Here is a 47,747-nt window from a genome sequence, read left to right on the forward strand (position 1 = left end):
TAGTTATAGAGATCCCCTTGAGATAGACGTGTTGCCCATGAGTATTTCCTTGCTTTCTCTGGATGTGGAATCATTGGCCTGATGTTATTTCAAATTTGTTTTCAAGAAATCAGTCATTCGCTCGTACAGGTGCATGCGGGTGTTTCCACCGGTGATATTGTGATTCCGGTTGGTGTAAATTGCCATATCAAACTGAATGCCGGCTTGAACCAATGCTTCGGCCATTTCCATGGTATTTTGCAGGTGCACGTTGTCGTCGGCCGAGCCATGAATCAAGAGTAAGCGTCCGGTTATTCCTTCAGGATGGAGCAAAGGCGCATTGTTGTTGTAGCCATCCGGATTTTCGCGCGGCGTTCGCATAAAACGTTCGGTGTAAACGGTATCGTAAAATCTGTAATGGGTCACCGGCGCCACAGCGATGCCTGCCTTGAAAAGATCTCCACCTTTTTCCATGCACAGCAAGCTGGTGAGCCCACCGTAACTCCATCCCCAAATAGCGATGTTCGAGGGATCAACATAGGGTAGGGTGGTTAGGTATTTTGCCGCTTCAATTTGGTCGTCGGATTCATATTTCCCAAGTTGCATGTAAGTGATTTTGCGAAAATCCTCACCGCGTGCACCTGTTCCGCGCGAATCGACACAAACAACCAGAAAGCCTTCCTGTGCAAGGTAGTTGTACCAGCTAACCGACCATTTGTCTTCCACTTCTTGCGAGTTGGGGCCACTGTATTGGGTCATCACCACCGGGTACTTTTCATTTTCGTCAAAGTTGGCAGGTTTAATCATCCACCCGTTGAGGCTAATTCCTTCCGAAGTTTCAAAGCTGAAAAAGGATTTCGGCTGAATGGCATACCCGGCCAGTTTGTTTATCAGTCTGCTGTTGTCTTCCAACACACGAACCAGCTTTCCATCGCTGTCATATAAGGCGAATGTTTTTGGTGTTGAAAGACTGGTGTACTCATTGATGAAATACTGAAATTCGTTGCTGAAAACCGCTTTGTTGGTTCCTTCCAGCGCGCTCAGCAACCCTTGCTTTTTGCCATCGAGACTGGTGAAATAAACTTCGCGTTGCATGGGCGATTTTTTGGCCGCCTGGTAGTAGAAGATCTTCTTCTTGTTGTCAAAGCCGTAAAAGTCGGTGACATCAAATTCGCCATCGGTCAGTTGGCGGACTTCGAATCCTTGCCGATCATACAAATACAGGTGCGAATAGCCGTCGCGCTCGCTGTTCACCACAAAGTAATCGTTGTTTGGCAGGAAAATAAAGTCATCCAAAAAGTCCTCAGCGATGTACCGGTCGTTTTTTTCGGAATAAAATAAACGGGTATCACCGGTAAACGGGTTGGCAAATAGCACATCAATCTTATTTTGGCGACGGTTTAGTCGCATTACGGCCAAATCGTTGGCGTCGGCAGTCCATTTCAGGCGCGGAACGTAAATGTCAGTGTCTTCGCCTAAATCGACTTCAACCTTGGTTTTCGATTTGATCTCGTATGAAAAAACCGAAACCGTGGCGTTTTTTTCGCCAGCTTTTGGATATTTAAGCACATGTTGATCCGGGTAGCTTGCGTTTTCATTGAGTGATGCCGCTTCGCCACGAAAGATTTTCATCGAATACTGCTTTACGTCCGATTCGTCAAAACGGATGTAGGCCAGAAACTTGCTGTCGGGCGACCAGGCAAAGGCTTTGCTGAATCCGAATTCTTCTTCGTACACCCAGTCGGGCACTCCATTAATGATTTCGTTTTGTTTACCATCGGTGGTTACCTGGTTCTCTGTTCCAAACCGGATGGTTTTTACAAACAGGTTGTTGTCTCTTACAAAAGCAATGCGTTCGCCATCGGGCGAAAAGGTCGCTTCCTGTTGTTTTCCTTTGGCCGATAGTTCTGCCAATTCTTCCGTTACCGAGTTCCATACATAGTAGTTGGCGGTATAGGAGTGCCGATAAATTTTTTCTTTGTTGGTGGTTAAAAGGATTTTTGTTTCATCCTGGCTAAACGAATAGGCAGAGAAATGACTGATTGCCGGTTTTTCTATTTGATCAAGATCAAAAACGGTTTCAACTTTTTTACCATCTTTGTAACTGTATTTGACAATACGTTTGCCATCTTCAAGCGTCGTATAATATAGGCCGTTGGCCGAAGATTGAATTCCCTCGACTTCTCGCTCCTGAAATGCGTTTTGTTGTTCGAAATCGGCGATGGTTAATTTTTTTTGAGCGCGAGATGGGTAACCTATCGCGAAAAGAAGGAATAAAGTAAATAGGATTCTATACATGGTAAAACTTATTTTAGGCGTCAAAGCTTTGTTTTTTTTTTGAAAAATGAAAGTTGAAAACAATAAAAATCTAGAATATAAGTCCTCAAATCATGGAATAATTACAACGTAGTTCCGGCTGATTTATTGGATTTGAAGAATGGGATATTGATTGACGTGATAATGTAGGGAAAGATTTTGTATCAACAAATTTAAAACACAATGAAAAAACTACTTGTTCTTATTTTTTTAATTGGCGTGGTGAAAATGACCAGCGCTCAATCCGATGTTATTGAATACTTAAAGGCGGGCACCGAAGATGCGGCTACGCTGATTCAACCATACCTGAACCCCTTCGCCACCGGATTGGGTGATGGACTAAACAATGGCTGGTATTATACGGCTGAAACGCATAAGCGGTTGGGTTTTGATTTTTCGGTGAGTGTTAGTGCGGTAAAGGTGCCTGGATCGGCTAAAACCTATGATTTGAGTGAGATGAGCTTTCAGAATATTCGATTGGCGGACCCTGCCGACGCCATTGCACCAACGATTGCCGGAGATGAAATATCCGGGCCACAGTTCTATCTTTTAGATCCGAACAACCCGAATGAGACCATCGGGTCGTTTAATTCTCCTCAAGGTCTGGAGTTGGATATTATTCCGGTTCCGGTGGCCCAGTTGGGAATTGGGCTACTGCCCCACACTGATGTGCTGGTGCGCTATGTTCCCAAACTGAAGTTTAACCAGGGTGACAATGATGAGGACGAGACCCAGGTTGGCCTGTTTGGACTGGGAGTGAAGCACAGTTTCAAGGATTGGATTCCAGCCATTAAGCACTTGCCGTTTGATGCGGCTATTTTTGCTTCTTTTTCAAATATTTCTGCAACCTCTGACATTGATTTTTCACCGGACGATTATGGCGTCAATGATCCGAGTTATGTGCAGGATGAAAACCAACAGTTGGACATCGAGACAAACACGGTGAAATTTGGATTGATTGTTTCGAAGAAAGTGGCCTTTATCACCTTTTTCGGTGGAATAGGAAACAGCCAAAGCAAGTCCGACGTCAGTTTGACTGGAAGGTACCCGATCGTAAGCGACTATGCTAATGGAGAAATTGTTTTTGACGACGAAGTTAATCCGATCAAATTGAAGTTTGATTCGTCAAATATCAGTTTGGATGCGGGTCTACGCTTGAAGATGGCTTTCTTCAATATTTTTGCTTCCATCAACAAGGCAGAATACACTTCGTTGAATGCCGGCGTTTCGCTGAGTGTTCGATAAAATATATCAAGGGATTGATAAAAGTTGGAGAAGGGCACTGTTCAGTGCCCTTTTGTTCTTTTAAGCCCTTTAAATTATTGGTTAACCTTTGTCGCAGTCAGCTAATAATAGTTATCTTTGCAGCCTGAAAATAAAATCCATAATTCAATACGGATGATTAAAATAACATTACCAGATAACAGTGTTCGCGAGTTTGAAAGTGGAATTACCGGTTTAGAGATCGCCAAAGCGATCAGTAACCGCTTGGCAAAAGATGTTTTGGCCATTTCGGTCAACGGCTCGGTTTGGGATTTGAACCGCCCAATCAACGAAGATGCAAGGATCAAGCTATATACCTGGGACGATCGCGAAGGAAAGGAAACCTTTTGGCATTCATCGGCCCACCTGATGGCTGAGGCAATTGAGTGTTTTTATCCGGGGACCAAATTTGGTATTGGGCCGACGGTTGACACCGGCTTTTATTACGACATCGATTTGCCGGAAGACAAGCAGCTTTCAGAAAAAGACCTGGAAAAGATTGAGCAAAAAATGATTGAACTGGCTCGTCAGAAAAATGAGCTGGTTCGTCAGGATATTGCTAAGGAAGATGCGTTGCGCATGTTTACAGAGAAAGATGATGAGCTGAAACAGGAGTTGATCAGTGAATTGGAGGACGGAACCATCACCCTATACAACCAGGGGAACTTTACTGACTTATGTCGTGGACCACACTTGCCCAATACTGGCTATGTGAAAGCGGTGAAGTTAACCTCGATTGCCGGCGCTTATTGGCGTGGCGATGAAAAAAATAAAATGCTGACCCGCGTGTACGGCGTGACCTTTCCGAAGCAAAAACTACTGGATGAGTACCTGGTGATGCTGGAGGAAGCCAAGAAACGCGACCACCGGAAGATTGGGAAAGAAATGGAGCTGTTTACTTTTTCGCAGGAAGTAGGGCAGGGTTTGCCCATGTGGTTGCCAAAAGGCGCCATGCTTCGCCAGCAGTTGGAGGACTTTCTTAAAAAAGTGCAAAAGAAATTTGGTTACGAGCAGGTCATCACTCCGCATATTGGTGACATCAATTTATACAAAACTTCCGGCCACTACGCCAAGTATGGTGCCGATTCTTTTCAAACGATTAAAACGCCGGCAGAAGGCGAAGAGTATATGCTAAAGCCGATGAACTGCCCGCACCACTGCGAGTTGTACAAGTTTAAGCCTCGTTCATACAAAGATCTGCCTGTGCGTATGGCCGAGTTTGGAACGGTTTATCGCTACGAACAAAGCGGTGAGTTGCACGGTTTGACACGGGTACGTGGGTTTACCCAGGATGATGCTCACATCTATTGTCGCCCCGACCAGTTGAAGGATGAATTTAAAAAGGTGATTGATATTATTTTCATCATTTTTAAAGCTTTGAATTTTGAAGATTACACGGCGCAGATTTCCTTGCGCGATCCAAATAAGCCGGAGAAGTACATCGGATCGACTGAAAACTGGGATAAGGCCGAGCAGGCGATCATTGAAGCAACGGAGGAAAAAGGCCTGAGAACAACCACTGTGTTGGGCGAAGCAGCTTTCTACGGGCCGAAACTTGATTTTATGATCAAGGATGCCTTGGGCCGCAACTGGCAGTTGGGAACCATTCAGGTCGACTACAACCTGCCGGAGCGTTTCAAACTGGAGTACATTGGCGCCGACGACAACCGCCACCGTCCGGTGATGATTCACCGCGCGCCCTTTGGCTCGATGGAGCGTTTTGTGGCTGTTTTAATCGAGCATACGGCTGGGAAGTTTCCCTTGTGGCTAACACCCGACCAAGTTGTTATTCTGCCGATTAGTGAAAAGTACAATGAATATGCAGAAAATCTTTCAGGTTTTCTAAATAATTCCGATATTCGCAGCTTAATTGACGACCGGAATGAAAAGATCGGCCGTAAAATCCGGGATAACGAGTTGAAACGTATCCCGTATTTGTTAATAGTAGGTGAAAAAGAAGCAGAATCAGGTACAGTTGCCGTAAGAAAGCAGGGGGAAGGAGATCAGGGAACCATGACCAAAGAAGAATTTGCGGAATTCATCAATAAGGAAGTGAAAGAACAATTAGCATCATTTTATAACTAAAAAGAATAGGAGGTTTTTCTTATCGCAATAAAAAAACGCCCATATCGAGGAGGACGAAGAGTGGACACCGCTCCACAGCACAATATCAATCAGCGTATACGTGCTCAGCAGGTACGCTTAGTTGGTGATAATATCGAAAACCAGGGGGTTTATTCCTTATCTGAAGCTTTGAGAATGGCTGATGAAATGGAACTCGATCTGGTTGAAATTTCACCAAACGCAGATCCTCCGGTTTGTAAAGTTATAGATTACAAGAAGTTTCTTTATCAACAAAAAAAGAAACAAAAAGAAATGAAAGCCAAAGCGGTGCAGGTTGTGGTGAAGGAGATTCGGTTTGGTCCGAATACCGATGATCACGATTTTGAGTTCAAGCTGCGGCATGCTGAGAAATTCCTGAAAGAAGGGGCAAAAGTGAAGGCCTATGTGTTCTTTAAAGGTCGGTCGATCTTATTTAAGGAGCAAGGCGAAATTTTGCTGTTGCGTTTTGCGACAGAACTTGAAGAGCTTGGAAAGGTAGAGCAAATGCCCCGCCTGGAAGGGAAAAGAATGACGATGTTTATTACACCTAAAAAGAAGAAATAACATTCTTCGAATATAAAAATTAGACAGATGCCAAAAATGAAGACAAAATCCGGTGCAAAAAAGCGGTTTAAATTAACCGGCTCCGGGAAACTGAAAAGGAAGCATGCTTTTAAAAGTCACATCCTGACTAAAAAAAGCACCAAGCAGAAAAGAAACCTGACCTACTGGGGAACGGTTGCTAAATCTGATGAGAAAAATGTGAAGCTGATGCTTAACATGAAGTAATCAAGTCCTTTTCGAATTTATTTAGAGTTTATAACAGAGGGAATTAGCTGTAAAGATCCCGAGCATTTGGGACGCTAACCGCTCATAAATTAAAGATTATGCCAAGATCAGTAAATCACGTAGCATCTCGGGCTCGTAGAAAAAAAATCCTCAAGCAAACAAAAGGTTATTGGGGTGCCCGTAAAAACGTTTGGACAGTAGCAAAAAACGCTCACGAAAAAGCATTGGTTTATGCGTACCGTGACCGGAAAACAAAAAAGAGAAACTTCCGCGCATTGTGGATTCAACGTATTAACGCTGCAGCTCGTCAGGAAGGTTTAAGTTATTCTCAGTTAATCGGTTTGTTGAAAAAGAACAATATTGACATCAACCGGAAAGTATTAGCTGATCTAGCGTTGAACCAGCCTGAAGCCTTCAAAGCTGTAGTTGGAAAAGTAAAGTAAGTAGAAAATACAGGTGAAATAAACAGCATAAAAAAACCTCGCATCTTGCGAGGTTTTTTTATGCCTTTTTTTACAAAACAATCCATTGGTTGTTTTTTGCACTGGCAACAATTCCGTCGATCGCGACCATGTTGCCTACGGCATCAGATAGCGGGGTAGGAACAGGCTCGTTGCGCAGGATTGCATGAGCAAAGGCATCGCCTTGCAAAGTGTATTGATCAACGGGGGCGAAGATAAACGACTCGGTTTTCTCCTGTGTTCGCAGGGTAATTCGGGTCGATTCGTTTGGTGGCGCATTCACGGGTATTTCAATTTGAATGTGCCCCTGATCGCCAAAAATATTGGTCTGCTGAAAAGGCATAAGCTGCGTGGAGCAGGTAAATGTAGCGCTTTTCCCCGACGAAAACTGTAACATTCCCGAGCTTAGGCGGTCGGTTTTCATCAGTGGGTCAAAATCCATTTGTCCAAGAACTTTCACGGGTTCTTCATCAAAAATAAACCGAGGAAAAGATACACAGTAACAGCCAATGTCCATTAAGGCACCGCCGCCAATGTCGGCTTTATTTCTGATATTTTCAGGATCAATGTTGTAGTATGAAAAGAATGACTGAACCGTCCTGACTTGACCGATCTCACCGGACTGAATCAGTTCAATTGCTTTTTCCCACTGGGGGTGAAAGCGATACATGAAAGCTTCCATCACTTTCATTTCAGGGTATTTTTTTACTGCTTCAACCAAGGCCCTCGCGCCGTCGGCATTTAAGCCGATCGGCTTTTCGCAAAGCACGTGTTTTCCCGCTTCCAAAGCCTTCATGGTCCAATAAACATGTAAATGGTTGGGAAGTGGATTGTAAATGGCATCGATATCCGGATCAAGCAGCAGTTCTTCGTAGGATGCGTATCGTTTGACAATGCCTAATTGATCCGCTGTCTTGTTGGCTTTTTCAATTGAGCGCGAAGCAATAGCTGTCACTTCACAAAAGTTACCTTTCTGCAGGGCTGGAATAACTTTTTGGACTCCAATTTTAGCAGTACTCAAAATGCCCCATCTTATTTTTGTTATCATCGTCTTATTGATTGATTCTTAATGACTCTTCATTTTAAATTTTCTTGATGAGATTACAAGGTAGGGAAAAAGTGGAGGCGACCAAAGAATTTCAAAGAGATGTTTTTCTGGGCTTGTCAGAAAAGCTTAGGCTGAATTGTATTGCCGTTGACTGACGGACGAATGTGTTTGTTCAGAATGATTTCAAAAAGTCTTACCGTTGCCAATGCATCGCCACTTGCCCGATGTCTACCATCAATCCGGATTTCTAAATCATCGCAAAGTTTTCCCAGTGAGTAAGACGCATGTCCCGGTAAATATTTCCGGCTCAATTTCACGGTACACATGGTTTTGCGTTTGTATTCGTAGCCCAGACGATGATATTCCTGCTGAATAAAACGATAGTCGAAACTGACATTGTGGGCGACAAAGGTCGTTCCCTGGGTTAGTTCAACCACTTTTTTGGCGACTTCGTAAAACCGGGGCGCATGAGCTACCATCTGATTGTCAATACCTGTGAGTTTGGTAATGAAGTAGGGGATGTGACATTCCGGATTGATTAAACTCACAAAAGAATCCACCACCTCGGTTCCGTTATGGATATAGATGGCTATTTCAGTGATTTTTCCGTTCTGCGCACTTTGACCGGTTGTCTCGATATCAACAATACTAAACAAGTTATCCTCTTTTTTTGGTGAAAATAGTAAAAATGCTTTAGCTTTATTAAAAATTAAAATTTATTGACTCGGTGTGACACGAAGCAGATATTATAAACAATCTTATAATTCTTTCTGTTTGTTGACCTGGTATTGGAATTTTTATAAAATTTAGATAACATCTTTAACCATTCACTTAATTACTTTACACTATGAAACGAATAATTTTAATGTCTTTTTTGCTCAGCATTGGAGTGATGCTTTATGCTCAGACCGCAGAAAAAAAATGGGCTGTTGGTCTTGGTGGCGGTGCCTATTATGGTAACTCGAAGGAAGGTACCGGTTTAATCACCGAATTCTACTTTAGCAGGTATTTGAGTTCATCTTTTGACCTGATGCTGCTCAACAATTTCGGGCTAGTCAATTCAGAAGTTTCCAATAATATTGATTTTAACAGTACTTTTTTGAATTTGAGATATAAATTGAACAACGGTTATATTTTTCAGGAAGCAAGCAAGGTGCAGCCTTATTTGTATGGTGGCCCAGGTTATATCTTTGATAACTCAACGGAAGGAATCAACTGGGATGCTGGTTTAGGGTTCAAGTTTCCGTTGAGTTCAAGTGTAGCCTTGTTTGTGGAAGGTGGCTTTGTTGAAGGTTTGCGTGGAGAAAAAGCTGTCGAAGAAGGGACGTATACTGAGAGTTTTTGGAAAGGTGTAGGAGGTATCGAAATCAGCTTTGGCCAGTCGAAGGACTCAGATATGGACGGCGTGCCCGACCGAAAAGACGATTGCCCGAATACACCTGAAGGTGTTGCCGTTGATGCGCGCGGCTGTCCGATTGATACTGATGGCGACGGCGTGCCAGATTACAAGGATGATTGTCCGACAGAAGCGGGGGTGATTGCTTTGAATGGGTGTCCGGACCGGGATGGTGATGGCGTAGCCGATAAAGATGACGACTGTCCTGATACACCGGGACTGAAAGCACTGAATGGTTGTCCGGATAGCGATGGCGATGGCGTAGCCGACAAAGATGATGAGTGTCCGGATACACCTAATGGCTACAAAGTTGACTCAAAAGGTTGTCCGATTGACACCGATGGCGATGGCTTGGTCGATGAAGAAGATGACTGCCCAACACAAGCAGGCCCCGTTGAAAATAATGGGTGCCCGATTGCGAGAGTGGAATTCGATAACCTGCAGTTCGATTTTGACAAGAGCACGTTGAAACCAGCCGCAACAGAGGAATTAAATCGGCTGATTGAAGCGATGAATGAAAACCCTGAATTGAAGGTAAGTCTTTATGGGCACGCTGACGAAATTGGAACAGCAGCCTACAATATGAACCTTTCGGAACGCAGAGCCAAAGCCGCCAGACAATACTTAATCGACAAGGGGATTGCTCCTGAAAGAATTGCTACGGTTCAATGGTTTGGACAATCCAAGCCTGTTGCGCCGAACGATACCAAAGCTGGCCGTGCAAAAAACCGACGGGTAGAGATTGAGGAAGATAAATAGGCTTGAATTAGAACGATAATGATTGCAAGGGCTCTGCGAAAAAAGTGGGGCCCTTTTTTGAGTTGATAAAGATTCCGCAATTCAGAGAGAAACTATTATCTTTGCGGTTCAAAAACAGGCCAACGTCGCGGATCTGTTTTTTTTTATTCATGATCGCTTTTATCGCATGACATGACTTTCTTCAAATTACGACATTAAATAATTCACAGTACCCATGAATATCGACCAAATCATAAAAGATAAAATTATTGAGGCTGTTCAATCACTCTACGGACAAACAATCGAAGCTGATGCAGTGCAAACTCAAAATACGCGAAAAGATGTAGAAGGCGACATGACCGTAGTTGTTTTTCCTTTTTTGAGATTTTCCCGAAAATCACCAGAGCAAACGGCAGCAGACTTGGGTGAATACCTGAAAACCCATGTAGGATCAGTGGATGATTTTTCAGTCGTAAAGGGCTTTCTGAATCTTCTAATTTCAAAAAACTACTGGCTGAAAGTTTTGGAAGATGCAGCCAATGATGATCAATTTGGCTTTTCAGAAGCTGATGAGGCATCTCCTCTGGTTATGGTCGAATATTCTTCGCCCAATACCAACAAACCCTTGCATTTGGGCCATATTCGAAATAACCTGTTAGGTTATTCAATTGGCGAAATTATCAAGGCCAATGGAAAAAAGCTGGTAAAAACCAATATTGTAAACGACCGAGGAATTCATATCTGCAAGTCAATGTACGCCTGGCAACAGTGGGGTGAAGGCAAAACTCCTGAAAGTACAGGCGTGAAAGGCGACCACTTGGTTGGTGACTTCTATGTGTTGTTCGACAAACATTACAAGGAGGAGATCAATGAGCTGGTTGCCAAAGGATTGAGTAAAGACGAAGCCGAACAACAGGCACCATCGATTGTAGCAGCGCGTGAACTATTGCTGAAGTGGGAAGCCCGCGATCCGGATGTGATCAATCTGTGGGAAATGATGAACCAGTGGGTGTACGATGGTTTCGATATTACCTACAAGGAACTGGGTGTTGATTTTGATAAGATTTACTATGAATCGGAAACATACCTGGTAGGTAAAGAAGAAGTTTTGCGAGGGCTGAAAGAAGGTATTTTTCAACAGCGAGAAGACCAGTCGGTTTGGGCCGATTTGACGGAGGATGGCTTGGATGAAAAGATACTGTTGCGCAGTGACGGTACTTCGGTGTACATGACCCAGGATATTGGCACGGCCAAGTTGCGCTTCAATGATTACAAGATTGATAAAATGATTTATGTGGTTGGTAACGAGCAGAACTATCATTTTAAGGTGTTGTCGGTTTTGTTGGATAAACTTGGATTTGACTGGGGAAAAGGCCTGGACCATTTTTCTTATGGCATGGTTGAACTACCTCACGGGAAAATGAAATCGCGCGAAGGAACCGTTGTCGATGCGGATGATTTGATCGCTGAAATGATTGAAGTAGCCCGAAAGACATCCGAAGAATTGGGTAAGCTAGAAGGATATTCACAAGAGGAATTAGCTGAGACGTACAAAACGATCGCGCTTGGAGCGCTCAAGTATTTCATGCTCAAAGTAGACCCCAAAAAGAATATGCTTTTTAATCCGGAAGAGTCAATTGATTTCAACGGGAATACCGGACCATTCATCCAATACACGTACGCCCGAATCCGGTCTGTTATTCGAAAGGCTGAAGCTAACGGAATCCAATTGGCCAAAAAATTGGATAGCAACATCAAACTGTCAGATAAGGAGCAAGAGTTGATCAAATCCTTGTCGCTTTTCCCAGTAACAGTGAAGGAAGCAGGCGATACATACAGCCCTGCTATTGTTGCAAACTACATTTATAGCTTGGTCAAGGAATTTAATCAATTTTATCACGATCATTCTATTTTGGGTGAACAGGACGAAGCGATTAGAAATTTTAGGTTGGTGCTTTCGCAAACCATTGCCAATGTGGTAAAATCAGGTATGAATTTATTGGGGATTAAAGTTCCGGAGCGGATGTAAAAAGAAAAAAGAAAAAGGGGGTCAAAATTGACCCCCAGATTTCTACAAAATTGCGATTCGTGAAAAAGGGACTTTATTTTCTCGTTGACACAAGCAGCTTTTGTGTTCTCTGATTAAAACTGCCCGGTCATAACTTGTGAGCGAATTAATGTATTGAATTCTTTCAAGTAAACTTAATTGTCGGATGTTTTTGTAAGCACATGTCTCTGTTTCCTCTTTCATTGGACAACCAAATACCAGCCCGTAATAATATGAATTATCTTCTTTTATCATCCCACCATTTATCTGTTCATGCACTAAAAGAGTTTACACCTGTTTATCCTGTTTTTCAGAAAAAGGTAACCCCTTTAATCAGTTTATTTTAATTAAATTTTAAAATTTGCCTTTATTTTATTTTTGTATTTTTGCTGCAACTTGAAAATAAATCAATAAGCTTACGAATATGTTTGAGAATTTGAATGAAAAACTGGAACGGTCATTTCAGTTGCTCAAAGGGCAAGGTCGAATAACTGAAATTAATATAGCTGAGACGTTGAAGGAGGTGCGGCGCGCATTGCTCGATGCCGATGTTAACTTTAAAATAGCCAAGTCATTCACCGAAACGGTCAAGGAAAAAGCGCTGGGTCAGGATGTTTTGTCGGCTGTGAGGCCTGGTGAGATGATGGTTAAGATTGTACATGACGAACTAGCCATATTAATGGGGGGTAAGTCTGTTGACATTAACCTGACTGGGAATCCTACCGTCATTTTGATTGCCGGGCTGCAAGGTTCGGGTAAAACAACCTTTTCGGGCAAACTAGCCAAATTAATCAAAAGCAAGCGGGGAAAGCATCCGTTGCTGGTGGCCGGAGACGTTTATCGCCCTGCGGCGATCGATCAGTTGAAAGTATTGGGTGGACAGATTAATGTTCCGGTTTATACAGAAGAAGGAAGTAAGGAGCCGGTGAAGATTGCTCAGGCTGCTATAAAACACGCCAAAGCCAATGGTTACGATGTGGTCATCATTGATACGGCAGGTCGTTTAGCGGTTGATGAAGAAATGATGAACGAGATTAGCGCAGTTAAACAAGCTGTTTCTCCTCACGAAATTCTATTTGTTGTTGATTCCATGACCGGGCAGGATGCTGTAAATACCGCAAAGGAATTCAACGATCGGCTGAATTTTGATGGCGTTGTGCTGACCAAGCTGGACGGTGATACTCGCGGCGGTGCTGCCCTTTCTATTCGCACCGTTGTTGATAAGCCAATCAAATATGTTGGTACGGGTGAAAAAATGGAAGCGCTGGATGTCTTTCATCCCGAACGGATGGCAGATCGTATTCTAGGGATGGGCGACATTGTATCGCTGGTTGAAAAAGCCCAGGAACAATTTGATGCCGATGAAGCCCGCAAACTGCAAAAGAAACTGGCCAAAAACCAGTTTAACTTTGATGATTTCCTGAAACAGATTCAGCAAATCAAAAAAATGGGGAACATAAAGGACTTGGCAGCCATGATTCCGGGAATGGGCAAGGCCCTGAAGAATATGGATATCGATGATGATGCCTTCAAACATATCGAAGCCATTATTCATTCCATGACTCCTGCCGAACGCGATGATCCATCGTTGCTGAATGGCTCGCGAAGGAAACGGATTGCCGAGGGAGCTGGAACAGACATCCAGGAAGTCAACCGCCTGATTAAACAATTTTCTGAGACCAGAAAAATGATGAAAATGGTTTCGCAAGGAAAAAACATGGGGCGCATGATGGGAAATTTACCAAGAAGATAAATTCAGTAATTCAATACAATGAAGTTAATTGACGGAAAACAAACAGCAACGGACATAAAAAAAGAAATCGCAGTTGAAGTGCGTGAAATGGTTGCAGCGGGAGCCAAAAAACCTCATTTGGCGGCAGTTCTGGTTGGTCACGATGGCGGGAGCGAAACCTATGTGGCTTTCAAAATAAAGGATTGCGAAGAGGTGGGGTTTAAGTCGAGTTTAATTCGGTTTGAAGACGACGTGACAGAAGATGAACTTCTCGCTAAAGTTGATGAACTGAACAACGATGCAGATGTGGACGGATTTATCGTTCAGCTTCCGCTACCCAGGCATATCTCAGAACAAAAGGTCATTGAGGCTATTGATCCGAAGAAGGATGTGGATGGTTTTCACCCGATCAATGTTGGGCGCATGGTGATTGGTTTGCCTTGTTTTGTATCGGCCACTCCCGACGGCATTATTGAACTGCTAAAGCGCTACAACATCGAAACTTCAGGAAAAGATTGTGTTGTGGTGGGAAGAAGCAATATTGTGGGGCGTCCTATGAGCGTGCTAATGTCGCAAAAGTCAATGAATGCTACGGTAACGGTTGCTCACAGCCGTACAAAAAATCTAAAAGAGTTGTGTGCCAATGCTGATATATTGATCGCTGCGCTGGGAGCACCCGAATTTATAAAGGGCGATATGGTTAAAGAAGGCGCAGTAGTGATTGACGTAGGGACAACCCGCGTTCAGTCAGATCAGACTAAATCTGGTTTTAAACTGAAAGGAGATGTAGCTTTTGACGAAGTAGCGGATAAATGTTCGTACATTACACCGGTCCCTGGAGGAGTAGGGCCTATGACCCGTGTTGCCTTGTTGAAAAATACCCTTCTGGCAGCTAAGCGGGAAATTTACAAGTAATTTTTTTAGAGATATTACAAGAAAGGTGGCGCAATCAGTCACCTTTTTTTGATTTGATTGTTTAACTTTATATCGAAATACAGACAAAGATGAACATGAAAAGAATAGATTTATTGAATATTACATTTGCTATTATATTGGTATTTTTTGTGCAATCGTGCAGTACAGTTCCTTTAACTGGCCGGAGTCAGGTTAATTTGTTGCCTGAGTCAAACCTGGTGGAGATGAGCTTAACTAGCTACGACCAATTTCTTGATACCAATAAAGTGTCAACCAACCAGCAACAAGTTGCAATGGTCAAGCGAACCGGTGTAAACATAGCCAGAGCTGTCGAGCAATATCTTAAGGATAATGGATATGAAAGCTATTTGAAGCACTTTGAATGGGAATTTAATCTGGTTGAAAATGACGTGCCCAACGCCTGGTGTATGCCGGGAGGTAAAGTGGTTGTGTATAGCGGTATTTTGCCGCTTACCAAAACTGAAGCAGGTTTGGCCGTAGTTATGGGGCACGAGGTTGCTCACGCCGTTGCTCGTCATGGAAACGAACGTATGAGCCATTCGATGTTGGTTCAGATGGGAGGAATTGCTTTAGGAGAAGCCCTGAAAGAAAAGCCGAATGAAACCCAGGCAATATTCTCATCGGCCTATGGAATCGGCTCCCAGGTAGGGGTGATGCTTCCATTTTCGCGACAGCATGAGTATGAGGCCGATAAAATGGGGTTGATTTTTATGGCTATTGCAGGATATGACCCACAAGAGGCCGTCGCTTTTTGGCAACGAATGGCCGAAAACAGCGGACAGAAACCGCCGGAATTTTTGAGTACTCACCCCGTAGATACCAAGCGTATCGCCGCTTTGAATGAAATTATGCCGGAAGCGATTAAATATTATCAGGAAAACAGGTAGCTCAAAGAATCGTTTCTGGAAAAATAAATTACTGTTTATGAACAGTTTTAAGCTATTTTCAAAATAATTTTTTACATTTGATAGTCCAAAATAGGATATAACTTAATTTAGTGAAAGATGGAAGGCTTTGATAAAAAAGATGACATGCAAGAGGGTGACAGCAAATTTAGAGAAGAAATCTTTTCAAAGGCTGTAAGAGCTGGGAAAAGAACCTATTTTTTCGATGTAAAAGCGACTCGAAAAGATGAGTACTATTTGACTATGACTGAGAGTAAAAAGCGTTACGATCAGGAAGGTAATTTTCACTTCGAGAAACACAAAATCTTTTTGTATAAAGAAGATTTTGAGAAGTTTTCTGATGGGCTGAGCGAAGTCATTGACTTCATTAAAGCTAGTCAGTCAATGGAGGATGCAGAGATTGAAATTGATATGACAATGTCTGAAAATGAAGAGGATGATGTGATAGCGACAAAAGATTATACGAATGTTGATTTTGATGACTTAAACAACTGATCCGTAACTTTTAAAAGTATAGAAAGAAGGCTGCCCAAAAAGCAGCCTTCTTTTATGCAAAAGCTCGTTCTTTTTTGATATTTTCATAGGCCTCGTTCACTTTCTGAAACTTCTCCTTAGCTGCATTCTGAAAATCAGCACCCAAATAGCTAACCTTATCAGGATGATATTTCATCGCCATTTTCCGATAAGCCTTTTTTATTTCTTCATCCGAAGCAGTTTTGTCCACTTCCAATATTTTATAAGCTGAATCCGTATCTGGAACAAACATCGATTGAATCGACTCCATGTCTTTTGCACTGATTCCCATGTTTTGAGCAATCAGTTTGATCATATTCAATTCGTTGCTGTCAACTCGTCCATCGGCTTGGGCAATGCCAAACAAAAAATGAAGGAGTTGCAGACGTGAGGAATAGTCCATATTTTTTTGAATCTGCCTGCATACATCAGCAACCGGAATGTTTTGATTGAGCAGGTCGCGCAGCATTTTAACTGCGTCCTGTGCCGAACTTGTTCCAAACGACCGAACAAAAAACTGCTTTACGTAGTCCAGTTCCGATTTTAATATTTTGCCGTCGGCTTTCATCACGGCAGCTACCAGTACCAGCAAACTCATCACATAGCCACCAGTAGTTGTTGTCCTTCTGGTTTGGGTTGTTTGTGGTCCGTTCTGTGTAAGGCTATCAGCTTCGCTGTCTACCATCGAGCCGACTACAAATCCAACAATTCCTCCTATTGGACCAAAAAAAGCCCATCCTAATCCACCAGCTACCCATTTTGCAAATTTACCCATGCTTTCTAAATTTTTGATCTAACTCAATTAATGTGGGAAGCACAAGCTCCCGATTGTCATTTTTAATTATAAAATCAGCCAGTTTTACTTTTTCTTTATCCGGCCATTGTTTTGATATTCGTTCTTTGATTTGTTGTGAAGAACTATGGTCTCGCTTCATAACGCGCTCAATCCGTTGTTGTTCAGGAGCCGTTACCAGGATTGTATAATCCATCATTTCGTAAAAGCCACTTTCAAACAGGATTGCTGCTTCATGAATAATATAGGGTGAATGCTGACGCTTACACCAGTCGAAAAAATAGCTGCGTACTTCGGGATGGACAATCGCATTAGCCATTTGTAGTAAAGGTGGCGAATTAAAGATCATGGCAGCCAGTTTTTTTCGGTCAATCGTCTGATTTTTCAGGTAAATATCTTTACCGAAGTGAAGCATCATTTTGCTACGAATCAGTGATGACTCGTTCATGATTCGCTTGGCTTCCTGGTCAGCATTGAATACCGGGATTTCCATCAAACTGAAAAAATGGCAGATGGTTGACTTTCCGCTGCCAATTCCGCCTGTTATTCCTATTTTAAGCATGCTTTTATTTTTCGATGAGGTATTCAATTTTTACTGGCAAAAAGTTGACCGATTTTAAATGCGGGGGAATCTTTTCCAACGAAACCGGTAAATAATCTAGTTTGCGCAGAATATCGGTATAAGAAACCGATGCTTTAAAATCTGAAGAATCGATTTCTGAAAAACGGCTTAGTCCGATCATAAAGCTTATTTTCACTTCGGCTGGAAACAGGTTGATCTTGAGATTGCCTGGGGCGTCATCGATCGTTATTGGGATGGACAATTGCTTCTCCGTATATTCTTCAACGGGAATTTGAATCGTCACCCGTTTAGGATCGAATCCCAATATTTTGATTTCCTGGAGGGCAGCTGTACGCTGCACCAATTGGTCAAGTTCTTTGAAGTTTTGTAAAACGGTTTTCACCCCTGACAAGGTGTCGAGTATCGTTTTGGGACCGTGCACATCTACAGAGTCAGGGATTACAGTAATTTCATCGTACAGATAGTGTTGTTTTTTTAGTCGAAAGTCAACATTCGGAATAACCTTTTTCTTTTGGGTGATGATTTCATCGAATTGAAAATAAACGGTATCCGGGTTGATGGCTGTAAGGTTTAACTCGCTGCTGATCTGATCTGCCATATTCTTTTGGTATTGCTTGCTTTGAATAGTATAGCGCAGCTGGTTTTTATCGCTAATCATTTCCCCGCCAATTTCTCCCACATTAAAGACCAGGGGCGAAAAGGCCATGCTTAACTTATACCGGAGCAAAGTAAAACCACCCGAACGAACATTGAGCACAAATTGCTTTGGGGGATCGTTTATCAGTATTTTATTGTCAGGCATGTTGGTGTAGCGCACAGGAAAAGTCAGCTCAACGGCATATTCTTTTTCGAGAGCATTTAGTAACCAAAAGGTTGAAGCGATTCCTACACAAATCAAGAAGATAACCAATTTCCGTTCATTCTTAATCTGAAATTTCTGAAAAAAGATTCTTACCTTATTTATCCATTTGTTTTCCACGAAATCAAAGATAAAAAAAAGGGTTGACTTGCAGCCGACCCTTTCCGTCTTTTGGTCAATCTAATATTATTTCTGCGGAGTTACATCCGACATGTCTTTCACTACGGCGCTTTTGTCAACACGTAGTTTTACATTGTCATCCACCTGAAGCAGCAGGTAAGTTTCTTTAATTTCAACAACTTTACCGTAAATTCCGCCGGTGGTTACCACTTTGTCGCCTTTTGCAAGACTTTCGCGAAATTTTTTCAATTCCTTTTGGCGTTTTACCTGTGGTCTGATCATGAAAAAGTAGAATACAACTATGATCAGGATTAACGGTAAAAATGTTGTAATCGGGTTTTGCTCGGCACCCGGCTGCGGGGACATTAATAAGTAGTTCATCTTTTTATTCTTTAGTTTTTACTGTATAAATTTATAATCTCATTTTCTACGGTTGCTGCAATTGTAAGCTTGCTTATTTCAGGTTGTGTGTTGGCATAAATCCGTATTTCTTTGTAAATCCGTCCTGTTTCTCCGGCACTGTTAAAAACGACTTCAATGAAGTCTGAGGTTCCCGGATCAATTGGCTTTTCAGGAAAATGGCTGGTTATACAGCCGCAATCGCTTTCAATTTTATCAATCATCAGCACGCCATCACCAAGGTTTGTAAACTGAAAATTATAGGCTACAACCTCACCTGCCTGCAGGCTTCCAAAATTATAGAATTCTTCCTGAAACTCAAACTTTGGTGTGCCACTGTTTGATGTTGTTTTATCCGAAGGTTTGCTGTTTTTGCTTTGGCAACCCACAAGGATAAACAGCATAAAGATGGCGGTGGTGTTTTTCATGAAGGTTTGTTATCGTCTTCACCAATTAAACCCCTGCCGGCTTTCCTTACTTTTTCTTCTGCTTTCAGCGCTTTTAGCGCTTTGTCCAGAATACCATTAATAAAGTTCCGGCTTTTCTTGGTGCTGTAATATTTCGAAAGTTCGATGTATTCGTTCAGCGTTACTTTCGTCGGAATGGAAGGGAAATATAAAAATTCGGCAATGGCCATTTCCAGGATTAATTCGTCAATGAAAGCAATTCTGTCCACATCCCAATTAACGGTGTGTTTTGTGATTACACCTTTCAATTCATCGTGGTTCAGCACGACTTTGCGATAGAGATCTTTCGAGAACTGGCGATCCTCTTCATCTTTAAACATGGGGAGTAGTGCCTGATCTTCCCGTGTATATTCCTTAAATTTTTTTAAGGTTTTGAGGATCATGCTTACCACAAAATCAAGGTCATCATTCCAGTAAATGCTTTGTTCTTCCAGAATGCTGTCCACGTCTTCAGACTGAAGAATGATTTCGGCAATCAATTGTTCCACAAATTTCCGGTCAGCTTGGTACGAATCATCCGCAGCCTCCATGTAGCTTTTGTAAAAATCACTGGCAATTAACTCGGCGTATAATTTCCGGATCAAATCTGACTCATTCACCCAGCTTAACTTCGACTGGGCAAGGTATTTATTCAGACTCTCATTCGTCTGCAGCTGGGCAATCAATTGGTTGCGGATGAATCGATTATTGGGGTTCAGGTCTTCTGCGGTAGGAAAGTGTTTTTTCTTTCTCAGCTCAATCACCGATTCAGCATGTTTGCTGATTTCAATTACCAAATCCAGTAAATAATGATAAAGGTCGTATGTTTTTTGGATACTGAAGAAGAGTTCTTTCTCGGTATTATTAATTGATTTGTCAGGCGTGGAATAGAAGGCGTATAAAACCTGCAAAACTTTAATGCGAATAATTCTTCTGCTAATCATTGTCTTAGAACTAGTTTTCTTTTTTGAGGGTGGCAAAGTTACACAATTTCTTTTCTGCTGTTCAACATCTAATCGTTTTTTTCATCCTTTCTCTCATAATCTTTGCCGGTGTGGGTGCTTGTATAAAAAGTGGTTTGCTCTTCGTCATCTTCTTCGGGTTCGTCCTCCCATTCGAAGTGTGGTCGTTGTGGTCCTTGGTTACGGTAGTAAATGCTGAGTAATAATCCACTGGCAGCCCCCCACAAATGACTTTCCCATGATACCCCCGGTTTGAGTGGGAAAATTCCCCAGAACATACCACCGTACAGAAATACGACTATAATGGCAATGGTGAGTAGTTTCACATCGTTCCGAAAGATTCCGCTGAAAAACAGGAACGATGCCAAACCGTAAACCACCCCGCTGGCTCCGATGTGCCAGGCTTCACGGCCTCCCAGCCACACGCAAAGGCCCGAGAGAAAATAAACCAGGATGAAAATCCGGTAGGCCAACTTCCGGTAGAAATAGAATAAAGCCAGTGAAAGCACAAAAAACGGGATGGAGTTGGCCGCCAGATGTTTGTACCCGCTGTGGATGAAAGGCGAAAAAAGGATGCCTTTTAGTCCTTCGGCCTTTAGTGGATAAATACCGTAGGTGGCAAACTCAATATTCAAGGTCGACTCAACTAAAAAAACCAACCAAAAAGCAAGCAGAAAAAGACTGGGAAACACCAGACTGTGTTTGAAGATTTTCTTTTCAAGCTCTGGATCAGTCGATTCGTGTTTTGGCGGATAATAGTTGAATAAGGGCATTTAAATCAGTTTATCAATTAATTGCACAAAGCCGTATATGTCTTCTTCGGTTGTATCGAAGGAGGTCATCCAGCGAACTTCGCAAGAGGATTCGTTCCACACGTAGAAGAAGTATTTTTCCTGCAGTTTCGGGATCACATCTTTCGGAAGAATGGCAAACACGCCATTGGCTTCGGTTTTTTGGGTCAGTTTCACTTTGCCGGTTTTCAGCACTTCTTTTTCAAGTAGTTTAGCCATTTGGTTGGCATGCGAAGCATTGGATTTCCATAGATCGTTTTCGAAATAAGCCAGGAACTGCGCACCTACAAAGCGCATTTTTGAGAAAAGCTGCATGCTTTGTTTGCGAATATATTTGGTGTTGGTCGTTAGTTTCGGATTAAAAAAGACAACTGCTTCGCCCATGAGCATCCCATTTTTTGTGCCGCCAAACGAAAGCATGTCTACTCCGGCCTCGATCGTAAATGCTTTGAACGGAAGTCCGAGGGCGACAGCAGCATTGGCAATGCGTGCCCCGTCCATGTGAACCAGCATGTTGTGCTGGTGGGCGAGAGCAGTAATCGCTTTAATTTCGTCAACCGAATACACGGTTCCCAGCTCCGTTACCTGTGAAATGGAAATCACTTTGGGCTGCGAGTGATGTTCAAAATTGAAACCATGCAGATATTTCTGAATGCCGGCCGGCGTAATTTTCCCTTGATCACTGGGGACTGGTAGCAATTTGCACCCGGTGAATTTCTCCGGTGCACCACATTCATCCACTTCAATGTGGGCTGTGTCAGCACAGATAATCGAGTGGAATGAATGAGTGACGGTTGAAAGGGCCAGCACATTAGCGCCTGTTCCATTAAAAACGAAATACACATCGGTCTCAGGTCCAAATTCTTTTTTGAACAAACTGATGGCCTCGCGGGTGGTGGGATCGTCTCCATAGCCAATCACATGGCCGGTATTTGCTTTTTCGATTGCTTTCAGGATATCCGGATGAACTCCGGCATTATTGTCGCTGGCAAAGCCTCTGCTCATGATTTGATTTTTTATCAAGGGTTTAACAATTTAAAGGTACTAGTGTTTTAACTTTACAACAGCTGGTCCAATCGCTTTTTTGCTAAAACAGAATTTCGCACGGGCGTTGTAAGGCAGCATAAAAGAAAAGAAAAATTTGATCTGAACAAATTCGAATGAAAGAAAAAATTAACCTGTTTTGGTTTCGTCGCGACCTGAGAATTGCCGACAACCATGGGTTTTATCAAGCGCTCACCTCCGGCAAGCCAGTATTGCCGGTGTTTATTTACGACACGAATATCTTGAATGATCTGGATGATGATGACAGCCGGGTGGAGTTTGTTTACAGACAGGTGAATCGCTTAAAAGCCGAATTTGAACGAAATAACAGCACATTTTGGATTTTTCATGGTAAACCACTGGCTGCCTTTAAACGCTTGTGGATGGAGTATGAAATTGATACTGTTTTTACGAATGAGGATTACGAACCATACGCCCGCGAGCGCGATGAGCGTGTGAAAACTTTTTTGAATTCGGGTGAAGTCAATTTCCTGTCTTTCAAAGATCAAGTGGTTTTCCACAAAGATGAAGTGGTGAAACCCGACGGGAAACCCTACACAGTTTTTACACCCTATAGCAAAAAGTGGCTACAAAAGCTAAATGAACAACCGTTTGAGAGTTATCCTTCAGAAAAACTCCTTCGGAGCCTGTTTAAAATAGAGCCAATGAACGATGTTAAGCTTCGCGACTTGGGATTTCGATCCGGGAAGCTGGAATTTCCGGACAAGGATATCGAAGTGAACCTGTTGAAAGAATATGCTTCCCGCCGCGATTTTCCGGCGCTGGAAGGCACTTCGCATCTGGGCATCCACTTGCGTTTTGGAACAATTAGCATTAGGCAGCTTACCCGAAAGTCCATGCAACATTCGCCGGTTTTTTTGAATGAGCTGATTTGGAGAAATTTCTACATGGATATTCTCTGGCACTTTCCGCATGTAGAGAAGCGGGCATTCAAACCGGCCTACGATTTTATTCCTTGGCTGAATTCTGAAAAGGACTTTGCCCGTTGGCGCGAAGGAACAACCGGATACCCTTTGGTTGATGCGGGGATGCGGCAATTGAATGAAACGGGCTACATGCATAACCGCATTCGGATGGTGACCGCCAGTTTCTTGTGTAAACACCTGCTTATTGACTGGCGATGGGGTGAAGCTTACTTTGCCGAAAGGTTGCTCGACTACGAGCTGGCTTCCAACAATGGCGGCTGGCAATGGGCTGCCGGGACCGGTTGCGATGCCGCACCCTATTTCCGGGTGTTTAACCCAAGCTTGCAAGCCCAAAAATTCGATGCGGATCAAAATTACATTCGCAAATGGGTTCCTGAGTTTGAAAGTCCGAATTATCCGCGCCCGATCGTCGATCACCCAACGGCCCGACAACGCGCCATAGATACTTATAAGAAAGCGCTAACCGGCAGGTAGCCCTATCTTTTCGTGTGATCGTGTTGTCATTGACGATTTCATCCATGCTGAACTTTTCAGCTTGGGAGATGATGGGCGCAGAATCCAATGGAAGTACCGCAACACTCGCTTAATACACTGCAATAAGTGCTTGATGGCTAACAACAAGCCTTGGATGTAATGCCACAACTGATAAATGGCTGACAATAACTTCGGCTTGGCAAACAAGAATCAACAACCAGGATGTACGACACATGTACGGATCTTTATCATTCAGCTAAGCAGAAATTTGAATTTTCTGCATCGATTTCTTCACTGGTGTGATCTTTTTAAATAAAACCAGAATCCATGAATAAAGGACAAATCAACCGCAAGGAAATGGATGACTCCGTGATCTACTATCTCGATATATAACCAGAAAAGAGGTCCCTCATCCCCGAAAGTAGGGGAATTTTAAAATGAGCTTGGCACCGTGAACGATCAGATTGAGCAATCGCATGCTGCTCAGCAATCCGCTCAGGTTTATTTAAGTATAGCTAAAAAGAAGCTCAAGCGCCTGATTGCAGCTAAATCCAATAATTTGAACGATGCGCTGGAAACTTTTGCGGTAGTGACTGGCGATATGAAGCTGGAAAACAAAATGAATGAATCATTCTCGGACCTGGTTCGAGCTACGAACCTCGCTTTTATTCCGAAGATTAAAGAGGTTATTGAGGCAGCTGAAGCTCATATCGATGTACTTCAGCCGAATTTGGAGTAGGCCCGGAGCAAATCGATGACTTGAAAGCGGATTTGCACAACTTTATGGAGTGGAACGCCTCGATCTCAATTTCTACAATGACTACCTGGTCGCCAGGGAGGAGGTGGATAATTAGGGCCTTTTTGGGCTATTTAACGTGCCCGGTGATTATACCCTTTTCAGGCTTCTGAAATTCCAAAGGGTCAGCCGGCGTACAAATCGAACCAAAAATAAAGACCACAAATTATTGCGGTCTTTATTGGCTGTGGGAGCACTTTTTTTTATTTGCTGATTTACGAATCTCCTTTCACCCAATTGACAATCTTTTCATCATTGGGTTTGGTTTTGGGTTCGGCATAATCTACCAAATGGCCTTTTTCGTCAATCATGTACTTTTGAAAGTTCCAGCTCACCTCAGAATCTGAAACACCATTTTTTTCTTTCTGGGTTAGCCACTGGTAAAGCGGATGCATGTCATCGCCTTTCACCGATATCTTTGACATCATCGGAAAAGTAACCCCGTAGTTGCGTTCGCAAAATTCCGCGATCTCTTCATTTGATCCCGGTTCCTGTTCGTTGAAATTATTGGCCGGAAAACCAATGATTGTGAATTCGTCACCACCATATTCGTCGTAAAGTTTTTGCAGTAATTCGTATTGGGGGGTCAGACCGCATTTCGAAGCGGTATTCACCACCAGTACTTTTTTGCCTTTCAGTTGGCTCAAATCAAAGTCGGAACCTTCAATGTCCTGAACTTTGAAATCGTGCAGGCTTGTTTGACTAAATCCGAACGAGGCCAGAAATATCAATGTGAATAAAAAAGCTAATTTTTTCATGATTAAATGTTGTTTGGTTTAACTTCATCTAAAACAGCAAGAAACAGAAAAAGTTTGATGCCAGCAACCGCTGAGGTTCTTAATTCTTGTTAATAAATTCCCCCTGAATTTCCTCGCAAAATGTTTATCTTTGGGCTTCATCAAACAAGACTATGGAGAATTTTATTGTTTCTGCCAGAAAATACAGGCCCGATACTTTTCAAACGGTTGTTGGACAGTTGTCGATCACTTCGACTCTGAAGAATGCCATCAAAAACAACCAACTGGCGCATGCCTACTTGTTTTGTGGCCCTCGTGGGGTTGGAAAAACAACCTGTGCCCGTATTTTTGCGAAAACAATTAATTGTCAGAATCTCACAGCCGAAATCGAACCCTGCAACCAATGCGAATCTTGCCAGGCGTTTAACAGCAGCCGTTCGTACAATATTCATGAGCTGGATGCCGCTTCGAACAACTCGGTGGATGACATTCGAAATTTGACGGACCAGGTTCGCATTCCTCCGCAAATTGGAAAATACAGCATCTACATTATCGATGAGGTTCACATGTTGTCGCAGGCTGCATTCAATGCCTTTTTGAAGACGCTGGAAGAACCGCCCAAACATGCTATTTTTATTTTGGCAACCACCGAAAAACACAAGATCATTCCAACCATTTTGTCGCGTTGCCAGATTTTTGATTTCAACAGGATAAAAATTGGGGATATTTCAGACCATTTGGGATTTGTGGCTAAAAGTGAACAGGTTGCCATTGAATCGGAAGCACTGAATGTGATTGCGCACAAAGCCGATGGTGCCATGCGTGACGCGCTTTCAATCTTCGATCAGATTGTAAGTTTTTCAGGACGCGAGATCACCTATAAAGATGTGATTTCGAATCTGAATGTGCTGGACTACGATTATTATTTTCGCTTGATCGACTTACTCCTGAAAAACGATGTGCCCAATGCCTTGCTCCTTTTTAACGAAGTGCTGGATCATGGTTTCGACGGGCATCATTTTATCAACGGGCTGAGCAGTCATATTCGCGATTTACTGGTTTGCAAAGACCCGGTAACGGTGCAGCTGCTTGAAGTTGGTGGTGAAATCAGGGAGAAGTACAAAGCCCAGGCAACGATCTGTGATGCTGGCTTTTTGCTTGAAGCCATGAAGATCAGTAACGAATGTGATATGCAATACAAGACCAGTCAGAACAAACGCTTGCTGGTTGAACTGAGCTTGATTAAAATGGCCCAGCTCACTTTAAAAAAAAAATAGCTGACGATACTGATACGCAGGAATTGGAGCCCATATTTTCTGGAGTTCAGGAGCGGGCAGTAACCAAGGAAAACCCCGGCGTATCAAAAACTGAACAGACACAACAAAAAGCATCCAGCGAGACTGAGGTTCCCGCTAAAGTCCCGGTAAAAAGGATGATCAAGAAGCGCGGGAGCAGTTATACGCCTTCCATCAAAGATGCGATTTCGGGTAAGCTCGTAGAAAAAGGAGAGGAGGATGCTCAGGAGAAGCTGAAGTATTACGTTGGAGAGCAGCTAGCGGAGCCATTTACGCAAGAACAGTTTGCTGATAAATGGGCTGAGTACCTCCAGCGTTTGGATGATCGTCCGAACTTAAAGGCCACTCTCTCGAAGACGCCGCAAATTTTTGACAATCACAAGCTTAAATTGCCGATCGATAATTCTGTGCAGCTTGAGGAGATCAATAAAATTAAGCCCGATTTGGTTTCCTGGTTGCGCAAAGAACTGCGAAATACAGGCATCGAACTAATTACAGATATTGTTGTTCAGGAATCAGAGTACAAGCCCTATTCAGAAACCGAAAAGCTGGCTGAGATGGTGAGGAAAAATCCGAATTTGGCTTTGTTGAAACAACGATTTAATCTCGACTTTGGTGAATAGCCGAGGCCATTCGATTTTAAACCATTGTTAACCGTTCATGAAATGATATGGCAAAAAGAACCAGTCAATTATTTTTTAGTATTTTTGAGTAAAACATAAAAAGGAGGTCACTATGCTTAAAGAAAAAGTTTTAAACGCCCTAAACAAACAGATTAATGCAGAAATGCACTCAGCTTACCTTTATTTATCCATGTCAGCTTATTTGCAAGACAAAGGATTAGCTGGCTTTGCCAACTGGATGAAAGTGCAGTACAAAGAAGAACTTTCGCATGCTTTGAAAATATTTGACTATGTGAACGAAAGAAATGGTCGTGTGGTGCTTGAACCGATTGCCGGAGTCCCTATTGAGTTTGACGGAATTATCGATGTTTTTGAGAAGACATTGGAACACGAGCAAAAGGTAACTCAGATGATTGATCAGTTAATGGATGTGGCAGTTGCCGACAGCGATCATGCTACACAGAGTTTTTTACAGTGGTTTGTTGACGAACAGGTGGAAGAAGAAGCCAATGTGAATGAGTTGCTTGATAATTTGCGCTTGATAGATGGACAAGGAAATGGGGTTTTTATGCTTAACCGCGAATTACAATCCCGTACCTTTGTCGACGCAACACAGGCAGAATAAGAAATTTCGTTTGAAAATTATTGAAAGGCTGCCTGTATTGGGTGGCCTTTTTTGTTAACCCGATTGTACGATCGATCCTGAAAATCCGGTGTGATGAATAAACTAATTGAAAGCGCATGGTCAGAATTGAGGGAAACCTGCCAGAAATCCCCTTCTGTTGATGAGTTGGTTGAAATAGAAAGAGCTTTTGACTTTGCCTGGCAGTCCCTTGGTGAAAATACCTGGCCCAACGGCGAACTGATCATGGTCCATTCACTTGAAGTGGCACAGGTGGTAGCCCAGGAAGTGGGGTTGGGGGTCAGTTCCATTATCGCCGGAATGTTGCACAATGTCACCTACGAAAAGCTCAGTAACCGTCCCGATTTGCAGACCATTGAAAGTCGGTTTGGGCCGGTGGTCGCCGGTATTTTGGAAGGGATGGCGAAAATTAACGCCTTAGGAACAGATACGGTTGATCTGCATTCGGAGAACTACCGGAAATTGATGCTGGCGCTGGCCGGCGACGTTCGGGTTATTTTGGTGAAAATCTCCGATAGGCTGCACGTGATGCGTCATTTGGGAGACTATCCAGCCAGTTCTCAGCAGAAAATAGCGATGGAAACAGCCCACCTTTATGCACCTTTGGCACATCGTTTAGGATTGTATTATGTGAATTCCGAAATGCTGGATTTGTGTCTGAAATTTACCAATCCGGATGCTTATCAATATGTTTCGGATCGATTGGAAGAGAGCAAAGAGGAACGCAAAAACTTTGTGGCCGCGTTTGTGAAGCCGATTGAGGAAAAGCTGAAAGCCCGCGGTTTTCAGTTCGACATGAAAGCACGCACCAAGGCGATTAACTCCATTTGGAAAAAAATGCAAAACAGTAAGGTCAGCTTCGATGAAGTGTATGACTTGTTTGCAATCCGTGTCATTCTGGATTCGAAACAAGAATTGGAAAAATCGGATTGCTGGCAGGTGTATTCCATTGTTACTGACGAGTACCAATCGAACCCCGAACGGATGCGCGATTGGATTACCGTGCCAAAATCAAATGGTTACGAGAGTTTGCATGCTACGGTATTGGGGCCGCATAAAAAGTGGGTTGAAATTCAGATCCGCACGAAGCGCATGGATGAGATTGCAGAGAAGGGCCTCGCTGCTCACTGGAAATACAAAGGGGGATCGGCCAGCGCCGAAATGGAAAGCTGGCTGGCCAATGTTCGCGAAATTTTAGAAAATCCGGACTTGAATATTGTCGATTTTATTGATGATTTCAACACAAACATTTATAACGACGAAATTTTCGTATTTACCCCTAAAGGTGATTTGAAGCGCTTGCCTGCCGGCGCCACCTTGCTCGACTTTGCATATGAAATTCACTCGGAAGTGGGCGATCATTGCGTTGGAGGAATGTTGGATGGTCGGAAAGTGACTCTGCGGTATAAACTTAAAAATGGAGACCAGGTGTCAGTAGACACTTCGTCTAAACAGCAACCCAAGCTCGATTGGCTTGATTTTGTAATTACCACCAAAGCGAAATCGCGGATAAAAGCCAGTGTCAATGAAGAGCGTAAGAATGAAGCGGAGAAAGGGAAGGAGATTTTGCTTCGGAAGTTGAAAAACTGGAAGATTGATTACAATGATGACCTGATCCGGATGCTTTTAAAGCATTACAACCTGAAGCTGGCCCAGGAGTTATATTACAATATTTCCGTTGGAAAAATAGAGCCCTTGGCGATTAAAGAGCTGGTTGTAGAAAAAGAAACCGAAGCAACAGCCAGACAGAAAGTGGAAGAGATTCTGCCTCTGGATCAGTTGAAAGATCTTGATTTCTCGAGCGGGAACGACTATTTGGTGATCGACAACAACATTAAAAACGTCAACCATAAGCTGGCGCCTTGCTGCAATCCAATTTTCGGTGATCCGATTTTTGGCTTTGTCACCATCAGCGATGGTATTAAGATTCATCGTCGTTCGTGCCCCAATGCCAAGCAACTGTTTGAGCGTTATCCTTACCGGGTCATTCCGGCTCGTTGGCGCGACTCAAAAAAGCGAAGCTCATTTCAGGCGACCATCCGATTGTCAGGAACCGACGAAACGGGGATTGTGGCTAATATATCGCATGTCATCGCCAAAGATATTGGCGTTCAAATGCGTTCCATCAACATCGATTCGGTCAATGGTGAATTTGAAGGGACTTTGCGTGTTTTTGTTAACAACCTGGAGCACCTGGACTTTTTGATGCATAAGCTGCAGAACATCAAAGGCGTGCTTAATGTATCGCGAGCCGATACTTAAGAGTGGTCGAATTGAAGTGAAAAATCCCTCAAAAGCAGATGAGGGATTCTTTGTAAGAAATAACAATGCGCTTCGTTATTGTGGGAACCGGTCACGCATTTGTCGCTCAACCATCCATGCCGGATACTCCGGCGTGAGGGCACTAATGGCATCTAGTTGCTCCATCTCCGCATCAGTAAGTTCAAGCTGTGTCGAAGCGAGGTTGTCGTTTAGCTGCTCCATTTTTTTTGCGCCAATAATAATGCTGCTAACCCCCGGTTTTTTTAACATCCAGGCTAAAGCAACCTGTGCCGCCGAAACCTCGTGGCTTCTGGCGATGGCGAGCATTACATCAATAATGTCGTACGCTTTTACTTTGTCTATTGGCGGAAAGTCGAATTCGTCGCGGCGGCTGTCACCTGCTTTTTCTTGCTGCCGTGTGTATTTTCCGGAAAGAAAACCTCCGGCCAATGGGCTCCAGGGCATGATTCCAATGTTTTCTGCTTGCGCCATGGGGATGATTTCGCGTTCGATATCGCGCGAAGCCAGACTGTAGTAATATTGGCCAGCCGAAAATTTGGTCCAGCCATTCCGTTCAGCAATAGCATTGGCTTTGGTTACCATCCACGCCGGATGATTACTGATGCCAATGTAACGAACTTTACCGGAGCGCACGACATCTTCCAGTCCGCGCATGGTTTCCTCGAGAGGCGTGAGCGGATCAACGCCATGAATGTAGAGCAAGTCGATATGGCTCAGTCCCATTCGTTTCAAGCTGTCATTAACCGAATCCATGATGTGTAAACGCGACAGGCCAACCTGGTTAGTTCCGGGCCCCATTCGTATTCTTACTTTCGTTGCGATCACCAATTGTTGGCGGTTGATCCCCAGATCTTTCAGCGATTTGCCCAGCATGGTCTCCGAAAGGCCTTCCGAATAGGCATTGGCCGTGTCAATAAAATTGATACCACCATCGATGGCTGTCTTCACAAGTTGATTGACTTCCTCTTGCGGAACTTTGCCGATGGTTTCCCAAAAGCCGCGTCCGCCAAAAGTCATGGTTCCCAAACAAAGCTCTGAAACTAATACTCCGGTGTTTCCCAATTGATTGTATCTCATAATCTTAATAAATTGAAGGTTGCTGTTTTAAAGGCATAACAATTTCGGTTTGCAGATGGTTGTCTTTCAAGAATAAACAATTGCCGAGTTCTCTCCAAAGCAATTATTTTTAGAGAAAGGAAATTGATTCATTATCGTGTGCGATGGAAATTCTATATTTGTGTCGCGAACGATATAAATATGAAAACAAGTTTTTATGAATTTGCAGCCCGTACGATCCAGGGTAAAGAAGTGTCGATGGAGCAGTACCGTGGAAAAGTTGTTTTGATTGTGAACACCGCCAGCAAGTGTGGGTTTACGCCTCAATACGAAGGGCTGGAGAAATTACATGAACAATATAATGATCGTGGCCTCGTGATTTTGGGTTTTCCATGCAATCAGTTTGGTAATCAGGAACCAGGTTCAGAACAGGAAATTCAGAACGGCTGCCTGATAAATTATGGTGTTACGTTTCAGATGTTCGGAAAGGTTGAAGTGAACGGAGATAATGCGCATCCTGTTTTTCAGTTTCTAAAGAAGAAACTACCCGGATTGTTTGGAGGCAAAATCAAATGGAACTTTACGAAGTTTTTGATTGATCGGGACGGAAATCCGGTAAAGCGTTTTGCGCCAGTCACGAAGCCTGAAAAAATGGAAAAGGATATTCTGATGCTGCTTTGAGGCAATGAATGAGCAAAATTAGCCGTCCGCTAAGCCGGATGATTATGGTTCTCAAATGATTTTTCCCAAACCCTTCGAATACTATTCTCTGATCCACTCGGTTTTGTCGCTGGCAACAATCCTTGTTCGCTTCGGACGTTGAAACGACTTGTCTGGTTCGCCCAAAATGAAAAAACCAATGGGTGTGTCTTCTTCTTCCAGTTTTAAAAAATCACGCATCTGATTGGAGTAACAAATATCTCCGGTGCTTAGATAACCTCCAATTTCAAAAGCCTTCAAACTAAGGTAGATGTTTTCAACAGCGCAGGCTACCGACACAATATCTTCTTGTTTTGGAAAACGTTTGTACGGATCGCGTTTAGCAATGATGGCGATCACGTGCGAAACCCTTTTCCACTTGTCGTTGTATGCCTGGTATTTAAAATCGAAAAATTTGTCAGGAGGTGTGATTTGCTTGTAGATTTCCTGCTGAGTGCTGAAAAATCGTTTGACACCATGACCTGCAAAAACTTTAAAGTGCCAAGCCTGCACCAAGCCATGCGAAGGCGCCCAGCTGGCATTCTCCAATAGTTTTTCAATCACGGAATCATCAATCTGGCTCCCTTCTTTCAAGCCATTTACAAAAGTCGATTCCCTGCTTTTGATCCATTCTGAAATATCATGCGCCGTATTTTCCATCATTTGGGTTCCATTTGTTTTGTATGAATTAAACACCTGAGCCGGCTGGAGGTTTACACTCGTTCTGCAAGTTCGTCCAGAGAGTCGAAAAGTGTTAACGATTGTTATAAATCGCTTTTCGAGTAGCTTCCAGAATAATAATCGGCGCGATTTCGTGTTTAATGATTGTGATCGTTGCTGAGAGATGATTGAATGGTTGTCGACTACTTTCCTTATTTTCTGTTGGTTAGTTTGGAGTATATTGCGTTTTAACTCCCACTAAAGTCACAAATGATTTAATTTTCAATGGTCACCATGAAGCGAGTTATGATGGGATTTCTCGATGCAGGCAAATTTGTATCATGCGGAGTTCGGCTTTTTTTACAACTAAAAATTAACAATTTAGAAAATATGAGATTAATAGCACTAACCCTTGTGTGTATGTTCCCGTTGTTCCTGGCATGCCAGTCAGATCCAACGGAGCTTTCTGAAAATATAAAGAACACCCAATTTACCAGTCAGGATGAAGAGTTGGTGATAAGGCCGTATACTGAAAATCCCCGTTATTGGCAATATCAAGGCAAGCCCGTTTTGCTATTGGGAGCGACGAATAACGACAATTTATTTCAGTCTGCCGACATGAAGGAGCAGCTGGATTTGCTCTCCAGCATTGGCGGAAACTATATTCGAAATACGATGAGTTCCCGCGATGATGGCGATATTTGGCCTTTCCACAAGCAAGCCAACGGGCTTTATGACTTGGAAGAGTGGAATGATCAGTACTGGAAGCAATTCGAAGAACTATTGAAATTAACCGCTGAGCGGAATATTATTGTTCAGATTGAAGTCTGGGACCGATTTGACTTTTCACAGGAATTCTGGCAACTAAATCCCTTCAATCCGAAAAATAACACCAATTATTCGGTTTCTGCCAGTGGAATGGCTGATGATTACCCGCATCATCCTGGTGGTGACTTACAGACTTTTTTTCATAGCTTGGAGGGTATGCCGCGATACATGGCGGAACTGGACAAAATTCGTGCTTATCAGGAAAAATTTGTCAAGAAAATGTTGTCGTATTCATTGAACTATGGGCATGTTTTATACTGCATCAATAACGAAACGAACACTCCGGTGGAATGGGGGAAATACTGGATTAATTTCATAAACGAGGAAGCCGGCACAAATTTGATTTATGCGACGGATATGTTCGACCAGTTTTTAGAACCTCAGTCCTGCGAGTCATGTCTGGAAGCCTTGATGAGCCCCGATGAATATGCCTTTGTCGACGCCTCACAGCTAAACTGGAATAATGGTCAGGAGCATTGGGATAATTTGCGATGGGTGATGGGACAAAGGGAAAAAATGACCTTGCGACCAGTGAACAGTGTTAAGGTATATGGCAAGGCAAGCGCTTCAGGTTCAAATGGAGGTGTTAAGCGTTTTTGCCGGGATGTGATAGGGGGATTTGCATCGGTAAGGTTCCACAGGCCTGCGACTGGAAACGGCTTGAACGAATCTGCTATTGCTGCCATCAAATCAGTTCGGAAAATTGAAACGGTTGATCGCTTTTGGAATCTGGAGCCTCAAGAGAGCTTGCTGAGCGGGCGAGAATCCAACGAAGCCTATTTAACGGCCAATGTAGGAGAAACATATGTGCTCTTGTTCCCAAATAGCGGAACTGTTAAAATAGATTTGAGTAAACATCCCAAAATATTTTATGCCCGATGGATTAGCATCGCAACCGGGGAATGGGGGAATAAATTTCAATTTGAGGGCGGTGGATTTCAGGAAATTGCAACACCGGACTCAAAAGGATGGTTTGTTGTTATATCAGATCGTGATTCTTTTGAATAAGGTTTGTAGATTTGTGCTTCATTTTAATGATTGAATAGAACACCGGATGATGACTGAAGAATTGAATCATATAAAAAAGCAGGTGAAGTTAAATTTGTTGGACGAAGCACTTCTTCTGATTGAACACGGGCTTCATCAAAGGCCGAGTTGTGCCGAACTATACTACCTTCAAGGACAAATCTTTTACAAACAACAGCAGTGGGGACAGGCAATTAATGCATTCAACCGGGTTTTGGAAATTGATCCGAACCATCCTGATGCGCAGTCGCAGATTGATATGGCCAATAGTATTTTGGGGTATTTTACGCCTGACATGTTTAATCCGTAGACGCCACGGTCTTTCCTTTCCTGCGGTTGTCTCGATTGACACGGATCATCTGAAAAAACTAAAATGGACACTTCCGTAATGACGGCTCTCCTGGAATTCTTCTCGCCCTGAGAAATCAAAATACTTGGAGTGTTCGAGTATGAACAGCCCATTTTCTTTGAGTAGATGATTGTTAAAGATCAGTGCGGGAATTTCGTTGAACCGGGGATGATCATAGGGTGGATCAGCGAAAATTAAATCAAATTTTTGGGTCGTCTGCTCGCAATAACTAAAGGCATTTCCCTTAATAGCCCGGACCTCATTGGCGGCATCCAGTTTATGAATGATGGACTTGATAAATTGATGGTGTTGAAAGTTAAGCTCAATCGTGGTGATGTCCGTGCATCCCCTCGATAAAAATTCAAATGAAATACTTCCTGTTCCGGCAAATAAATCCAGTACCTTCAACTCTTCAAAATTGACCTGATTGGTTAAAATATTGAATAGGCTTTCTTTGGCCATGTCCGTTGTGGGTCTGGCTTTGAAGGTTTTTCCAGGGCTAAATTGGCGCCCGCGGTGAATTCCGCCTACAATTCTCATTCCTGATCATTTAAAAGATTAACAAAGCGGGCATCAGGAAGCTGATCAAACAGGTAGCTATAGTACACCTCACTGCTTGGTGAGACGATTGTAACGTCCTTGAAGTATTGCCGAAGCAGGTGATAGATTGGAGATCGTTTGTTCACCCGGCCACTCAACTGAATTGTGAGTTCGTTGACCTGCTCAGATTGCACCACATTCAGAATATAATATAGCAAATCGTTGTCATTGCGGTATTTGAACGAATTGCAGAAACGGATGGTGGTTTGATCAAGCAAAGTCAGCGTTAGTTGATTACGATAAAGCAGGACATTCATCACTGGATGCAGACTTGTTTGGCGTGCGCTTGCACTAAGTTGTAACGCGAGTTCATTCTGAATTACAACGCCCGGATGTTTTCCGTTTACGAATTGCTTAACTTTTCGGGGCATGGCCATCTGCAAAACCTGATCGAAAGGTTTTACCGGCAGGTAGCAGAACTCCTCATCATCAGCTAAGTCCATGTTCAGTTGACAGATTGCCTGCCCATGGCGCTCCTCAAAGAAAGATTTAGGAAGAAGCATCATTCTGCCGGGCGAAGAAAAAATCAGCTTAGTTCTTTTGAAATCACCATTCAGTATCTCGAATTCGGAATAAATATCCTTTAGCTTACGATGAAGAAACTTGGGATTACCTGAAAATTCCTTGTGAAACAAGTAGATGTATTTGTTTTGCAGTCCATCCCGGATACAAAAAGAAAATCCATCCAGACTAAACTGGATGGATAAATAATATTCTGGTGTGAAATTTAAATCAAAGGTTTCGTCAACAAGCAATAAGTGCTGCATACCTATTTTTTACTCCCAGTTACCGGCATTGTTTGTCGTTTCAGTTAATGAACCTACTCTCAGTCCCGGATACTTACCATTGGTGCGTCTTTGATCGTTCAGGTTAATAACCATTTGGCGATCCAGGTTTTTCAAAATGGTGTTGTTGTGCGCTTTTGCTTCGAATACAGGAACTTGAATGCCAGATCCTGTAGTAATGATATTGGTTCCAAGATGAAATTCAGCGACGGTGTCTTTAACCGGCACCATTTTAATTTTTTCAGCTTGGAAAGAAGGGCCAAACAAGCTGTCCAAAACACTAACTCTGAGTGTGTCGCGGATAATTAAGCCTTTCTTGATCGCTGCTTCTTCAGTCAACCCAGCTTCCAGCATACTATCGTTAAGCATTCCAATTTTACGCACAAGGGGAAGAGAATCAGTTTTTATAAAATTTATTAAGCTATCCCAGTCAGCTGTAAAGTGTCCATGCACGTCTTTAAAAGCCAGTTGCGCTTTTCTAATATCTTTTAAGCGTTCAACGGTGACTTTATACCTGGCATCTTTGGCTTTTTCAAACTCAATTGGCCTTTCAATACTTTGGTAAATAAAGTATACAAGGATGATTGCAGCGACTATAAGTACGATCTGAATAACTGTCTTCATCTGTAATTTTTTAAGATTAGTTTGTGTTTGCATGCAAATTTATAAAAAAAATCAAATTACTATCCGTGGAATAGTTTTAATTTCGCAGGAATGTTGAAAAAACACTTGAAAGATCATATTTGTCAGAATTTAGGTTTTGAACCAACAGCAGGCCAGAGTTTGCTGTCGGAAAAGCTTGCTGATTTTATTACCAATGGTGATCCCGACGAGCTGTTTTTGTTAAAAGGCTATGCGGGAACAGGCAAAACCAGTATGCTCAATGCGTTGGTTAAAACTCTTCGAGCTTTTAAATTCCAATCCGTGCTTTTAGCTCCAACGGGCCGAGCGGCAAAAGTTCTGGCTTCCTACACCGGACAGAGTGCGTATACTATTCATAAAAAAATCTACCGGCAGCAATCTACAACCGATGGTTTTGGGAAATTCACGCTGGATAAGAACCTGGCAAAAAATTGTTTTTTTATTGTTGACGAAGCTTCGATGATTGCCAATTCTTCGGCAGATGGTTCTGTTTTTGGATCAGGGCGATTGCTCGACGATTTATATGAATATGTCCATACCGGAACGAATTGCAAACTTGTGCTGGTTGGTGACACTGCCCAGCTCCCACCTGTTGGAATGGATATTAGTCCTGCCTTGAATGTGCCGGAGCTCGAAATGTACGGCGGCAAAGTGATGCATCATGAGTTGGTAGACGTGGTCAGGCAGGAGCTCGATTCCGGAATCTTGTACAATGCAACCCAGCTTCGTTCGTTGATTAATGAATCGTATTTTCAACCCAATTATTTTCCCATTGAGCTTTCCGGTTTTGAGGATATTCAGCGCATTGGAGGCGCCGAGCTCATCGAGAAAATTTCGGATTGTTATGGAAAGTACGGGGAGCAGCAAACCATGGTAATAACGCGCTCAAACAAGCGGGCCAACAAGTTTAATGAAGGGATTCGTTCAACCATTCTTTACAAGGAAGCTGATATTACCATTGGCGATTTGCTGATGGTGGTGAAAAATAACTACTTCTGGCTGGGCGATGACGAGCGACTCGATTTTATTGCCAATGGCGATATTGTTGAAATTCAGTCCATCTACAACTACGAAGAATTATATGGCTTCCGGTTTGCCAATGTATGCCTGAAATTTACTGATTACGATGATTTGGAGATTGACTGCAAGATACTTCTGGAGACCCTGAATATTGAGACTGCTTCACTCAGCTATGAACAAAGCCAGCGTTTGTTCGAAGCCGTCGCTGAAGACTACGTTGATATTCGGAGTAAGAAAAAGCGCTGGGAGAAGATCAAGGGGAATGAGTATTTCAATGCCTTGCAGGTGAAGTTTGCTTACGCGGTAACCTGCCATAAGGCACAAGGCGGGCAATGGGATGCTGTTTTCGTCGATCAAGGCTACCTGGTGGAGGATATGCTGAATGTGGAATACCTTCGATGGCTTTACACCGCTTTTACCCGACCGGTGAAAGAGCTGTTCCTGGTGAATTTTAACAAGGAGTTTTTTGAGGGCGAATAAGGATTCGTAGAGGTGTTTGGAACGCGATGTTTTCAGGCAGTAATCAACGGACAACAGAATGTACTTCGTCTTCTTCAACCGCATTCGTTTCAGGGAAAATAGCTCTTGCTTCTTCCAAAACAAGCTGAGGATCTTTGTATCGGGCTGAGAAATGTCCAATCAACAATTTGCCAGCTTTGGCTTTTTGAGCAATTAAAGCAGCTTCTTTTCCTGTGGAGTGAAAAGTGGTTTCCGCCATGTGCTTTTCCGATTCTGTAAAAGTGGCTTCATGGTACAGCAGATCAACACCTTCAATCACCGGAATAATTTTTTCATGATAAGCAGTATCGGAGCAAAAGGCATAGGAGCGGGGCTTGTACGGAGCGATAACCAATTCGTGGTTTGGAACTAATTCACCTTTTTCGGTTATAAAATCGGAACCTGCTTTAATGTTTTTAATTTCCCGGATGGGAATTTGGTATTTTCTCACCTGCTCTTTTTTTATATTCGGCTCTTTTTCCTTTTCACGAAAGAGAAATCCGCAACATGGAATTCGATGCTTTAGCGGAAATGACGTGATCGTAAGCTTCTCGTCGTCGAAGATAAGCTGTGGCTTTCTAAAATTGAGTGGATGAAAAACCAAGCGAAAACCCAATTCTTCCATGTTCAGAAAGTCCAGTTGGAACTGGGTGTAGCGTTGCAATTCGGAGTGAGCAAAAATATGCAGATCTTTTGTTCGTTTTAGCATAACCTGGGTTGAAATGAATCCGATCAACCCGAAAAAATGGTCGCCATGCAGGTGTGAAATAAAGATGTGGTCGAGTCGTCCAAAGCCAATTTTATTTTTGCGAATCTGGTGCTGCGTGCCTTCGCCACAGTCTATTAAAAAGAACCGCCCAAGCGCATTGAGCACTTGAGCGGTTGGGTATCTTTTGGAAGTAGGCATCGCTGAGCTACTTCCCAGAATTGTCAGTTGAAAAGGCATCTGCATACAGGAAATCCTGTTATAAGTTGCCCTTTTCTACAAGCAACTTCTCTGCTTCATCCACATTTTTTGTAATGAGTAAAACGGTATGAAGCATCGAAATTCGTATCAGGTGTTCAACATCGGGTTGAAGGCCACAAAGAATAAATGTTCCGATTGAGTCTTCGCAAAGCCGGTTGGCAACTAAGATGGCGCTTAACCCGGATGAGTCAACGTAATTACAGTTGCTTACATCCAATATGATGGTTTTAACCTCGTCATTGCCCAAAACAACCAACTCTGATTTCAACTCGGGAGCATTATTTGTATCAAGCTTTTTGGAAAGTACTTTGATAACAACGTGATCTTCTTTTTTTGTAATTTCAAATTCCATGGAACGAAATTTACGAATTTATGTTGAAACGATTGATAGGGATCGGTCTATTTTTCTTTGTTCTCTTCAGCTTCCATTTGAGATTTCAAAGCAGCCAGCTCGCTGATATCGCCCAGAGTTGTTTTTTCCTGGTTGTTTTCTTTCACTGCTTTCATTGCTTTGGCAGTTTGCTTGCTTTGAGCTTTCTTTTTGGCTGTGTCTTCACCTTTTTTCTCATCTTCGAATACACGAGAGTGAGAAAGAATGATGCGTTTGGCAGCTTTTGAGAATTCAATGACTTTGAAATCCAGTTTTTCTTCGAGGCTTGCTTTTGAACCATCTTCTTTTACCAGGTGGCGTGGAGTTGCAAATCCTTCAACACCGTATGGAAGAGCGATGGTAGCACCTTTGTCGAATAGTTCAACAATCGTTCCTTCGTGGATTGAATCAACGGAGAAAATGGTTTCGAACACGTCCCATGGATTTTCTTCCAGTTGTTTGTGTCCAAGGCTCAAACGACGGTTGTCTTTGTCGATGTCCAGCACAACCACTTCGATCTCTGCACCAATTGAAGTAAATTCAGATGGGTGTTTGATCTTTTTGGTCCAGCTCAAGTCCGAAATGTGGATCAAGCCGTCAACGCCTTCCTCAATTTCAACGAATACACCAAAGTTGGTGAAGTTGCGAACGGAAGCATTGTGTTTGGTTCCGATACCAAACCTGGTATCGATTTCCTGCCATGGGTCTTTTTTCAGTTGTTTGATACCCAATGACATTTTGCGCTCGTCGCGGTCCAAAGTCAGGATTTGAGCTTCTACTTCGTCGCCAACTTTCAGGAAGTCCTGAGCGCTGCGCAAGTGCTGTGACCAGCTCATTTCCGAGACGTGGATCAAACCTTCAACTCCGGGAGCGATTTCAACAAAGGCACCGTAGTCAGCCATGACAACAACTTTTCCTTTGATGCTGTCGCCAACTTTCAACTCGGCATCCAGGTTGTCCCATGGGTGAGGAGTCAATTGTTTCAAGCCAAGTGCAATCCGTTTTTTGTCATCATCGAAGTCAAGGATTACCACGTTCAGTTTTTGATCCAATTCAACGATTTCGTTCGGATGAGAAATCCGTCCCCAGCTCAGGTCAGTAATGTGAATCAATCCGTCAACACCACCCAGGTCGATGAATACACCGTACGAAGTGACGTTTTTAACAGTTCCTTCCAATACCTGGCCTTTTTCCAGTTTCGAAATAATTTCTTTCTTCTGCTGTTCAAGCTCAGCTTCAATCAATGCTTTGTGCGAAACTACCACGTTACGGAATTCCTGGTTGATTTTAACCACTTTGAATTCCATGTTTTTGCCTACGTACATGTCGTAGTCGCGGATTGGTTTCACATCGATTTGAGAACCTGGCAAGAAAGCTTCAATTCCGAATACATCCACAATCATACCACCCTTGGTGCGGCACTTGATGTATCCTTTGATAATTTCGTCTTTGTCCAGCGCATCATTCACACGGTCCCAAGAGCGGACAGCACGTGCTTTTTTGTGCGACAGGATCATTTGTCCTTTTTTGTCTTCCAGACTTTCTACATAAACTTCAACCGGATCGCCAACTTTCAACTCAGGGTTGTAGCGGAATTCGTTTAAGCTTACAATACCGTCTGATTTGTAACCGATATCAACAACTACTTCACGCTTGTTCATCGAAATAACAGTACCTTCCAATACTTCTTTTTCCTGAACCGTGTTTAGCGTGTTGTCGTAAAGGTCGACCAGTTCTTTTTTCTTTTTACCTGCAAAACCTTCGTCGTCGGCTTCCAGTGCGTCCCAGTCAAATTCTTCCGATTCGGCGGCGGGCTCTTCAGCAACCTCTGTTGCTTCTTCTTCCTCCGTCGCTATCGAGGCAACGCCTTCTTTTTCAACAAGCTCTTCGGCTTTGTCTTCTTCTTTTTCACTTACTTTTTCAGAAACCACTTCGTGTTCCCGTTGCACATCCTGTGCTGCATCCTGTTGTTCGAGTTCCTCTTTTGCTTCGAGGCCTTCATTTTGCTTTTCTTCTACCATGTGTAATAATCAATTAATTAATAAGTTAGACTTTATATTTGTTAAATGCGCGGCAAAATTAGGATTTATATGCTTTAAATCAAAGGTTTTCAGTGCTTTTTTAGTGATTTTCAGATGAATTTGAAAGATGTGCTTTTTTTTTCGAATTATCTGATTGTTTTTCGTCGAACAATCCGATGAACTGCTTAGTTTTGCAGCCGGTTTTTTATTGTTAAAATTGATTTATTTCCTACTTTTGATAGGCTGCCGGTGCTGCTGTCAGGCGATCGGCTTAGGAAATCATCGATCGGATCATTCCGGGATGATGTTTTTTGGTACATACAAAAAGAAAAACATAAATGGACGCACGAAAAAAGCGGATTTTAGTTACCGGCGGAGCTGGTTTTATCGGTTCGCATCTTTGCGAGCGGTTGCTGGCTGAAGGAAACGAGGTGATTTGCCTGGATAATTTTTTCACCGGGGCAAAGCAAAAAGTGGTTCATCTGCTCAATAACCCGTATTTCGAGTTGGTGCGGCACGATGTCATTATGCCGTTTTATATTGAGGTGGATGAAATTTACAACCTGGCTTGTCCCGCTTCGCCGGTTCACTACCAGTTCAATGCTATCAAAACCATAAAAACGTCTGTTATGGGCTCCATCAATATGCTGGGGCTGGCTAAACGGGTCAAGGCGAGAATTCTACAAGCTTCAACCAGCGAAGTGTACGGTGACCCCGAACTTCATCCACAACCCGAAACCTATTGGGGCAATGTGAATCCGATTGGTGTGCGATCGTGTTATGATGAGGGAAAGCGGTGTGCCGAATCGCTGTTCATTAATTACCACGCACAAAACCAGGTGGCCATTAAAATTGCCCGAATATTTAATACTTACGGGCCTAAAATGGAACCGGATGATGGCCGGGTGGTTTCAAACTTTATCGTTCAGGCATTGCAGAATAAGGATATCACTATCTTTGGAGATGGCTCGCAAAGCCGGAGTTTTCAGTATGTGGATGATTTGGTGGATGGGCTGAAACGCCTGATGCAAACACCGGGGGATTTTCTGGGTCCGGTAAACATTGGTAATCCTCATGAATTTACGATGCTCGAGCTGGCTGAGAAAATCATTTCGCTGACCGGTAGCAGATCGAAAATTACCTATTTGCCCTTGCCCGAAGATGACCCGATTCAGCGTAAGCCCGATATTTCGTTGGCCAAGGAAAAACTGAATGGCTGGGAACCCAAAATTCAACTGGAGGAGGGTTTGGTAAAGACAATCGCGTACTTTGACGAATTATTAAAAACAAACTGACATGAAAGGAATTATTTTAGCCGGAGGTTCCGGAACACGTTTATATCCGATTACCAAGTCGATCTCAAAACAGATCATTCCCGTTTACGACAAGCCGATGATTTATTACCCTTTGTCGGTACTGATGCTAGCCGGAATCCGGGAGATTCTGATTATTTCAACTCCGAAGGATATTTCACTTTATGAAGATCTGCTGGGCGATGGTTCGCAGTTCGGAATTCAGCTGGAATATGCCATTCAGCCTTCACCCGACGGCTTGGCTCAAGCCTTTTTGATTGGCGAAGAGTTTATTGGCGACGATCAGGTTTGCCTTATTTTGGGTGACAATATTTTCTACGGCTATAACTTCAGCCAAATATTGAAAGATGCCGGATCGCTTGACGATGGCGCCCTGGTTTTCGGTTATTATGTGAACGATCCCGACCGCTATGGAGTGGTTGATTTTGACGATGACGGCAAGGTGTTGTCAATTGAAGAAAAACCGAATGAGCCCAAATCAAATTATGCCGTAACAGGCTTGTATTTCTATTCCAACGACGTGGTGGCGAAAGCGAAATCATTAAAACCATCGGCTCGTGGTGAGCTGGAAATTACCGATCTGAATCGTCTTTACCTCGAAGAACAGCGCCTGAAGGTTCAACTCTTGGGACGCGGCTTTGCCTGGCTCGATACCGGAACACACGACAGCCTGTTGCAAGCTTCAAACTTCATAGCGACTATCGAACAGCGGCAAGGCCTGAAAGTTTCATGTCTGGAAGAAATCGCTTTCAAGAAGGGCTACATATCAAAAGAGCAGTTGCTGGAGTTGGCCGAACCGCTGATGAAAAACCAGTACGGACAATATCTTTTCAATTTGGCCAATAAAAAAATTACTTCATTCTAATTTGAATTCTACTTGTTCATGGAAATTACAAAAACGCCAATCGCCGGATTATTGGTCTTGACTCCCCGGGTTTTTCAAGATGATCGGGGGTATTTTTTAGAATCATTTAACGCTAAAAACCTGGAAGAGGCAGGGATAACCACTTCCTTTGTACAAGATAATGAGTCAAAATCGACACGGGGAGTGATTCGCGGATTGCATTACCAGCTGAACCCGAACGCCCAGGCCAAGTTGGTCCGCGTGATTGAAGGAACCGTGTTTGATGTGGCCGTTGATCTGCGAAAAGATTCACCAACTTTTGGTCAGTGGTACGGCCTGAAGTTGAGTGGTGAAAATAAAATACAGCTATTTATTCCGCGGGGGTTTGCGCATGGATTTTCGGTCCTGAGTGAAACCGCGGTATTTGCTTATAAATGTGATGCTTATTACGATCCAAAATCGGAGCGGGGCATTGTATATAATGATCCCGATTTAAAAATTGACTGGAAGGTGGACGAAAAAGATGCTCGCATTTCCGGAAAAGATAAGGCAAATCCCTTGTTTAAGGAAGCCGAATACAACTTTTAAGCTATGGTAAAAATTCTTGTTACAGGAGCAGACGGACAGTTAGGGTCAGAAATCAGGCGACTTGCTGATCGTTTTCAGGATTTCCGGTTTTTATTTACTGATATTGGTGAGCTGGATTTAACCGATCAAGCAGCACTTGCTCAGTTTTTTGAGCAGGAAAAACCGGATTATGTTGTTAATTGCGCGGCATACACCGCGGTTGATATTGCGGAAGAAGACACCGAACTCGCGGCCTTGATCAATACCAAAGTGCCGGCGCAGCTTGGGAAACTGGCGAATGCCATTGGTGCGAAGGTCATCCACATTTCGACCGACTATGTTTTTGATGGCACCTCATTCATTCCATACACCGAAAATGATTTGGTCAATCCCGAGTCCATTTACGGAAAGAGCAAACTGAATGGTGAAATTGCTTTACTGAAAGAGGCTCCCTCGTCGATGGTAATCCGGACCTCATGGTTGTATTCCAGCTTTGGAAAGAACTTTGTGAAAACCATGGTGAAGCTGGGTGAAGATCGCGATGAGCTGCGGGTGGTGAGCGACCAGATAGGAACGCCAACTTACGCCGCCGATTTGGCGGACGCAATTTTAACAATTATTTCAAAAACCGAAAATCAGGTCTGCGATTGGAAACCGGGAATTTATCACTATTCCAATGAGGGTGTTTGCAGTTGGTATGATTTTGCCAAAGCCATTCATGAACTATATGGAATCAATTGCCTGGTTCATCCCATTCCTTCTGAAGAATACCCCACGCCAGCAGCCCGCCCGCCTTACAGTGTACTGAATAAATCCAAAATTAAGCGTATTTTTGGTGTTCAAATTCCTTACTGGCGCGACAGCCTGAAAAAATGTATTACTGAATTAAAAAATTAAAAGATATGGCAGTAAATAGCGAGACTTTAGACACAGTTATCGAAAAAGCGAAAACATGGTTAAGCGACGTTTACGACCCGGAAACCCGCACCGAAGTAAAACGCTTGCTTGAGCAGGAAGATAAAACGGAATTAATCGATTCGTTTTATCGCGATCTTGAATTCGGAACTGGTGGTTTGCGCGGAATTATGGGTGTTGGCTCCAACCGGATGAATATCTATACAGTCGGTGCTGCAACCCAGGGATTGAGTAACTACCTGAAAAAAGTGTTTGCCGACCTGGATGAGATCAAAGTTGCCATCGCGTACGATTGCCGAAATAACAGCCGGCTGTTTTCGGAGAAAAGTGCCGGGATCTTTGCCGCCAACGGAATCAAAGTCTATTTGTTTGAAGATTTACGTCCAACCCCGGAAATGTCGTTTGTGATTCGCGAATTGGGTTGCCAAAGTGGCATTATTCTTACCGCATCACATAACCCCAAAGAGTACAATGGCTACAAAGCTTACTGGGAAGACGGTTCGCAAATTGTCGGGCCACACGATGTGAATATTATTGAGGAGGTTCAAAAAGTTAAAGCCGAAGACATCAAATTTGAAGGCAATAGGGAGCTAATCGAAATCATTGGAGAGGAGATGGATAAAAAGTTTTTAGCGAAAGTGAAAACGGTCTCCATCTCACCCGATGTGGTGGCCCGGCACAAAGATTTGAAGATTGTCTATACTCCGATTCACGGGACCGGAGTGAAGCTGATTCCGGCAGCCTTGCGGGCTTTTGGTTTCAACAATATTTTTAATGTGCCGGAGCAGGATGTGGTCAGCGGCGATTTCCCAACGGTTATTTCGCCCAATCCGGAAGAACCGGCTGCGATGGAAATGGCCATTAAAAAAGGCTATGAAGTGGATGCCGATGTGGTGATGGCTTCCGACCCGGATGCTGATCGGATTGGCGTAGCTGTCCGAAACGACGCGGGCGAGTTCTTTATCATCAACGGAAACCAGACTGCCTTGCTGTTCATCTATTATATCGTGACAAAAATGAAGGAGAACGGTCAGTTGAAAGGCAATGAATTCATTGTAAAGACAATCGTTTCAACCGAAAAAATAGCGGCCATTGCTCAAAAGAATGGGATTGAGTATTTCGACGTGTACACCGGGTTCAAATACATTGCCGAAGTGATTCGTGACTGTGAAGGAATCAAAAAATACATTGGTGGCGGCGAAGAGAGCTTTGGATTTATGCCGGCCGATTTTGTGCGTGACAAAGACGCGGTATCATCCTGTGCTTTAATGGCAGAAATTACAGCCTGGGCCAAAGATCAGGGCAAGACCTTGTTCGAATTGCTAAAAGACATTTACCTGGAATACGGTTATTCAAAAGAAAAAATGAAATACATCGTGCGTCCCGGAAAAACCGGTGCTGACGAGATTCAGCAGATGATGGTGACTTTCCGTACAAATCCTCCCAAAACATTGGGTGGTGGATTGCTTAAAGTGGTAAAAGATTATGCCGATTTGACCGAGAAAAACTTGCTTAGTGGTGAAAGCAAGAAAATCGATCAGAAAATCACGTCGAACGTGCTCCAGTTTTTTACCGAAGACGGAACAAAAATTTCGGTTCGCCCTTCAGGAACCGAACCAAAAATCAAATTTTATTTTGAAGTGTCCGGACAACTGAGCAGCCCTGAGGAGTTCGACGAAGTTGAGCGACTGGCTGATCAAAAAATTGACGGGATTATGGAAGAACTAAACCTATAATTATCAAATTAAATTGAATTAAACCATGAGAAAATTAGTATCGCTGTTATTGTCTGTTTTGTGTGTTACGACCTTTGCCCAGGAACGCCCGGATATGGTGCCCGAAATGACTGAGATCTGGGATCCGGAAGTCAGTGTTGTTGCCCCGGGCGAAAGCCCAATGGACGCGCCGTCAGATGCCATTGTTTTGTTGGGAGCTGATAAGGCTTTTGATAATGAATGGACCAATGGTGAAGGCGGAAAGCCGGGCTGGAACTTCGACCAGGGAGTGGCAACCGTGAAAAGCGGAACCGGCGTCATCAAAACCAAGCGCGAGTTTAAAGATTTCCAGTTGCACCTGGAGTGGCGCTCACCCGAAGAGGTAGTTGGCGAAAGCCAGGGACGTGGCAACAGCGGAGTCTTTTTACAAGGGATTTACGAAGTGCAGGTGCTCGATAATTACGAAAATCGCACCTATCGCAACGGGCAAGCCGGAAGTGTGTACAAGCAACATCCTCCCTTGGTAAATGCCTGCAAGGCGCCGGGCGTTTGGCAAACCTACGATATCATTTATACTGCTCCACGCTTCAAGGCCGATGGCACGTACTTTACGCCCCCTCGTGTGACTGTTATTCATAATGGCGTGTTGGTGCAAAACAATGTGGAGGTGCGAGGCCCCACGGAATACATCGGTATTCCTGAATATTCGGTTAAGCCGCATGGTGACGGCCCGCTGATTCTTCAGGATCATGGAAACCCGGTCAGCTTCCGAAATATCTGGATTCGCGAGTTGTAAAATAGTCCGAACGATCGATCATAGACTAAGGAGTATGGAAACATGCTCCTTTTTT

Annotated in this window: 47 protein-coding genes; 27 read left to right on the forward strand and 20 right to left on the reverse strand. The window is 43.2% G+C overall.

Annotated elements, in window-relative coordinates; genetic code table 11:
* Positions 1–84 precede the first annotated feature (84 nt).
* The gene (locus AAC033_RS07345) at positions 85–2,277 is read right to left on the reverse strand and encodes a S9 family peptidase (RefSeq protein ID WP_339736703.1); all 2,193 of its coding nucleotides are present in this window, start codon (positions 2,275–2,277) and stop codon (positions 85–87) included.
* 201 nt (positions 2,278–2,478) lie between these two features.
* Between AAC033_RS07345 and AAC033_RS07350 the strand changes: the two genes are divergently transcribed.
* The 5 genes from AAC033_RS07350 to rplT all read left to right on the forward strand — a co-directional run bounded on the left by AAC033_RS07350 (position 2,479) and on the right by rplT (position 6,893).
* Complete coding sequence (locus AAC033_RS07350) at positions 2,479–3,540, forward strand: DUF6588 family protein (protein WP_339736704.1); 1,062 nt, start codon at positions 2,479–2,481, stop codon at positions 3,538–3,540.
* A gap of 153 nt (positions 3,541–3,693) precedes the next feature.
* The gene (gene thrS, locus AAC033_RS07355; RefSeq protein WP_339736705.1) at positions 3,694–5,643 is read left to right on the forward strand and encodes a threonine--tRNA ligase; all 1,950 of its coding nucleotides are present in this window, start codon (positions 3,694–3,696) and stop codon (positions 5,641–5,643) included.
* Positions 5,644–5,703: 60 nt separating this feature from the next.
* Positions 5,704–6,225 (forward strand): translation initiation factor IF-3, encoded by a 522-nt coding sequence (gene infC / locus AAC033_RS07360; RefSeq protein WP_339736706.1) that lies wholly within the window; start codon positions 5,704–5,706, stop codon positions 6,223–6,225.
* Between the two features lie 27 nt (positions 6,226–6,252).
* Positions 6,253–6,450 carry a 50S ribosomal protein L35 gene (gene rpmI, locus AAC033_RS07365; protein ID WP_339736707.1) on the forward strand — a complete coding sequence of 66 codons (198 nt, stop codon included), beginning with the start codon at positions 6,253–6,255 and terminating at the stop codon, positions 6,448–6,450.
* Between the two features lie 98 nt (positions 6,451–6,548).
* Positions 6,549–6,893 carry a 50S ribosomal protein L20 gene (rplT, locus tag AAC033_RS07370; RefSeq protein WP_339736708.1) on the forward strand — a complete coding sequence of 115 codons (345 nt, stop codon included), beginning with the start codon at positions 6,549–6,551 and terminating at the stop codon, positions 6,891–6,893.
* 70 nt (positions 6,894–6,963) lie between these two features.
* Here the strand turns inward: rplT and AAC033_RS07375 are convergent, their stop codons facing one another.
* Together AAC033_RS07375 and AAC033_RS07380 are read right to left on the reverse strand one after the other, a co-directional pair.
* Complete coding sequence (locus AAC033_RS07375; protein ID WP_339736709.1) at positions 6,964–7,959, reverse strand: Gfo/Idh/MocA family oxidoreductase; 996 nt, start codon at positions 7,957–7,959, stop codon at positions 6,964–6,966.
* 116 nt (positions 7,960–8,075) lie between these two features.
* Positions 8,076–8,615: a 3'-5' exonuclease gene (locus tag AAC033_RS07380; RefSeq protein WP_339736710.1), complete on the reverse strand. Its 540-nt coding sequence runs from the start codon at positions 8,613–8,615 to the stop codon at positions 8,076–8,078.
* Positions 8,616–8,806: 191 nt separating this feature from the next.
* Here AAC033_RS07380 and AAC033_RS07385 point away from each other — a divergent pair, with 191 nt between their 5' ends.
* The 6 genes from AAC033_RS07385 to AAC033_RS07410 all read left to right on the forward strand — a co-directional run bounded on the left by AAC033_RS07385 (position 8,807) and on the right by AAC033_RS07410 (position 16,208).
* Positions 8,807–10,114 (forward strand): OmpA family protein, encoded by a 1,308-nt coding sequence (locus AAC033_RS07385; protein ID WP_339736711.1) that lies wholly within the window; start codon positions 8,807–8,809, stop codon positions 10,112–10,114.
* 214 nt (positions 10,115–10,328) lie between these two features.
* The gene (gene argS / locus AAC033_RS07390) at positions 10,329–12,122 is read left to right on the forward strand and encodes an arginine--tRNA ligase (protein ID WP_339736712.1); all 1,794 of its coding nucleotides are present in this window, start codon (positions 10,329–10,331) and stop codon (positions 12,120–12,122) included.
* A gap of 442 nt (positions 12,123–12,564) precedes the next feature.
* Positions 12,565–13,893: a signal recognition particle protein gene (gene ffh, locus AAC033_RS07395; RefSeq protein ID WP_339736713.1), complete on the forward strand. Its 1,329-nt coding sequence runs from the start codon at positions 12,565–12,567 to the stop codon at positions 13,891–13,893.
* Between the two features lie 18 nt (positions 13,894–13,911).
* On the forward strand, positions 13,912–14,787 hold the full coding sequence (gene folD, locus AAC033_RS07400) for a bifunctional methylenetetrahydrofolate dehydrogenase/methenyltetrahydrofolate cyclohydrolase FolD (RefSeq protein WP_339736714.1): 876 nt from the start codon (positions 13,912–13,914) through the stop codon (positions 14,785–14,787).
* 224 nt (positions 14,788–15,011) lie between these two features.
* Entirely contained in the window at positions 15,012–15,695 is a 684-nt protein-coding gene (locus AAC033_RS07405) for a M48 family metallopeptidase (RefSeq protein WP_339736715.1), read from the forward strand.
* 117 nt (positions 15,696–15,812) lie between these two features.
* Positions 15,813–16,208 (forward strand): DUF3276 family protein, encoded by a 396-nt coding sequence (locus AAC033_RS07410; protein WP_339736716.1) that lies wholly within the window; start codon positions 15,813–15,815, stop codon positions 16,206–16,208.
* 52 nt (positions 16,209–16,260) lie between these two features.
* Here AAC033_RS07410 and AAC033_RS07415 read toward each other — a convergent pair whose 3' ends face one another.
* The 8 genes from AAC033_RS07415 to AAC033_RS07450 form a co-directional block, all read right to left on the reverse strand.
* Positions 16,261–17,001 (reverse strand): TerB family tellurite resistance protein, encoded by a 741-nt coding sequence (locus AAC033_RS07415; protein WP_339736717.1) that lies wholly within the window; start codon positions 16,999–17,001, stop codon positions 16,261–16,263.
* Positions 16,994–17,581: a dephospho-CoA kinase gene (gene coaE, locus AAC033_RS07420; protein ID WP_339736718.1), complete on the reverse strand. Its 588-nt coding sequence runs from the start codon at positions 17,579–17,581 to the stop codon at positions 16,994–16,996. Before coaE ends, AAC033_RS07415 begins: the two co-directional genes overlap by 8 nt.
* A 4-nt stretch (positions 17,582–17,585) precedes the next feature.
* Positions 17,586–18,500: a hypothetical protein gene (locus AAC033_RS07425; RefSeq protein WP_339736719.1), complete on the reverse strand. Its 915-nt coding sequence runs from the start codon at positions 18,498–18,500 to the stop codon at positions 17,586–17,588.
* A 147-nt stretch (positions 18,501–18,647) separates the two neighbouring features.
* Positions 18,648–18,962 carry a preprotein translocase subunit YajC gene (gene yajC, locus AAC033_RS07430; RefSeq protein WP_339736720.1) on the reverse strand — a complete coding sequence of 105 codons (315 nt, stop codon included), beginning with the start codon at positions 18,960–18,962 and terminating at the stop codon, positions 18,648–18,650.
* An 11-nt stretch (positions 18,963–18,973) separates the two neighbouring features.
* A complete protein-coding gene (locus AAC033_RS07435; RefSeq protein ID WP_339736721.1) occupies positions 18,974–19,408 on the reverse strand; it encodes a DUF1573 domain-containing protein in 435 nt (144 codons plus the stop codon).
* Positions 19,405–20,370 (reverse strand): transcription antitermination factor NusB, encoded by a 966-nt coding sequence (gene nusB, locus AAC033_RS07440; protein ID WP_339736722.1) that lies wholly within the window; start codon positions 20,368–20,370, stop codon positions 19,405–19,407. Before nusB ends, AAC033_RS07435 begins: the two co-directional genes overlap by 4 nt.
* A gap of 68 nt (positions 20,371–20,438) precedes the next feature.
* On the reverse strand, positions 20,439–21,161 hold the full coding sequence (locus AAC033_RS07445) for a rhomboid family intramembrane serine protease (RefSeq protein WP_339736723.1): 723 nt from the start codon (positions 21,159–21,161) through the stop codon (positions 20,439–20,441).
* The gene (locus AAC033_RS07450) at positions 21,162–22,184 is read right to left on the reverse strand and encodes a low specificity L-threonine aldolase (protein WP_339736724.1); all 1,023 of its coding nucleotides are present in this window, start codon (positions 22,182–22,184) and stop codon (positions 21,162–21,164) included.
* A gap of 155 nt (positions 22,185–22,339) precedes the next feature.
* Here AAC033_RS07450 and AAC033_RS07455 point away from each other — a divergent pair, with 155 nt between their 5' ends.
* Together AAC033_RS07455 and AAC033_RS07460 are read left to right on the forward strand one after the other, a co-directional pair.
* A complete protein-coding gene (locus tag AAC033_RS07455; protein WP_339736725.1) occupies positions 22,340–23,644 on the forward strand; it encodes a deoxyribodipyrimidine photo-lyase in 1,305 nt (434 codons plus the stop codon).
* Positions 23,645–24,095: 451 nt separating this feature from the next.
* A complete protein-coding gene (locus AAC033_RS07460) occupies positions 24,096–24,383 on the forward strand; it encodes a hypothetical protein (RefSeq protein ID WP_339736726.1) in 288 nt (95 codons plus the stop codon).
* A 272-nt stretch (positions 24,384–24,655) separates the two neighbouring features.
* Here AAC033_RS07460 and AAC033_RS07465 read toward each other — a convergent pair whose 3' ends face one another.
* Positions 24,656–25,198 carry a glutathione peroxidase gene (locus AAC033_RS07465; protein ID WP_339736727.1) on the reverse strand — a complete coding sequence of 181 codons (543 nt, stop codon included), beginning with the start codon at positions 25,196–25,198 and terminating at the stop codon, positions 24,656–24,658.
* Positions 25,199–25,350: 152 nt separating this feature from the next.
* Here AAC033_RS07465 and AAC033_RS07470 point away from each other — a divergent pair, with 152 nt between their 5' ends.
* The 4 genes from AAC033_RS07470 to AAC033_RS07485 all read left to right on the forward strand — a co-directional run bounded on the left by AAC033_RS07470 (position 25,351) and on the right by AAC033_RS07485 (position 30,000).
* A complete protein-coding gene (locus AAC033_RS07470) occupies positions 25,351–26,454 on the forward strand; it encodes a DNA polymerase III subunit gamma/tau (RefSeq protein ID WP_339736728.1) in 1,104 nt (367 codons plus the stop codon).
* A 23-nt stretch (positions 26,455–26,477) separates the two neighbouring features.
* The gene (locus AAC033_RS07475; RefSeq protein ID WP_339736729.1) at positions 26,478–27,095 is read left to right on the forward strand and encodes a hypothetical protein; all 618 of its coding nucleotides are present in this window, start codon (positions 26,478–26,480) and stop codon (positions 27,093–27,095) included.
* Positions 27,096–27,207: 112 nt separating this feature from the next.
* Complete coding sequence (locus tag AAC033_RS07480; RefSeq protein ID WP_339736730.1) at positions 27,208–27,720, forward strand: ferritin; 513 nt, start codon at positions 27,208–27,210, stop codon at positions 27,718–27,720.
* 93 nt (positions 27,721–27,813) lie between these two features.
* Entirely contained in the window at positions 27,814–30,000 is a 2,187-nt protein-coding gene (locus tag AAC033_RS07485) for a RelA/SpoT family protein (RefSeq protein WP_339736731.1), read from the forward strand.
* A 75-nt stretch (positions 30,001–30,075) separates the two neighbouring features.
* On the opposite strand, the gene AAC033_RS07490 is transcribed toward AAC033_RS07485, so the two are convergent.
* A complete protein-coding gene (locus AAC033_RS07490; RefSeq protein WP_339736732.1) occupies positions 30,076–31,098 on the reverse strand; it encodes an aldo/keto reductase in 1,023 nt (340 codons plus the stop codon).
* 180 nt (positions 31,099–31,278) lie between these two features.
* Here AAC033_RS07490 and AAC033_RS07495 point away from each other — a divergent pair, with 180 nt between their 5' ends.
* Complete coding sequence (locus AAC033_RS07495; protein ID WP_339736733.1) at positions 31,279–31,758, forward strand: glutathione peroxidase; 480 nt, start codon at positions 31,279–31,281, stop codon at positions 31,756–31,758.
* 81 nt (positions 31,759–31,839) lie between these two features.
* Here the strand turns inward: AAC033_RS07495 and AAC033_RS07500 are convergent, their stop codons facing one another.
* The gene (locus AAC033_RS07500) at positions 31,840–32,439 is read right to left on the reverse strand and encodes a nitroreductase (RefSeq protein WP_339736734.1); all 600 of its coding nucleotides are present in this window, start codon (positions 32,437–32,439) and stop codon (positions 31,840–31,842) included.
* Positions 32,440–32,826: 387 nt separating this feature from the next.
* Here AAC033_RS07500 and AAC033_RS07505 point away from each other — a divergent pair, with 387 nt between their 5' ends.
* Together AAC033_RS07505 and AAC033_RS07510 are read left to right on the forward strand one after the other, a co-directional pair.
* Positions 32,827–34,272 (forward strand): hypothetical protein, encoded by a 1,446-nt coding sequence (locus AAC033_RS07505; protein ID WP_339736735.1) that lies wholly within the window; start codon positions 32,827–32,829, stop codon positions 34,270–34,272.
* A gap of 46 nt (positions 34,273–34,318) precedes the next feature.
* Positions 34,319–34,600, forward strand: a complete 282-nt coding sequence (locus AAC033_RS07510) for a tetratricopeptide repeat protein (RefSeq protein WP_339736736.1) — start codon at positions 34,319–34,321, stop codon at positions 34,598–34,600.
* Positions 34,601–34,645: 45 nt separating this feature from the next.
* Here AAC033_RS07510 and AAC033_RS07515 read toward each other — a convergent pair whose 3' ends face one another.
* Genes AAC033_RS07515 through AAC033_RS07525 form a run of 3 tightly spaced genes read right to left on the reverse strand, consistent with a single transcriptional unit; the run spans position 34,646 to position 36,648 of the window.
* Complete coding sequence (locus AAC033_RS07515; protein ID WP_339736737.1) at positions 34,646–35,179, reverse strand: RsmD family RNA methyltransferase; 534 nt, start codon at positions 35,177–35,179, stop codon at positions 34,646–34,648.
* Positions 35,176–36,006 (reverse strand): DUF3822 family protein, encoded by an 831-nt coding sequence (locus AAC033_RS07520; protein WP_339736738.1) that lies wholly within the window; start codon positions 36,004–36,006, stop codon positions 35,176–35,178. Before AAC033_RS07520 ends, AAC033_RS07515 begins: the two co-directional genes overlap by 4 nt.
* Positions 36,007–36,015: 9 nt before the next feature.
* Complete coding sequence (locus AAC033_RS07525) at positions 36,016–36,648, reverse strand: hypothetical protein (RefSeq protein ID WP_339736739.1); 633 nt, start codon at positions 36,646–36,648, stop codon at positions 36,016–36,018.
* Positions 36,649–36,738: 90 nt separating this feature from the next.
* On the opposite strand from AAC033_RS07525, the gene AAC033_RS07530 reads away from it, so the two are divergent.
* Positions 36,739–38,166 (forward strand): AAA family ATPase, encoded by a 1,428-nt coding sequence (locus tag AAC033_RS07530; protein ID WP_339736740.1) that lies wholly within the window; start codon positions 36,739–36,741, stop codon positions 38,164–38,166.
* A gap of 43 nt (positions 38,167–38,209) precedes the next feature.
* Here the strand turns inward: AAC033_RS07530 and AAC033_RS07535 are convergent, their stop codons facing one another.
* Genes AAC033_RS07535 through rpsA form a run of 3 tightly spaced genes read right to left on the reverse strand, consistent with a single transcriptional unit; the run spans position 38,210 to position 41,542 of the window.
* The gene (locus AAC033_RS07535; RefSeq protein ID WP_339736741.1) at positions 38,210–39,136 is read right to left on the reverse strand and encodes a ribonuclease Z; all 927 of its coding nucleotides are present in this window, start codon (positions 39,134–39,136) and stop codon (positions 38,210–38,212) included.
* Positions 39,137–39,149: 13 nt separating this feature from the next.
* On the reverse strand, positions 39,150–39,503 hold the full coding sequence (locus tag AAC033_RS07540; RefSeq protein WP_339736742.1) for an STAS domain-containing protein: 354 nt from the start codon (positions 39,501–39,503) through the stop codon (positions 39,150–39,152).
* 47 nt (positions 39,504–39,550) lie between these two features.
* Positions 39,551–41,542, reverse strand: a complete 1,992-nt coding sequence (rpsA, locus tag AAC033_RS07545; protein WP_339736743.1) for a 30S ribosomal protein S1 — start codon at positions 41,540–41,542, stop codon at positions 39,551–39,553.
* 338 nt (positions 41,543–41,880) lie between these two features.
* On the opposite strand from rpsA, the gene AAC033_RS07550 reads away from it, so the two are divergent.
* The 6 genes from AAC033_RS07550 to AAC033_RS07575 are packed head-to-tail and all read left to right on the forward strand — an operon-like array spanning position 41,881 to position 47,692.
* Positions 41,881–42,837, forward strand: coding sequence for a UDP-glucuronic acid decarboxylase family protein (locus AAC033_RS07550; RefSeq protein ID WP_339736744.1), 957 nt, complete (start codon positions 41,881–41,883; stop codon positions 42,835–42,837).
* 1 nt (position 42,838) lies between these two features.
* Positions 42,839–43,720: a glucose-1-phosphate thymidylyltransferase RfbA gene (rfbA, locus tag AAC033_RS07555; RefSeq protein ID WP_339736745.1), complete on the forward strand. Its 882-nt coding sequence runs from the start codon at positions 42,839–42,841 to the stop codon at positions 43,718–43,720.
* Between the two features lie 18 nt (positions 43,721–43,738).
* On the forward strand, positions 43,739–44,287 hold the full coding sequence (gene rfbC / locus AAC033_RS07560) for a dTDP-4-dehydrorhamnose 3,5-epimerase (RefSeq protein WP_339736746.1): 549 nt from the start codon (positions 43,739–43,741) through the stop codon (positions 44,285–44,287).
* A gap of 3 nt (positions 44,288–44,290) precedes the next feature.
* Complete coding sequence (rfbD, locus tag AAC033_RS07565; protein ID WP_339736747.1) at positions 44,291–45,163, forward strand: dTDP-4-dehydrorhamnose reductase; 873 nt, start codon at positions 44,291–44,293, stop codon at positions 45,161–45,163.
* A gap of 5 nt (positions 45,164–45,168) precedes the next feature.
* Positions 45,169–46,917 carry a phospho-sugar mutase gene (locus AAC033_RS07570; protein ID WP_339736748.1) on the forward strand — a complete coding sequence of 583 codons (1,749 nt, stop codon included), beginning with the start codon at positions 45,169–45,171 and terminating at the stop codon, positions 46,915–46,917.
* Positions 46,918–46,942: 25 nt separating this feature from the next.
* Positions 46,943–47,692, forward strand: a complete 750-nt coding sequence (locus AAC033_RS07575; protein WP_339736749.1) for a DUF1080 domain-containing protein — start codon at positions 46,943–46,945, stop codon at positions 47,690–47,692.
* Positions 47,693–47,747 lie beyond the last annotated feature (55 nt).

The organism is uncultured Sunxiuqinia sp. (assembly GCF_963974515.1).
In the GTDB taxonomy this organism is placed as follows: Bacteria; Bacteroidota; Bacteroidia; order Bacteroidales; family Prolixibacteraceae; genus Sunxiuqinia.

What these genes read in the sequence shown, in the direction of transcription:
- AAC033_RS07345 (WP_339736703.1), bottom strand. Translation starts at nt 2,277, where the DNA reads ATGTATAGAATCCTATTTACTTTATTCCTTCTTTTCGCGATAGGTTAC.
- AAC033_RS07350 (WP_339736704.1), top strand. Translation starts at nt 2,479, where the DNA reads ATGAAAAAACTACTTGTTCTTATTTTTTTAATTGGCGTGGTGAAAATG.
- thrS (WP_339736705.1), top strand. Translation starts at nt 3,694, where the DNA reads ATGATTAAAATAACATTACCAGATAACAGTGTTCGCGAGTTTGAAAGT.
- rpmI (WP_339736707.1), top strand. Translation starts at nt 6,253, where the DNA reads ATGCCAAAAATGAAGACAAAATCCGGTGCAAAAAAGCGGTTTAAATTA.
- rplT (WP_339736708.1), top strand. Translation starts at nt 6,549, where the DNA reads ATGCCAAGATCAGTAAATCACGTAGCATCTCGGGCTCGTAGAAAAAAA.
- AAC033_RS07375 (WP_339736709.1), bottom strand. Translation starts at nt 7,959, where the DNA reads ATGATAACAAAAATAAGATGGGGCATTTTGAGTACTGCTAAAATTGGA.
- AAC033_RS07385 (WP_339736711.1), top strand. Translation starts at nt 8,807, where the DNA reads ATGAAACGAATAATTTTAATGTCTTTTTTGCTCAGCATTGGAGTGATG.
- argS (WP_339736712.1), top strand. Translation starts at nt 10,329, where the DNA reads ATGAATATCGACCAAATCATAAAAGATAAAATTATTGAGGCTGTTCAA.
- ffh (WP_339736713.1), top strand. Translation starts at nt 12,565, where the DNA reads ATGTTTGAGAATTTGAATGAAAAACTGGAACGGTCATTTCAGTTGCTC.
- folD (WP_339736714.1), top strand. Translation starts at nt 13,912, where the DNA reads ATGAAGTTAATTGACGGAAAACAAACAGCAACGGACATAAAAAAAGAA.
- AAC033_RS07405 (WP_339736715.1), top strand. Translation starts at nt 15,012, where the DNA reads ATGAGCTTAACTAGCTACGACCAATTTCTTGATACCAATAAAGTGTCA.
- AAC033_RS07410 (WP_339736716.1), top strand. Translation starts at nt 15,813, where the DNA reads ATGGAAGGCTTTGATAAAAAAGATGACATGCAAGAGGGTGACAGCAAA.
- AAC033_RS07415 (WP_339736717.1), bottom strand. Translation starts at nt 17,001, where the DNA reads ATGGGTAAATTTGCAAAATGGGTAGCTGGTGGATTAGGATGGGCTTTT.
- coaE (WP_339736718.1), bottom strand. Translation starts at nt 17,581, where the DNA reads ATGCTTAAAATAGGAATAACAGGCGGAATTGGCAGCGGAAAGTCAACC.
- yajC (WP_339736720.1), bottom strand. Translation starts at nt 18,962, where the DNA reads ATGAACTACTTATTAATGTCCCCGCAGCCGGGTGCCGAGCAAAACCCG.
- AAC033_RS07435 (WP_339736721.1), bottom strand. Translation starts at nt 19,408, where the DNA reads ATGAAAAACACCACCGCCATCTTTATGCTGTTTATCCTTGTGGGTTGC.
- nusB (WP_339736722.1), bottom strand. Translation starts at nt 20,370, where the DNA reads ATGATTAGCAGAAGAATTATTCGCATTAAAGTTTTGCAGGTTTTATAC.
- AAC033_RS07445 (WP_339736723.1), bottom strand. Translation starts at nt 21,161, where the DNA reads ATGCCCTTATTCAACTATTATCCGCCAAAACACGAATCGACTGATCCA.
- AAC033_RS07450 (WP_339736724.1), bottom strand. Translation starts at nt 22,184, where the DNA reads ATGAGCAGAGGCTTTGCCAGCGACAATAATGCCGGAGTTCATCCGGAT.
- AAC033_RS07455 (WP_339736725.1), top strand. Translation starts at nt 22,340, where the DNA reads ATGAAAGAAAAAATTAACCTGTTTTGGTTTCGTCGCGACCTGAGAATT.
- AAC033_RS07465 (WP_339736727.1), bottom strand. Translation starts at nt 25,198, where the DNA reads ATGAAAAAATTAGCTTTTTTATTCACATTGATATTTCTGGCCTCGTTC.
- AAC033_RS07470 (WP_339736728.1), top strand. Translation starts at nt 25,351, where the DNA reads ATGGAGAATTTTATTGTTTCTGCCAGAAAATACAGGCCCGATACTTTT.
- AAC033_RS07480 (WP_339736730.1), top strand. Translation starts at nt 27,208, where the DNA reads ATGCTTAAAGAAAAAGTTTTAAACGCCCTAAACAAACAGATTAATGCA.
- AAC033_RS07485 (WP_339736731.1), top strand. Translation starts at nt 27,814, where the DNA reads ATGAATAAACTAATTGAAAGCGCATGGTCAGAATTGAGGGAAACCTGC.
- AAC033_RS07490 (WP_339736732.1), bottom strand. Translation starts at nt 31,098, where the DNA reads ATGAGATACAATCAATTGGGAAACACCGGAGTATTAGTTTCAGAGCTT.
- AAC033_RS07495 (WP_339736733.1), top strand. Translation starts at nt 31,279, where the DNA reads ATGAAAACAAGTTTTTATGAATTTGCAGCCCGTACGATCCAGGGTAAA.
- AAC033_RS07500 (WP_339736734.1), bottom strand. Translation starts at nt 32,439, where the DNA reads ATGATGGAAAATACGGCGCATGATATTTCAGAATGGATCAAAAGCAGG.
- AAC033_RS07505 (WP_339736735.1), top strand. Translation starts at nt 32,827, where the DNA reads ATGAGATTAATAGCACTAACCCTTGTGTGTATGTTCCCGTTGTTCCTG.
- AAC033_RS07510 (WP_339736736.1), top strand. Translation starts at nt 34,319, where the DNA reads ATGATGACTGAAGAATTGAATCATATAAAAAAGCAGGTGAAGTTAAAT.
- AAC033_RS07515 (WP_339736737.1), bottom strand. Translation starts at nt 35,179, where the DNA reads ATGAGAATTGTAGGCGGAATTCACCGCGGGCGCCAATTTAGCCCTGGA.
- AAC033_RS07520 (WP_339736738.1), bottom strand. Translation starts at nt 36,006, where the DNA reads ATGCAGCACTTATTGCTTGTTGACGAAACCTTTGATTTAAATTTCACA.
- AAC033_RS07525 (WP_339736739.1), bottom strand. Translation starts at nt 36,648, where the DNA reads ATGAAGACAGTTATTCAGATCGTACTTATAGTCGCTGCAATCATCCTT.
- AAC033_RS07530 (WP_339736740.1), top strand. Translation starts at nt 36,739, where the DNA reads ATGTTGAAAAAACACTTGAAAGATCATATTTGTCAGAATTTAGGTTTT.
- AAC033_RS07535 (WP_339736741.1), bottom strand. Translation starts at nt 39,136, where the DNA reads ATGCAGATGCCTTTTCAACTGACAATTCTGGGAAGTAGCTCAGCGATG.
- AAC033_RS07540 (WP_339736742.1), bottom strand. Translation starts at nt 39,503, where the DNA reads ATGGAATTTGAAATTACAAAAAAAGAAGATCACGTTGTTATCAAAGTA.
- rpsA (WP_339736743.1), bottom strand. Translation starts at nt 41,542, where the DNA reads ATGGTAGAAGAAAAGCAAAATGAAGGCCTCGAAGCAAAAGAGGAACTC.
- AAC033_RS07550 (WP_339736744.1), top strand. Translation starts at nt 41,881, where the DNA reads ATGGACGCACGAAAAAAGCGGATTTTAGTTACCGGCGGAGCTGGTTTT.
- rfbA (WP_339736745.1), top strand. Translation starts at nt 42,839, where the DNA reads ATGAAAGGAATTATTTTAGCCGGAGGTTCCGGAACACGTTTATATCCG.
- rfbC (WP_339736746.1), top strand. Translation starts at nt 43,739, where the DNA reads ATGGAAATTACAAAAACGCCAATCGCCGGATTATTGGTCTTGACTCCC.
- rfbD (WP_339736747.1), top strand. Translation starts at nt 44,291, where the DNA reads ATGGTAAAAATTCTTGTTACAGGAGCAGACGGACAGTTAGGGTCAGAA.
- AAC033_RS07570 (WP_339736748.1), top strand. Translation starts at nt 45,169, where the DNA reads ATGGCAGTAAATAGCGAGACTTTAGACACAGTTATCGAAAAAGCGAAA.
- AAC033_RS07575 (WP_339736749.1), top strand. Translation starts at nt 46,943, where the DNA reads ATGAGAAAATTAGTATCGCTGTTATTGTCTGTTTTGTGTGTTACGACC.